Source organism: Pseudomonas auratipiscis (genome assembly GCF_036324085.1).
GTDB classification, from domain to species: domain Bacteria; phylum Pseudomonadota; class Gammaproteobacteria; order Pseudomonadales; family Pseudomonadaceae; genus Aquipseudomonas; species Aquipseudomonas auratipiscis.
Window position 1 is genome coordinate 57,672 of sequence record NZ_JAZDCU010000014.1, and the last position, 56,638, is coordinate 114,309.

A 56,638-nucleotide genomic window follows, 5' to 3' on the forward strand; every position below is an offset into this window, starting at 1 on the left:
CGATAGCATGCTCTTCGCCACAGAGGAAAATCCTTTCGCCCATGAGCAGTTCCAGGCCGATCGTGCCGTCGCGATGCGCAGGAAACACTGCGCCTAGCACGGTGAGCAACGCCCGCGACACCTTGGCAACACCACGACCGAATGCCCGAAGTGTTGACTCATATTTATTTACAATTGCCATGGCACGCACCCTCTCTCATTGGATTGTGGATACCTATCACTGCGCAAACGCCGTGCCATGAAAAATGCCTTGTGAAACAGCGGCCGGCCAGCCTAAACGGTAAATATAACCATAATCATTCAGGGTTTGAATTACCCTATCAGGGTGAAAATCACCTTCTTGCGCCTTGGATGGGAATTCTGGATCCATCTGTATTGGCGAACTGCTCGATTGGCGTCTAGCCTCTGCCCGTACGCTTTCGATGCATCCATAACTAGATCCTCAAGCACTATCCGTGAGTCAGCCATCGGTAACGTTGTTTTCAATGCAGTAGGGCGTCGTGTGCCCAGAAACACCTACGGCTGATACAAAAGTGACGCGTTGAGTACCCAGAAGGGGCAGCGTAGCCATGGCCGAAAACCATTCAACTCGCGATCAACACCGCGCGCTTGGTCTCTCGACTTTAGCATTTACCCTGTGCTTTGCCGTTTGGACCCTATTCTCGATTCTCGGTTTGCAGATCAAGGATGAGTTCGGCCTCACCGATACCCAACTTGGCCTGCTGATGGCGACACCGGTACTGACCGGTTCGATCTCGCGCATTTTTCTCGGCCTGTGGACCGACCGCTACGGTGGGCGCTGGGTCTTCGGCCTGCTCATGCTGGTTTCAGCCGTATGCGTCTACCTGCTGACCTTCGCCAACAGCTTTGCGATGCTGTTGCTGGCCGCACTCGGTGTGGGATTGGCCGGAGGCTCGTTCATCGTCGGCACCGCCTATACCGCAACATGGTTCGAACCGAGTCGTCAGGGCACTGCCTTGGGGATCTTTGGCGCCGGTAACGTCGGTGCCGGCCTGACCAACTTCGGCGCACCGCTGTTACTACTGGCGTTCGGCTGGCGCGGTGCGGCCCTGGTGTATGCCTCGGTGCTGGCGATCATGGGCATCCTCTTCGTGCTGCTGGCCAAGGACGATCCACAGAGCAGCAGCCGTCGCGCGCAGCCCGTTGCGCTGGCCGAGCAACTGGCGCCACTGGCGGATTTGCGCGTCTGGCGCTTCTCGCTCTACTACTTCTTCGTTTTTGGCGCCTTCGTCGCCCTCGCCCTGTGGCTGCCGCATTACCTGATGCAAGTGTATGGCCTGGGAATGGTCGCGGCGGGTGTCGTCGCTGCGCTGTATACAGTGCCAGCGGCCCTGTTCCGCATTCTCGGCGGTTGGCTGTCGGACCGTCACGGTGCAAGGAAGGTCATGTACTGGACACTGGGCGTGTCGGTGCTGTGCACCTTCCTGCTCAGCTACCCGCCCACCCGCTATATCGTCACGGGTGTGCGCGGCGAGCTCGAGTTCTCCATGCACATGGGCCTGACCGGCTTTGTCCTGGTAATCATCGTGCTCGGCGTGTTCATGTCCTTGGGTAAGGCGGCGGTGTTCAAGCACATTCCCACTTACTACCCTCAGCACGTGGGCGTGGTCGGAGGCCTGGTCGGCATGATCGGCGGCCTGGGCGGTTTTCTGCTGCCACTGACTTTCGGCATGCTCAATGATGTGGTCGGTGTCTGGCAGAGCTGTTTCATGCTGCTGTTCCTGATCGCTGCTGGCGCGCTGGCCTGGATGCACTTCACCATCCGCATGGCCGAGCGCGTGGAATGGGCCAACCAGCGCCCCTCCAGCGACCTACCGGAACTGTCCACCCCCAGTGGCTTCGTGCTCTACGAATGGCATCCGGAAGACCCGACGTTCTGGGCGGCCAAGGGCAAGCGCATCGCCACACGCAACCTGTGGATTTCCATTCCCAACCTGCTGCTGGGCTTTGCCATCTGGATGGTCTGGTCGGTGGTGGTGGCCAAACTGCCGCTGGCCGGCTTCAACTACAGTGCCAACCAGTTGTTCTGGCTGGCTGCCCTGCCCGGCCTTTCCGGCGCCACCTTACGCATTTTCTACAGTTTCATGGTGCCGATTTTCGGCGGTCGTCGCTGGACCGCAATGTCCACCGCCTCGTTACTGCTGCCGGCACTGTGGATCGGTTTCGCCGTGCAGAATCCGCAGACGCCTTACCTGGTAATGCTGATCCTTGCGCTGCTGTGCGGCCTGGGTGGCGGCAACTTCTCTTCGAGCATGGCCAACATCTCGTTTTTCTACCCCAAGCAGGCCAAAGGTGGCGCCATGGGCCTGAATGCCGGGCTCGGTAACCTGGGGGTCAGCGTCATGCAGTTCGTGGTGCCGCTGGTGATCACTGCTGCGGTGTTCGGCAGCATCGGCGGTGAGCCCCAGCAGCCTGCCGAAGGGCCGCCGATCTGGCTGCAAAACGCCGGGTTTATCTGGGTGCCGTTCATTATTGCGGCAGCGCTGGCCGCCTGGTTTGGCATGAACGACATTGCCAGCGCCAAGTCGTCGCTCAAAGACCAGATGGCCATTTTCAAACGCAAGCACACCTGGTTGATGAGCGTGCTGTACACCGGTACCTTCGGCAGCTTCATCGGATTCTCTGCAGGTTTTCCGCTACTGGCCGGGCACTTGTTCCCGCATATCGACGTACTCAAGTTTGCCTTCCTCGGCCCGCTGATCGGTGCGTTGAGTCGCGCTTTCTCGGGTGGCCTGGCGGATCGCTTCGGCGGTGCGCGCATCAGTCTTTGGGTCTACGTGGCAATGGTCGCCTGTGTCGCCGGGGTGCTGTTCTTCATTGCCGGCAAGGATCAGCCAGGGGCCTTCTGGGGTTTCCTGACCATGTTCCTGCTGCTGTTCTTCTTCTCCGGGGTCGGCAACGCCAGCACCACCCAGATGATCCCGACGATTTTCCGCATCCAGACGCCCAGGCTGTTCCCCGATTTGCCGGCCGAGGAGCAGGCGCTGCAAAGCGAGAAAGAATCCGCCGCGGCGGTGGGGTTCATCTCCGCGGTGGCTGCCTACGGTGGTTTTTTCATTCCGAAGTCGTTCGGTACTTCCTTCGACCTGACCGGGGGCGCACAAGCGGCGCTCTACGGGTTCATCGTGTTCTACGTGCTGTGCATCGTGTTGACCTGGCTCTACTACACCCGTCGCAATGCCGAGGTTCGCTGCTAGCGGACTGGCATATACGCCAAGGAGGAAAGACATGAGTTATTTCATCGACCGCCTGCGTTACCTGGTCAATCGCCCCCCGGAATTTGCCAGTGGCCACGGTGAAACCCGCGACGAAAGCCGAGACTGGGAGGATGGATACCGCCAACGCTGGCAGTTCGACAAAATTGCGCGCTCGACCCACGGTGTGAACTGTACCGGCTCGTGCAGCTGGAAGGTCTATGTCAAGAATGGCCTGGTCACCTGGGAAACCCAGCAGACCGACTACCCGCGTACCCGCCCCGACCTGCCGAACCACGAGCCGCGTGGCTGCCCGCGCGGCGCGAGCTACTCCTGGTACCTGTACAGCGCCAACCGCCTCAAGTACCCGATGGTGCGCAAGGCGCTGATTCAGCTCTGGCGTGAAGCGCTCGCGGCCAACAGCGACCCGGTACTGGCCTGGGCAAGCATCGTCGAGAACCCCGAAAAGGCCCGGCAATACAAATCGATCCGCGGTCGCGGCGGCTTCGTGCGCAGTGACTGGGATGAGCTGCAAACCCTGATCGGCGCAGCCAACGTCTACACCGTCAAGCAATATGGCCCTGACCGCGTTGCCGGTTTCTCGCCGATCCCGGCGATGTCGATGGTCTCCTATGCGGCCGGCACCCGTTACCTGTCGCTGATCGGTGGCGTGTGTCTGTCGTTCTACGACTGGTATTGCGACCTGCCGCCCGCCTCACCGCAAGTCTGGGGCGAACAAACCGACGTTCCCGAATCTGCCGATTGGTACAACTCCGGCTACATCATCGCCTGGGGTTCCAACGTTCCGCAGACTCGTACCCCGGATGCGCACTTTTTCACCGAGGTGCGCTACAAGGGCACCAAAACCATCGCCATCACCCCCGACTACGCGGAAATTTCCAAACTCTGCGATGAGTGGATGAGCGCCAAACAAGGCACCGATGCTGCCCTGGCGATTGCCATGGGCCATGTGATTTTCAAGGAATTCCACCTCGACAAACCCAGTGCCTACTTCACCGATTACATCCGCCGCTACACCGATATGCCGATTCTGGTCGAGCTCGAGCCTCGCGAGGACGGCAGCCTGGTACCGGGCAAACAACTGCGCGCCAGTGATTTTGCCGACAATATGGCCCAGGCCAACAACCCCGAGTGGAAGACCATCGCCTGGGACGAAAGCAGCGAGCGCCTGGTCGTGCCGCGCGGCTCCATCGGCTTTCGCTGGGGGGAGTCTGGACACTGGAACCTGGAGCAGGTAGATGCCGAGGGTACCGAGATCAACCTGTGCCTGTCGCTGCTGGGTCGCCACGACGAAGTGGCGCGGGTGGCCTTCCCCTACTTTGGCGGTATCGAGCACAAGCACTTTCCTAACGTACCGCTGCGCGATGTGATCCATCACAACGTGCCGGCCAAGCGCCTGCGCCTGGCTGATGGCCGCGAAATCCTGGCGATCACGGTATTCGACCTGACCGCGGCCAACTACGGCATCGACCGTGGCCTGAGCGCCACGGTCGGCGGCAGTGGCGAAGACGACGGCGCCACGGCCTATGACCAGATGCGGCCTTATACCCCAGCCTGGCAGGAAGCGATTACCGGGGTACCTGCTGCACAGATGATCCGCATCGCCCGCGAGTTCGCCGAGAACGCCGACAAGACCCACGGCCGCTCGATGATCATCGTCGGTGCCGGGATGAACCACTGGTATCACATGGACATGAACTACAGGGGGCTGATCAACATGCTCATCCTCTGTGGCTGCGTGGGCAAGAGCGGTGGCGGTTGGTCGCACTATGTCGGCCAGGAAAAACTCCGTCCGCAAACGGGCTGGACACCGTTGGCCTTCGCGCTCGACTGGCAGCGACCACCACGCCACATGAACAGCACCTCTTTCTTCTACAACCACTCCAGCCAGTGGCGCTACGAAAAGCTGGAGGTCAGCGAGCTGCTCTCCCCCTTGGCCCGCCCGCAGGACTTCAGCGGCAGCCTGGTGGACTTCAACGTACGCGCCGAGCGAATGGGTTGGTTGCCATCGGCGCCGCAACTGAACACCAACCCATTGCACCTGGCCGCCGCCGCCCAAGCCGCCGGGCAGAGCACGACCGACTACACCGTCGAGCAACTCAAGAGCGGCAAACTGCGCTTTGCCAGCGAAGACCCGGACAACCCGCAGAATCACCCGCGCAACCTGTTTGTCTGGCGCTCCAACCTGCTCGGCTCCTCCGGCAAGGGACATGAGTACATGCTCAAGTACTTGCTCGGCACCCGTCACGGTGTACTGGGCAAAGACCTGGGCGTCGCTGGCGGCCAGAAGCCTGAAGAAGTGCAATGGACTGACACGCCGATCGAAGGCAAGCTCGACCTGGTGGTGACCCTGGACTTTCGCATGTCCACCACCTGCCTGTATTCGGATGTGGTCCTGCCTACTGCCACCTGGTACGAGAAGGACGACCTCAACACCTCGGACATGCACCCCTTCATTCACCCCCTGACGGCCGCCACCGACCCTGCCTGGGAAGCGCGCAGCGACTGGCAGATCTACGACGGCATCGCCCAGGCCTTCGCCCGTGTCTGTGTCGGTCACCTGGGCGAGGAAACCGACCTGGTGACCCTGCCCTTGCAGCACGACAGCCCCGGCGAACTGGCGCAACCCCAAGTACGCGACTGGAAAAAAGGCGAGTGCGAGCCGATCCCCGGCAAGACCATGCCGTCACTCATCGAGGTCAAGCGCAACTACCCCGAGACCTACGAACGTTTCAGTTCCATAGGTCCCCTGCTCGATGAAATCGGCAACGGCGGCAAAGGGATTGCCTGGAAAACCCAGGAAGAAGTCGACCTGCTCGGCAAGCTCAACTATCGCAAGCATGAAGGCTCTGCCCAAGGCAGGCCGAAACTGGCCTCGGCGCTGGATGCCGCAGAGATGATCCTTGCCCTGGCCCCCGAAACCAATGGCCAAGTAGCAGTCAAAGCCTGGGAAGCACTGTCGAAGATCACTGGCCGCGACCACTCGCACCTGGCGCGCCCCAAGGAAGAAGAGAAGATCCGCTTTCGCGACCTGGTCGCGCAGCCACGCAAGATCATCTCGAGCCCGACCTGGTCGGGCCTTGAAGACGAGCATGTGAGTTACAACGCCTGTTACACCAACGTTCACGAGTTGATCCCCTGGCGCACCGTCACCGGGCGCCAGCAGTTCTACCAGGATCACCCGTGGATGCGCGCCTTCGGTGAGAGCCTGATGGTCTATCGCCCGCCCATCGACACCAAGGCCATCGCCAGTGTTGCCGTGCCAAAAGACAACGGCAACCCGGAGATTGCCTTGAACTGGCTGACCCCGCACCAGAAGTGGGGCATCCACTCTACCTACAGCGACAACCTGCTGATGCAGTCGCTCTCGCGCGGCGGCCCGATTGTCTGGGTGTCCGAGACTGATGCGCAGGCCATTGGTGTTGTCGACAACGACTGGATCGAGCTTTACAACGCCAACGGCGCTATCGCTGCCCGTGCTGTGGTCAGCCAGCGGGTACGGCCGGGCATGGCGATGATGTACCACGCTCAGGAACGCATTCTCAATATTCCTGGCTCCGAGGTCACCGGCACACGCGGCGGGATTCACAACTCGGTCACCCGGGTCTGCCCCAAACCTACCCACATGATTGGGGGTTATGCGCAGCTGTCCTACGGTTTCAATTACTACGGGACGGTAGGTTCAAACCGCGACGAGTTCGTCATCGTGCGCAAGATGCGCAATGTCGACTGGCTGGACGGTGAAGGCAACGATTACCAGCAGGAGTCCGTGAAATGAAGATTCGCTCCCAGGTCGGCATGGTCCTGAACCTCGACAAGTGCATTGGTTGTCATACCTGCTCGGTCACCTGCAAAAACGTCTGGACCAGCCGTGAAGGTGTTGAATACGCCTGGTTCAACAACGTCGAGACCAAGCCAGGAATCGGCTATCCCAAGGAATGGGAGAACCAGAAAAAATGGAACGGTGGCTGGGTACGCAACGCCGACGGCTCGATCAACCCGCGCATCGGTGGCAAATGGCGGGTGCTGGCGAACATCTTCGCCAACCCCGACCTGCCGGAAATCGACGACTACTACGAACCCTTCACCTTTGATTACCAACACTTGCACAACGCCAAGCAGAGCGACCACCAGCCGGTGGCACGGCCACGCTCGCTGATCTCCGGCCAGCGCATGAAGAAGATCGAGTGGGGGCCCAACTGGGAAGAACTGCTGGGCACCGAATTCGCCAAGCGGCGCAAGGACGTCAACTTCGATCAGATCCAGGCCGACATCTACGGCCAGTTCGAAAACACTTTCATGATGTACCTGCCGCGCCTGTGCGAACACTGCCTGAACCCTGCGTGCGTAGCCGCCTGCCCCAGTGGCGCAATCTACAAGCGCGAAGAGGACGGCATTGTCCTCATCGACCAGGACAAGTGCCGTGGCTGGCGGATGTGCGTCAGCGGCTGTCCCTACAAGAAAATCTACTACAACTGGAAAAGCGGCAAGTCCGAGAAATGTATCTTTTGCTACCCACGGATTGAAAGCGGCCAACCCACGGTGTGCTCGGAAACTTGTGTGGGGCGCATTCGTTACCTTGGCGTGCTGCTCTACGACGCCGATCGCATCGAAGAAGTAGCGGCCTCGACCGATGACCGCGATCTGTACCATCGCCAATGCGAAATCTTCCTCGACCCGAACGATCCACAAGTGATCGCACAGGCGAGAAAGGATGGCGTTCCCGACAATGTCATCGCCGCCGCGCAAGCCTCGCCCGTGTATAAGCTGGCTATCGATTGGCAACTGGCCCTGCCGTTGCACCCTGAATACCGCACCCTGCCAATGGTCTGGTACGTACCACCGCTGTCCCCCATCCAGTCCGCCGCTGAAGCGGGCCATATCGAGTTCGACGGTGTCTTGCCCAAGATTGAGTCCTTGCGCATTCCCGTGCGCTACCTGGCCAACATGCTCACCGCTGGAGAAGAGGCGCCAGTGGTGCTGGCGCTCAAGCGTTTGATGGCAATGCGTGTGTACATGCGCGCCAAGCATGTCGACAACACCGTCAACACCGCCGTGCTCGACGAGGTTGGCCTGAGCCAGCACCAGGTCGAGGAAATGTACCGCTACCTGGCCATCGCCAACTACGAAGACCGCTTTGTCATCCCCACCGGCCACCGCGAGCAGATCCCCGACGTATTTGCCGAGCGCAGCGGCTGCGGCTTCACTTTTGGCGACGGCTGCAACGGCGGCAAAAGTGAAGTCAGCCTGTTTGGCGGACGCCGGCAGACCACCACCCTGGTCAAACCTGTGCAAACCTTCGACCCGCTGGAGGACAGCCGCCATGAATGAGGCCCCGGTGTTCAACAGTCAGGCCCAGGGTTTGCTGAGCTTGCGCGTGCTGGCCCGTCTGCTCGACTACCCCAGCGCCGAGCTGCAAGCTGCCAGCGCCGAGATGACCGGCCTGATCGAGGCTGAATCGCGCTGGCCGGCATCCTTGCGCACGCAATTGGTGCAGTGGTGCCGGGAATTGGCGGCCAGCGAGCTGCTGGATATCGAGGAAGCCTACGTCGAGTTGTTCGATCGTGGCCGAGCCACCTCGCTGCTGCTGTTCGAGCACGTGCATGGTGAGTCGCGCGATCGCGGCCAGGCGATGGTCAACCTGCTGGCAGAGTACGAAGCGGCAGGTTTTCAGCTCGATGCCCGCGAACTGCCCGATCACCTGCCGCTGCTGCTGGAGTATTTGTCTACCCGTGACCATGGACAGATTGGTCAGTGGCTTGGCGAGATACAGCCGATCCTGGCGCTTCTCGGTGCACGCCTGGAGGAGCGCAACAGCCGCTACGCCCTGGTGCCCCGTGCACTGCTGACACTGATCGGTGCCAGCGACACGATCGACGAGCAGCGCCCGGTTGCCAGCGCCGAGCCTCTGGACAATACCCCGCAGGCGCTGGACGCGGTCTGGGAGGAAGAGGCAGTGCGCTTCGAGGCCCAGTCCGACCAGGACTGCAGCCTGCAATCCAGCGAAGGCCGACGCTTGGCCGAGCGCAAGTACGAAGCTATTCCCCAAGTCATTCAGGTCATGCCATCAGCAATGTCGGACCGTGGTTGAACGGAGGCTTATCATGTACGAAGACTACTTGCTTCATTTGCTATACGGCTTTTATCCCTACCTGGTCGGCACCGTGTTTTTGCTCGGCAGCCTGCTGCGCTACGACCACGGCCAGTACAGTTGGAAAACCGGCTCCAGCCAGATGCTTTCCACCAAGCATATGCGCCTGGCCAGCAACCTGTTCCACATTGGCATCCTGGCGATCTTCTTCGGCCATCTGATCGGTCTATTGACCCCGCACTGGGTTTACGCCCCGTTTCTGTCGGCTGGGCACAAGCAACTCATGGCGATCATTTTTGGCGGCGTTGCCGGAGTGCTGTGCGTCATCGGTGGTGCCATGCTGCTCTGGCGGCGACTGTTCAACCCGCGGGTTCGTGCATCATCCAGCGTGATGGACAACCTGATTATCGCCCTGCTCCTGCTGCAAGCCACGCTCGGGCTTATCACCGTGTTCTTTTCACTGGACCACCTCGATGGAGGCATGATGTTGAGGCTGGCCAACTGGGCACAGTCAATCGTGTTCTTCCACGGCGATGCGGCCAGTCACCTGATCGGCACACCGCTGATCTTCAAACTGCACATCTTCCTCGGCCTGACCATTATCTTGCTGTTTCCTTTCACCCGTCTGGTTCACGTGTGGAGTATTCCGCTGGGTTACCTTGGGCGTAATTACCAGATTGTCCGCCGCCGCGGCTAACAGGAGACTGACATGGACATGATTGCCGTCGAAAACCTGCCGCACAGTCCGGCAGCGGTGATTCGGGTTGGTGACACCCTGCTCAGCGAGGCCGATATCGCCCGCGAGACACCGTTTCACCCCTCCTCGTCACTGGCCGAAGCGCAACTCAAGGCCGCCCGCGCTCTGGTAGTGCGTGAGCTGCTCGGCCAGCGCGCCGCGATGCTCGGCCTGAAAATCGGTGCTGATGATGAGAGTGACCAGGCCGTGAGCGCTCTGCTGGAGCGTGAACTGGCGGTGCCGGAACCGGACGAAGCGGCGTGTCGTCGCTACTTCGCCACCCACCGCGAACGCTTCTGCGAGCCGACCCGGCTGCGCGTACGCCATATTCTGTTGCCAGCGGCCCCCGAGGATGCCCGTGCCCGCGACGCCCACTATCGGCTTGGCGAAACGCTGCTGGAGGAGTTGCGCGAGCACCCCGAGCGTTTCACCGAAATGGCCCAGCGCCATTCTGCCTGCCCCTCGAAGGACGAAGGCGGCGATCTGGGCTGGCTGACCTCGGGCCAGACCGTTGCCGAATTGGACCAGGCCCTGCAGCGCCTGCCAGCCGGCTTGCACGATCGCCCGCTGGCGTCGCGCTACGGCTGGCACCTGGTGAGCCTCGACGAGCGCCAGGAGCGCAAGCCCCTGCCCTTTGCCCAGGTAGCCGAGCGGGTGCGCCACAGTCTGCGCGAAGAGGCGACTCGCCAAGCCCTTCGTCAGTACCTGCTGGCGCTGGAGGCAGAGATCGGAGTGGACGGCTTTCACCTCGATGACGACCCTATCGAGGGGTCAGGTAACCGTCGCACCGACCTGTAGTAACCCAGGCGCTACGACGGATGGAGGCAACAACAAGCACACGTTTGCGTCAAAGTCGTGAATAATCGGGGCGCCCTCTACAACGGGGCGCTCCGCGGTGAAAGCGTTATACGTCGGAACGCGGAAAAAATCGGCTCGAACGCTTACAATTGAGCCATTTCCTGCACATCAGACAGGCCAGTCCGGCTATGGCACTCGACCCTCCCACGCTTTTAGTTCTCTCCATCGCACTCGCCGCTGCCGCCGCCCTGTATCTGGCGGTCGAATGGCTCAGCGTACGTGAACCCTCGCTGCTGTTCTGGAGCGCGGGGTTTGCCACGATCACCGTCGGTTCGACCCTTGCATTGCTGCGCATGAGCGGGCTGCTGTTGATCGGTATCTGGTTCGCCAACGGCCTGCTGGTTACCGCGCATTGGCTGTTTCTGATGGGCGTCGCACGTTTTACCGAGACGCGCCTGTCACGAGGATGGTACCTGGTCTACGTTGCCTGGCTGGCCCTACTGCTGTTGCCCAGCGAGCCGTGGTGGTCAAAGGTGATGCTGATGGCCAACTCGCTATTGGTGGCGCTGCTGGCGCTCAGGGCCAGTTCGCTGCTGCGCCCACACGGCAAATCACTGAGCGTCGGCGCGGTGCAACTGCGCTACGTGCTGCTGGTCCACGGCCTGTTCTATCTGGTCAAGGCCTTTACTCCGGTGGTGCCGGGCACGCTGATAAATCTGGCGGCCTTCCAGGGAGAAATCATCCAGATCTCACTGGTCGAAGGTGCAATGGCGATCATGTTGATAGCACTGTCAATGACCGGCACCGAGCGTCATCGCCGAGAAGCACGCATAGCACGGTTGGCTGCGCGCGACCCATTGACCGCCCTGTACAACCGCCGGGCCCTGGAGGTGCGTGCGTCTCGCCTGCTGCAAGGCGTGTCGCCAACCCGGCCGGCGGCGCTGCTGTTGATCGATATCGACAACTTCAAAGGCGTCAACGATCTGCACGGTCATTCCGCCGGAGACCGGCTGCTGGTGGCCCTGAGCGAGATGATTCGTTCGCACCTGCCTGAAGGTGCGCTGGCGGCAAGACTAGGCGGTGACGAATTCGTGATTCTGCTGAGCAATACCTCAAAGCAGCGCATCGAAGAGCTGGGCAGCACCTTGCGAGAGCAGTTCCACAGCACCGCATCGCACGCCTTTGTAACCCCCTCTGCAGTGACCCTGAGCATTGGCGCGACCTTCTTCAACCAACCGCCAGCAAGCCTTGCGGCCCTGATCGAGCAAGGCGACGCCGCGCTTTACGAATCCAAGCGCGGCGGACGTGACAGCATTCGCCTGGTCGATCGCACCATTGTGAGTTCCGAGCCGCTGCCCCTGCCCACTCGTCAGTCTTCCTGAACCCGCCTAGCCGCTGTCGGTCGCTATTCAACAATGGCCTGTTTCCAGGCCGCTTGAATAGTAAGGAAGGCAGCGTGAGCGAGATCCGCATCGGCATATCCGGTTGGCGCTACAGCCCTTGGCGCAAGGACTTCTATCCCAAAGGGCTACGCCAAGCCGATGAACTGGCATTCGCCTCACGGGCGGTCAACAGTATCGAAATCAACGGCTCGTTCTACGCCCTGCAAACGCCGGAGCGCTATCGCCAGTGGCGTGAACAGACCCCTGACGACTTCGTGTTCTCGCTCAAGGCACCCCGTTACATTACCCATATGCGTCGCTTGAAAGAGGTCGAAGAGCCGCTGGCCAATTTCTTCGCCTCAGGTCCCCTGTTGTTGGGCGATAAACTCGGCCCCATCCTCTGGCAGTTTCCACCGAACATGAAGTTTGACGAACAACGCTTCGCCCACTTTCTCGACCTGCTACCCCGTGATCGTAAGGCCGCCAAAGCCTGCGCCCAACACTGCGCACAGCGACTCAGGGACAGTGGCGGCACCGACATCACTGGCAATGCAGCGTTGCGCTATGCCGTGGAAATTCGCCACGAGAGCTTTCTCTGCGACACATTCATCAAGCTCCTGCGCAAGCACAAAGTGGCATTGGTGGTCTCTGACAGCGCCGGAAAATGGCCATATGTGGAGGATCTGACCGCCGACTTCGTCTACCTGCGCCTGCACGGTGACGTCGAGCTCTACAGCAGCGGCTATACCGCCAGCGCCCTGCGCCGCTGGCGCTTGCGGATCCAGGCCTGGAGTCACGGCACGCAACCCGACGACGCCCGGCTGGCCACTGCCCTGGCCGCACCCAAGCGCGCAAAACGCGACATCTATTGCTATTTCGACAACGACCAAAAAGTTCATGCCCCGTACGACGCCCGGCGCTTGCTGGACAAACTCGGCCTGGATGGCGAACTGACTACCGAACCAGGGGTCCTGCCGGAGATGGCGGCACCGGGGCACCGGCACAATCCAAAGGAGAGCTACCATGCCACGCGGTGATAAAGACAAATATACCGACAAACAGAAGCGCAAGGCCGAGCACATCGAGGAAAGCTACGAAAACAAAGGTGTGTCCAAGGATGAGGCCGAGGCCCGCGCGTGGGCCACGGTCAACAAGCAGTCGGGCGGCGGTGAACGTAAGGGCGGCTCTGGACAAACCAAAAGTGCCAAAGCCAAGGCCAAGTCGCGAAAGTCCTCAGCGCAGCGTGCCGTCGCCACCAAGCACAGCGTGCCCCGGCCGGAGCAACACCTGGAAGACATGACCAAGGCCGAGCTGATGGACCGGGCCCGTAAGCAGAACATCGCGGGGCGCTCGACCATGCGCAAGGGCGAGTTGGTTAAGGCACTGTCATAGCGTTGGGTTTTGCGCTTTGCTCATTGGCTCTCGGGCTTGGGTGGCATAGCCGGGCTGTCGGGCGCCGGTGGGCTGCTCGGCTCGTCGGGCTTTTGCATCTGCAGGGATGGCTTGCTCTGGTCGGCATCCTTGGCCGGATGGTCGGGATCGCGGTCGAAACAGCCACCGAGCAGGGTCAGGCTGGCGAACAGACATAGCAATGGGGTGATACGCATGAGCTGTGCTCCTGATGATTTCGGAAATGTACGGCGCGGGACCGTACATAAGGTCGGAGTACGGCAAAAACCCGGGATTCACTCCACCGCGTAAAACCCTGACCAACGGTGGCTAAAGCTTACGGCCACTTGATCACCTGGGTCAGCACCACAGGCTGGCTCTCCTATGCTCATAGTTCACCTTCAGCGCGGTATGCATCCACCACATCAATGAGGAGCAACGAACATGGCATTCGTCACCACCCAAGATGGCGTTGAGATATTTTATAAAGACTGGGGCCCCCGCGACGCCCAGGTAATTTTCTTCCATCACGGCTGGCCCCTGAGTAGCGATGACTGGGACACCCAGATGCTGTTCTTCCTGGCACAGGGCTATCGCGTCATCGCCCACGACCGGCGCGGTCATGGGCGCTCCAGCCAGGTCTGGGACGGCCATGACATGGATCATTATGCCGACGACGTTGCTGCGGTGGTCGATCACTTGGGCGTACGCGGCGCGGCGCACGTCGGGCATTCCACCGGCGGTGGCGAAGTGGTGCACTACCTCGCCCGCCACGGCCAGGACCGCGCCAGCAAGGCGGCGATTCTCGGTGCGGTACCGCCATTGATGGTACAGACCGCGAGCAACCCGGGTGGCTTGCCCAAATCGGTGTTCGATGAACTGCAGGCACAACTTGCCGCCAACCGTGCGCAGTTTTACTACGACATTCCTGCCGGCCCTTTTTATGGCTACAACCGACCGGGCGCGGCGCCGTCGCAAGGCGTGATCTGGAACTGGTGGCGCCAGGGCATGATGGGCTGCGCCAAGGCCCACTATGACGGCATCGTGGCGTTTTCGCAGACCGACTTCAGTGAAGATCTGAGAAGTCTCAGTCTGCCGGTGCTGGTGATGCATGGCGATGACGATCAGATTGTGCCTTACGAAAACTCGGCGGTGCTGTCGGCCAAGCTGCTTGGCAACAGCACATTGAAAACTTACAAGGGCTATCCCCACGGCATGCCGACCACCCATGCCGAAACCATCAATGCTGATTTGCTCGCGTTTTTACGGAGTTGATGGTTGGAGATCGCTGGGCAATTCGGGGCACATATCTGCGACGCTTTGTCGAGGGGGGCCCGAATTGCTGTGAGCATATCCGTTTGATGTGGTGGCACCACTGGCTGGTTTCGCCCTTACGGCGACCCGCTTTTGTCGGGGCAAAAGTGGGCAAAACCCCCTGTCCCTGCATCCGGCCCTGCGCTGCGCTCCGGGTTCCCTCATTCCACCCTTGCTCCCGCGGGGACCGCGCCGAAGGGCCGTCCTGGCCCTGCGGCGCTCGCCGGCCATCCATGGCCGTCGCCCCACTACGCAAGGGTTCCATTCGGCCTGCTGAAGGGACGATTGGTGGTATCTGTACGATTTGTGTAAGGAGAAACACAGCAACAGCGACAGCAACAGCGAGGTGCTGGTGTTCAGCTTTTGATGTTGATCTGGCTCTTCGTACATCGTCAGCCCAGACACACTGGATCGTCCCTTCAGTAGGCTGAGTGTAGGCATTGCGTAGTCGGGTGCAGGCCATGGATGGCCTGCGAGCACCGTAGGGTCACAGGCCCCGCTCAGCCAGAAACTTGCCGACCACAGCCACTACCACCTCAGGCGCCTCCCGATGCGGAATATGATGGCAACCATCGAGAATCAAACATTCACTCGGCCCTTTGGACAGCGTGGCGAGATGTTCTGGGTGCTTCACAGAACCGTACTCGTCATGCTCGCCGTGAAGCACAAGGGTCGGGCAGCGTATTTCGTCGACTGCGCTCTCGATCTTCCACTCGCTGAATGCCGGTGCCAACCAGGTTTTGGTCCAGGCGCCCAACACCCAGGGCGCTTTGTCGGCGTGGTATTTTTCCAAGCGTGCCATATGCGCCGGGTTTTCGAACTGTGCTTCAGCCTCACGTATACCCTGCAGCGTACGATCTTCGACAAACGCCTGCGCCGCGATGGTAATCAGCGCCGTGCACTGTTGCGGATACATCGAGGCACAGGCTGCCGCCATGCCGCCGCCGACGCTGTGCCCAAGCGCCACAAATCGGTCGAGCTGCAACGCCGCTTTAACGCAGGCAAAGAAGCGCTCGGCCTCATCGCGGATAAACTCAAGAGGTAGCGTGCCTGGATACATATCGGACTGCCCAAAACCGAGTCGGTCATAGGCAATCACCTCACGGCCGGTTGCCTGGCTCAGCAGTTGGGGAAAGTCGCGCCACAGGGCGATGCAACCCAACGAGTCATGGAAAAGCACGACAGGTGGCTCCGGCGGGCGCTGTACTTCACCTGCTGGAAACCAGCGACAGCAGAACAGCCGCCCTTGTGGGGTATCGATCCAGAGCGATTCGGTACTGATAGACGAAGACATGCAAGACCTCGGTGGACCATTCAATTCGCAAAAAGTCAGAGTAACAGCCGTAAACAGGGTACTACGATAGCTCGCTAACGATTTCTTTCCGCCACCCTCCAGAGGAGCGCGCCATGGACAGATTTACCGGTGGTTGCCTGTGCGGCACCGTACGTATCGTTGCTTCGGGCCGCCCTAACCGGGTTGGCCTGTGTCATTGCCTGGACTGTCGCAAGCACCACGGCGCGCTGTTTTATGCGTCGGCAGTGTTTCCCCAGGACGCCGTGCACATCGAGGGTGAAACTCGCGACTACGCAGGACGCTTTTTCTGCCCCCGTTGCGGCTCCTCGGTTTTCGCCCGCAGCGCCGACGAAGTGGAAGTGCACCTGGGCGCACTGGACGCCCCGGACCAGTTCACGCCCACGTATGAAAGCTGGGTGGTACGTCGTGAATCCTGGCTGCCAGCGTTTAACCTCAGTCGTCACTACACGCACGACCGTGATCCCGCTCGGCGCCACGAATAGTGCCAGGTCCCAAGCGTGGGCCCTGTGGTACTTGCACAGGGCCCGTTACAACGGCAGCGTTCAAACACCGGCCGGGTCAACCTTGGCGGGGTCTATCTGCAGCTCGTGCAGTGCCCTGGCCACTCGTTCGCGCTCAATCACGCCGTCATCTGCCAAGGCCTTGAGCGCCGCCAGCACAATGAATTGCCGGTCGACCTCGAAATGCCGACGCAAGGCTTCGCGGGTGTCGGACTGACCGAAGCCATCGGTGCCCAACGCCACGAAGCGGCGATCTGCCAGCCAGGGACGGATCTGGTCGGCGTGGATTTTCATGTAGTCAGTTGCCACCACCACAGGGCCTGGGTGGCCGTCGAGCACCTGTCGAAGGTACGGCACCTTTGCCTCTGCGAGCGGATTGAGAAGATTCCAGCGCTCGACCGCCTGCGCCTCACGCCGCACTTCAGTGAGGCTGGTGGCGCTCCAGACTTCGCTGCTGACCGCGTAATCCCGCTCAAGTATTTCGGCGGCGGCCAGCACCTCAGGCAGGATTGCGCCACTACCCATGAGCTGGACATGGCAGTCACCGCGTACCTCACGCTCCACGGGCAAGCGATACAGGCCTTTAAGAATGCCCGCCTGCGCGCCCTCGGGAAAATCCGGGTGCGGATAGTTCTCGTTAAGCACGGTGATGTAGTAGTACACATCCTCTTGCTCGACGTACATGCGCTGCATCCCACGATGCACGATCACCGCCAATTCGTAGGCGTAGGTAGGATCATAGGAAACGCAGCACGGAACAGTCGCCGACATCACGTGGCTATGCCCATCATCGTGCTGCAGCCCCTCTCCCATCAGCGTCGTGCGACCTGAAGTAGCGCCCAGAAGAAAGCCTCGCGCCCGCGCGTCACCGGCAGCCCAGAGTAGATCGCCAACACGCTGGAAGCCGAACATCGAGTAAAAAATATAGAACGGGATAGTCATCACGCCATGATTGGCGTACGACGTGCTGGCAGCTATCCAGGACGATGTAGCCCCGGATTCGTTCAGGCCTTCCTGCATGATCTGGCCGTCGACACTCTCTTTGTAGTACGACAGCGTACCGGCGTCCTGCGGGGTATAGAGCTGGCCGACATGGGAGTGGATACCCACCTGGCGAAACAGGCCTTCCATACCGAACGTGCGGGATTCGTCTGGCACGATAGGGACAATCTGCCGGCCGATGTTGGCATCCTTGAGCAAGGTGGCGAGGATCCGCACAAACGCCATGGTCGTGGAGATCGCTCGGTCGCCGGTGCTCTTGAGCTGCGCCTCCAGTATTGACAGCGGCGGAATCGGCAACGGTTCGACCTTGGCGTGGCGGGCAGGCACATGGCCTCCCAGGCTGTCGCGGCGCAATCTCAGATAACGCGCTTCGGCGCTGTCCGGGTCGGGTCGCAGGTACGGCATGTCTGCCAATTGCTCATCGCTGAGCTCAAGGCCGAACCGGTCGCGAAACGCTTTCACCGCGTCGGCGCCTATCTTCTTGAGCTGATGATTGATGTTCTGCCCTTCGCCCGCCTCACCCAGACCGAACCCCTTGACGGTTTTGGCCAGGATAACTGTCGGCCGCCCACTGTGACGGACTGCAGCGGCGTAGGCGTTGTAGACCTTGAGCGGATCATGTCCCCCGCGCGACAGCTTCCAGATCTGCTCGTCGCTCAGGTCGCTTACCAGCTCGAGCAACTGCGGATACTTGCCGAAGAAATGCTCGCGCACATACGCGCCATTCTGCGATTTGTAATTCTGGTATTCGCCATCGACGCACTCCATCATGCGCTGGCGCAGCAAGCCACTCTTGTCCTTGTCCAGCAGCGCGTCCCAGCCTGAGCCCCAGACAACCTTGATGACATTCCAACCCGCTGCACGGTACAGGCTTTCAAATTCCTGAATGACTTTGCTGTTGCCGCGCACCGGACCATCGAGGCGCTGCAGGTTGCAGTTCACCACGAAGATAATGTTGTCGAGCTTTTCCCGCCCTGCCAAGGCTATCGCGGCCTGGGACTCAGGTTGATCCATTTCGCCGTCACCCAGAAACGCCCAGACTTTACGGCCCTGGTATTCCTTGAGATTACGGTTTTCCAGGTAGCGCATGAATCGCGCCTGGTACGCCGCGGTAATCGGGCCCAGCCCCATCGAAACGGTAGGAAACTGCCAGAAGTCGGGCATCAGCCGTGGATGTGGGTACGAGGAAACCCCATCGCGGTCAGTTTCGCGCCGAAAGTTGTCCAGTTGCTGCTCGGTCAAACGCCCTTCGGTGAATGCCCGGCCGTAGATACCGGGGGCCGAATGCCCCTGAATGTAGACCAGGTCACCTGCGAAGCTGTCGGTACGACCACGGAAAAAGTGGTCAAAACCAACGTCGTACAGCACCGCCGCCGACGCATATGAAGCGATATGGCCGCCGACACTGGAATGCTTGCCGGCACGCAATACCATCGCCAGCGCGTTCCAGCGAATGTAGGCGTTGAGCCGCTTCTCCAGGACCAGATCGCCCGGGTAAGGCACCTCCCGTTCTGGGGCGATGGTGTTCACATAAGGGGTGGTGACCCGACCGTGGAAATCACCGTGCAGCGATACGTCGAAGTCCAGCAACTGATCAATCAGAAAGTGCGCCCGGGGTCGCCCTACCTCCTCGACCACTGAGGCGATCGAGTCGATCCATTCACGGGTTTCCTGCGGGTCCGGGTCGAGAAGTGGATTGCGCTGTGCCATGGGTGAAGCTCCTTGAGATGGGATAGCCGGTCAACGCCTCGACCGGACGATCGTTGCACTTGCAATTGAATCTAGCGCCAAGCGCCTTATAATTGCAACTGCAATTACAATCCCGTTACTGGAGCACTGCATGCCCTCATCGTCGCCGGATCTCTGGTTCAATTTTGTTCGTGCGCATCGCTGCCTGATTCGTGAGATCGAACACCGGTTGGCTGAAGCCAAGCTGCCGCCCTACGCGTGGTACGACGCGCTTTGGGGCATCGAAAGCGGCCAGGATGGCACCCGCCGGATGCACGAACTGGCGCAAGTGATGGCGATCGAGCGCTACAACCTCACGCGCCTGGTGGACCGCCTGGAAAAAGAAGCGCTCGTGGTGCGTGAAAAGGCCAAGGACGATGGCCGCGGCGCAATTGCCCGCATCACCGATAGGGGACGAGACTTGCGCAAGCGCATGTGGGAGGTCTACGAGGCAGCAGTGGAGGAGCTTTTCCTGGTTGAATTTGACGACGATCAGCAACGCATTTTTGCCACGGCGCTGGCGCAGACCACCCGTAATGCCCGCTCGAATCAGCGCTAGACTTAACCCAGAGCAAGGGCGAGCGCCGATAGCCGCACTCTTCTCGGCTGATAGTGAAAATCTTTTGTACGAACCCGGGGCGAACAGCAGATGGTGTAGACAGCACCTGCACAACGGAGGCCCGGATCATGAACACTCGCCCGCGTTGCACAGCCTTTCACGAAGCAGGTCATGTGCTGGCCTTCTGGTGGAATGCGCAACGGATCAGGCGAGTGACGGTGCGAACCCGCGCAGAAGCGCTGATTGGCCCTATGGCCGATCTGCGCGGTAATCTGCTGCAGGTCAAAGGGCTGGTAGAAGCTGAATATTTTGTCGCCCTTCCCGCCTTCGAACCTTCCGGCATTGCCGAATACCTGCCCTCGATGATCGATGCCATCGAGCGCGACCTGCTGCATTGTTTTTCCGGTCCCGTGGCCGAGGCCATCTATCGTCACTGCCCGTCCACCCGGTTTCTAACCCGTAGTGGCGCTGGAGATCGCCAGCGGGCAATGGAGTTGATCAGTTTGCTGCCGGCACGCAAGGTTCTCGACGCCGAACCCAAGGCTATTGCCCGCTCGATCTGCCTGGTGCGCCGCTACTGGCCGGCGCTCAGCACGGTGGCGCAGTACCTGCATGCCCAGGGAACGGTCAATGGCGACGAGATCAGTGCCTTGTTAAGCACGCTCACCGGCGAGACGCCAACCCGCCAGGCCAACCCGTTGAGCAGCCTCGACAGTCGCCGCTGCCGCCCGGTTGATGCCTGCCTCACCGGTTGATCAACCCACCACCCGGTTGCGCCCGCTGTGTTTGGCTTGATAAAGGTGTTCATCGGCACGCTTGAGGATGGCCTCCGGCGTCGGTGTTTCTACGCTCTGCCCCGCAACACCAATGGAGATGGTCAGCGCGCCCGTTGGTACGATCTGGGTGGTTTCAATGGTCTGGCGAATCCGCTCGGCAATGGCCCTGGCGGTATGTTGCTCAGCCTCGGGCAGGATCAGCACGAACTCCTCGCCACCCGCCCGGCAAGCCAGGTCCTGCTCCCTGGAACAGCGTGCAATGATTGCCGCGACCTGCTTGAGGGCCTCATCGCCCACATCATGGCCAAAGGTATCGTTGACCCGCTTGAAGTGGTCGATATCCAGCGCCAGCACTGAATAATTTCGCTGCGCCTCGGTCAGGGTCTGCAACGCCGTATTCAGGGCGCGGCGGTTGGCCAGCCCCGTCAACGGATCGCTCTGCGCCTCCTGACTGAGGCTGCCAAGCTTCTTCTGCAACAATTGCACCCCGGTCAGCAGTGCACGACGAATAGCCGCTGCTTCTGCGTACCAGGCATTGATCGTTTTCAGTTTCTCCTCAGCCTGCGGCGCCGAAAGCAGCTCTGCGTGACCGGCCAACTGCCGCAAAGGACGGGTAATCAACGTGGTGGCGAGCAGAATCAGCAGCAGCCCCACGACACCCGCAGGAATGATTTTGAACAGAATGTCGCGCATTAACTGGCGCAGTGGCGCCAAGGCTATTTCGCGAGGTTGTTGCGCGACCACCGCCCAATTGGCATCGGCGATCTGCGCATACCCGGCGAGCATTTCAATGCCCTTGTAGTTGATGGCCTCCATCGAACCGTGCTCCCCACGCAGCGCTGCGTCGACCGTGGCACTGGTGGTCAGCACTTCACCAATTCGTTGATGGTCGGAGTGATACAACAGGCGCCGGTTTGCGTCGGCGATAAAGGCAAAGGTGCCATCCCTGTGGAAGTGGTTGCTGATCAAGGTGTGCAGGATGCCCTGCTTGCGGATGTAGATCGATGCACCGAGGGTGCCGAGAAATTCACCCGCGGGGCTGAACACCGGTTGCGAGATGAACACAATCAGGTTGCCTGCGGCGCTCTCGTAGGCATGGCTGACCAGAGGCCGACGCTCCTTCAGCGCTTGCAGGATTTCTTCCGCTTGCAGTGTGGTACCCAGCAATTGCGCATTGTCGGGATACAGTTGCAGGGCCTTGCCGTTGGCATCAACGATCAACACGGCATTGAATGCCTTGTCGTCGGACTGCAGACGAACGACCTCTTCCCTGAGCAACTCGGGGTTGTTGAAGTCACGCCCGAGCAGCTTGCTGCTGTAACTCAAGCGGTTGTGCGCAGAATCCAGAAACTGGCCAATGCTCGAGGCCACCTTGGCGGTATAGGCTTGATTGGCCTCCAGCGCAGAATGCACAAGCGCATCGCGCTGCACGCCATACGCCACCCAAGCGCTGTTGCACAGGGTGGCAATGACCGCCATGAAGACCAAAATCAAAATCAGGCTACGTAAGCCGATAGACACAGAATGCCTGTTGTTCATGAACCCTGCCGTTGTTGTTTGCTTCCTTGCAATAGAGTGCCCGAGCCTTGCGCTGTCAGCCAGAGAGTCCCGCACGATTCTTCAGCAATGCGATGACACGTTGGCCAGGTTCAAGGTAGCCATCGCTATCGAGCCGGTACTCCTGCAGATCGCTGCTCATGGTCACCGTATCATCGACATTGCCGCCCAATACACGTGCCACATCCGCGGTCACCTCAACGACAATATCGGAATGGCTGATGTACTCGGCGTGGTTTTCGGCATAGGAGTAAGTAAATGTGCCGGATGCGCGATTGCGCTGGATGATGTCGCCGATCTCCGGTTTTTGTTCGTTGATGCGATAGCCCCAGAACGGCTTATCCAACCGTTCGGTCAAGCGCGCCTTGATCGCATTATTGACAAACACCGAGTGGCCGGCAGCGAACTTGAAGTTGGCGTAGGCCGGCCCGGCCTTGCGCACCACCCAGGAGATAAACGCAGCAGACCACGGCACCTCTTCGCCGTTGGCATAACGGCTGCGACCATCGTAAGGCTCGCCGATCGCCGCCCACATCTGCCGAACGTACTTGTAGTACGGGTCGCCTCTCTCGTCGGCTTGGCCCTTGTCGAAACGTAACCACTCATCCAGCGCAGCGCGCAACAGCGCCTCGACTTCTGCTCGTAGCGGTTCGCGCAGGTATTTGCCGAACACCACGCCCTCCTCCAGGCCGACCCTGACTTTACGCCAGCCGGGCTCCACCGAGGCGCCAAGGTCAGTCACCTTCTCGCCGAGCGTCATGTCCCGCACTATCACGCCATTGGGAGACTGGCGCAGGCGCAAGCCCTCGGTGGTCACAAAGCGGTCCCCCGCCACCAGCGCTTCATCGACCTGGACATGGGGATTGCCGCCCAGGGTGGCATCGAGGTCTTCGTTCCAGAACAGTGATCCATGCCCGGTATCATCAACCACAAAGGCGCCCAGTTCCTGCTTGGCGACCCTGATGATATTACGGTCGTACCCCACTCCAGAGGGCCCATGGGTAAGGTCGGGAGGCACTTGGCGCATCGACCAGCGCGATGAATAAAAGAACTGCTCGGTACCTAGAAACAACCGCGACATCGACAGCCACGGGACACTGATCAGGCCCTCGGCGAGCAACTTGGCGAGCACCGCGCCACTGCCGTAGGCCCCCATCGAGAAGGCACCGCCTATCTCGGCTTTGACAGCCCTGAAATAGTCGAGTATCGGGCCATCGATCTGATCGGCCTCATAATCGGCATCAACAGCGAAAAGAATGGTGCTGCCCTTGCCCTTGGGCTGACCTACCCGCTTGGCGAAATCCATGGCGCTCTTGGCATTAGCCACGCCCTGTGCACTGGAAAAGTGCTCGATTTTGCGGCTGCTGTCCTGGAACACCGGCAAAATAGCGAACCCCTCTTTGGAGAGGTACTTCGCTTCGGCGGCAGTGATGGTTTTCGCCCGCTCCGAGCTTGCGTAATAGCGGATCAGGGTATCGACGCCCTTGCTGCGCAAAAACGTCAGGAACGTCTTGGCTGCGGTGGTATTGAGTCGGGTGCTGACATCCACCGCCGACCAACCTTGGGCGTTCGTGAAATCGTCTTTGTATGGCATACAAGCACCCCTTTTGCTTGCGCAGGAACAGGCCTCCTCGTGGGTACCGCGCCGCAAGGCCCGGCAACCGTACGAAAACGATAGCTAACAGTGGGGTCAGGTCAAGGTGCGTAGCCGGGCTTCCCTGCCCGAGCGGCAGAAGGTCAAAAACCCAGGGTTGCCGACAATAGGTAAGTCCTTGGCGTAGACAGGGTCAGCCCCGCCTCGCTGTCATCGGAAGCGCCAGCAGACGCCCAGTAGCGCTCATCCAGCAGGTTCTCGACGGTGGCGCGCAGGGTGACGTCCTTGCCATCGACCCTGAAGGCATAGCGGGCGCCGGCATCGTAGCGTTCCCAACCGTCGATCTGCTTGCTGTTGGCCTGATCGAGGTATTGCGAGCTGGAGTGGATGCCACGGGCGGTCAACGTCAACCCAGACACCGCCGGCACGTCCCACTCGGCCCCGAGGTTGACGTTGTACTCGGGCGTTGCCGGGGCGCGGTTGCCATCGAAGGTGCCACCTGCGGTGCCGGTCAATTCGCTGTCGATGTACATCACCCCGCCGAGCAGGCGAAAGCCTTTGAGGGGCTCGCCGAACACGCTCAACTCAACACCCTTGTTCTCGCGCTTGCCATTGGCGCCGAACATCCGGGTGTCGGCATTGGTCTCGTAGGCCGGCTGTCTGATTCGAAAGGCGCTGGCCGTCAGTGCAAACGCGCCGAGGTCGTACTTGGCGCCGACTTCAACCTGACGACTGATGAAGGGTGGAAATATCTGGTCTTCGTTGAGTGAGGTCGACGGCGCGATTTTGCCTTGACTCATGCCTTCCATGTAGTTGGCATACAGCGACAACTCATCGGTGGCCTTGAACAGAATCCCGGCCGAGGGCGAGAGCTTTTCTTCGTCATAGGCGGTGGTGCCTTTGATGCCGTTGCTCCAGTCATCCACCTGGACCCGCTGCCAACGGGCGCCCAGGGTCAACAGCAAGCGATCTTCAAAAAAGCCCAGGGTGTCAGCCAGCGCCACACCGGTAAAACGGTTCTCGGTGTAGACCTTGGCATCCTGGCGCGTCGGCGTACCCGGTTCAGGGGTTGGCACCGGATCGTAGATATTGCTGGAGCCGGAGGCATAACGCGCACCGCCGTTTTCAAAGTCCATGTAGAAGTAGCTGGCGGCCAGGTTTACCTCATGGCTTACCGGACCGGTATTGAACCAGTTGCGCAATCCAGCGGTGCCAGTCTTGACGCTCTCGTCGCGGGTGAAGTCGCGAGGCTGCACGGTGAAGTCACCGGCATCGTTGGAGACCGGTACGTTGTGGCGGAGGAAATCATGATCGCTTTTACGTGCGCCAAGCGCGGCGTAGGCCAGCAGCGAGTCGCTGATATCGTATTCACCATTGAGGGTGGCGAAGGTATCGTTGGTGCGCGCCTTGCTCCAGGCCTGGGCGTAGTTGCGACGCACATCATCGGCGTCAGGCACCTTGGCCTTGGCGCCGACCAGCACGCGTTCCTGGGGGGCGTCGGTGTCACGCTCGGTGTGACCGAAGTCTGTCGACAGACGCAAGCGCTCACCGCGAAAGTCCAGGCCCAGCACGGCCATTTCGCGCTTGACGCGCTGATGATCCCATTCGGTGTCGCCCGACTGTTTCACGCCGTTAAAGCGCAAACCAAACTGTTTCTGGTCACCGAAGCGCCGGCCGATATCCACCGCCCCGCCAACCTGGCTGTCCGAGGCAGAATTACCGGTGAACTCAGTGATCGGCGTGTCGGTAGCGCGCTTGGCCACGACGTTGATACCACCGCCGACACTGCCTCGCGGCGAGATCCCGTTGATAAGCTGACTTGGCCCTTTGATGATGTCTACCCGGTCGGCCATTTCCATGTCGATCGAATAGGTCGGCAGCACACCATACAAGCCGTTGTAGGAAACATCACTGTTGAACAGGCTGAAGCCGCGAATGGTGAACTGCTCAAAGCGCCCGCCGGCCGGATTGGTAGCGCGGACCGAGGGGTCGCTGGCAATCAGATCGCCCAACGTGCGAGCTTGTTGGTTCTGCACCGCCTCGCTGGTGTAGGTAGTCATGCTGAAGGGCGTTTCCATGAAGTCCCGCGAGCCCAACAAGCCTTGCGAGCCCCGGCGCGTGACCTGGCCACCGGCATAGCGTTCGCCATCCAGGTCGGCACCTGCGTGGCTGCCAAGAATGCTCGTCGGTGCGATTTCCAGCGCCTCGGAACCTTGGGGTTCGGGCGCCAGGGTATAGGCACCGGCACTCACCGGCAGCAGTTGCAGGCCGCTGCCCTGCAGCAAGCGGGCAAACCCTTGATCGACACTGTAGGTACCGCTCAAGCCGGCACTGCGGCGACCACTCACCAGGGCTGGGTCTACCGAAACGCTCACACCAGCTTGCGTGGCAAAGCGCACCAGCGCCGAGCCTAGCTCACCAGCGGGCACCCGGTAGGCGCGTTGTTCTCCCTCGGCCATGGCCAGTTGCGGTGCCAGCGCGCCAAAACCAAGCATCAGGCTCAAACACAGGGTGGAACAAGAAAACGAAGGCGCCAGAGGGAGGCATCGGCGTGTCGGTACGGGCATTGTTGCGCTCTCTAATCGGTTCACTTGCCTTTGATGACAAGCGAGTGCCGAAAAAGGGACAGGCGTAGCGCAATTTTTTTCAGCCCGGTACGCCTACATCCACGCCAACGCTTTGCGCGGCAACATCTACCCACTGCGCATTCACCAATGCGGCCAACCGCTCAGGCTCGATGCGCACCGCAGCGTTCGGTGCACCACCGGCTGGGTAGACCATGGAAAAATCCTTGAGCGACACATCGCAATACACCTGTAGCGGGCGGCACAAGCCGAACGGACAGGCAACGCCAACAGAATGACCGGTCCGCCACTGGAACATGAGCCCATTGCCGTTGGCAAGTGCGCTGCCGAGCGATCAGTGCACGGCGCGGGTCACCAGGTAACTGAGCAGTTCGGGTTCGTCATCCAGTTCGATTGTCCGCACCGGCCGTGGCAGGTTATCCAGAACCGCGCGCCAGAAGGCCTGGGCGGCTTCATCCTGGTCATAGAAACGCACCAGCCAGTCACACTCCCCGCTCATCAGCACCTGGCTGGCAATCGCGCGGCCGATGCCCTTGCGCCGGTAGCGTTTGAGGATGAACAGATCGGCCAGTTCCAGGGCATTGAGCGCGGCAAATTCGCTGCGTTCTACCAACAGAAAGCCGGCGATGAAGCCATCGACCAGGATCAGGTTGGCACTCCACTGCGGGTCTTGCCAGTAGCGTGCAAGGTGCTCCTCGTGAATATAGAAACGGCCGTCCACCTCCACGTCCTCCTGTTCCCAATCCGAGGACTCGTAGGCATAGAACTGGTACAAGTTGCGGATCAGCTCGGCTTGTTCCGGGCCGGTTTGCAGCAGCTCGACGGTAAAGGGATTCGAAGGCATGGGTATCTCGGTCAGTAAACAAATAGCGCATTTTCAGCGGGCGCTATTGTTTACAAAACCGCTGGGCAATACCAGCACCCGTAGGCGCGAGCATGCCCCGCGAAGGTCAATAGCTATCTATATCCGCGCCAACGCCTGAGCCAGGTCTGCGCGCAGGTCTTCAACATCCTCCACCCCCACCGACAGACGAATCAGCGCATCACCAATACCGATCTGCGCCCGGGTCTGCGCCGGGATGCTGGCATGGGTCATGATCGCCGGGTGTTCGATCAGGCTTTCCACCCCGCCGAGGCTTTCCGCCAAGGCGAAAATATTCACACTTTCAAGAAAGCGCCTGGCCCCGGCCAGATCACTGTTGAGGTCCAATGAGATCATCCCGCCAAAGCCATGCATCTGCCGCCGCGCCAGACCATGCTGGGGGTGCGAGACCAACCCTGGATAATAAACCCGCGCCACCTGTGGCTGGCGCTCCAGCCAGTGCGCCAGCTCCAAGGCATTGCTGCAGTGGCGCTCCATGCGCAAGGCCAGGGTCTTCACCCCGCGCAAGGTGAGAAAGGCATCGAACGGCCCGGCAATGGCGCCCACCGCGTTCTGCAAAAAGCCCAGGCGTTCGGCCAGCTCTGAGTTCCCCGCCACGGCGATCCCGCCGATCACGTCAGAGTGGCCGTTGAGGTATTTGGTAGTCGAGTGCACGACAATGTCGAAGCCCAGTTCCAGGGGTCGCTGGACCCAAGGGCTGGCAAAGGTGTTATCGGCGACACAGAGAATCCCGCGCTGGCGGCAGATGTCGGCCACGGCCACCAGATCGGTGAGGCCAAGCAGAGGATTGCTCGGCGTCTCGACCCAGACCATTTGCGTGTCTTCTTCCAGGGCCGCCTCGAAAGCCTCCAGGTCGGTCAGATCGACAAAACTGAAACGGTGCCCGGCGCTGCGCCGACGCACCCGCTCGAACAGGCGAAAGGTACCGCCATAAAGGTCATTGCCGGAGACCACGTGAGCCCCGGCATCGAGCAGTTCCAACACATTGGCGATGGTTGCCAGCCCAGAGGCAAATGCGAAGGCCTGGGTGCCGCCCTCAAGGTCCGCCACGCAGCGTTCCAGCGCCCAGCGCGTGGGGTTGTGCGAACGCCCGTAGTCCAGGCCTTTATGCACCCCGGGGCTCTGCTGGGCATAGGTGGAGTTGGCGTAGATCGGCGGCATCAAGGCGCCGGTGGAGGGGTCTGGAGATTGCCCGGCATGGATCACGCGGGTAGCGAAGCCGAGTGAAGCGTTGCTTTCATCGTGGTGACTCATGGCAAGGACCTGCGCAAGTGGTTGAGCATGTCGACACGGGTAATCAGGCCATGAAAGCCCGAAGCATCGGCGATAATCGCCACCAGCCCACGGTCGAGTTCCGCTTGCAGTGTAGCCAGACTGGCACTGGGCGGCAGGGTTTGCAGTGTGTCGGTCATGGCGCTGGCCACTGGCAGGCTGAAGTGCGTAGGGTCGGCATGCATACCCAGCAAGATATCCGACTCGTCGATCACCCCGACCAGGCGCTGGCCATTTTCAAGCACCGGTAGCTGCGAGACATCGGCCAGACGCATGCGCTGGAAAGCGGTCAGCAAGGTATCGCCGGGACCGACGCTGATGACCCGACCATCCTCGAAGCGCCGGGCGATGAGGTCACGCAAGTCGCCGTAATGCTTGAACTGCAGCAGGCCCTGGTCCGTCATCCACTGGTCGTTGTAGACCTTGGACAAATAACGGGTACCGGTGTCGCAGACAAAACTCACCACCCGCTTGGCTTCGGTCTGTTCACGGCAGTAACGTAACGCGGCGGCAAGCAATGTTCCGGTCGAGGAACCACCGAGGATGCCTTCGGCGCGCAGCAACTGACGGGCATGTTCGAAGCTTTCTTCATCGCTGATCGAATAGGCCTGGCGCACGCTGGAGAGGTCGGCTATCGACGGCACGAAGTCTTCACCTATGCCCTCCACTGCCCATGCTCCGGGAGTGCCGAGCTTACCGCTACGGCTGTACTCGGCCATCACCGAGCCCACTGGATCGGCCAGCACCATGCTCAAGTCCGGCTGCACCCGGCGAAAGAAGCGGGTCAAGCCTGTGAGGGTACCGGCCGAACCGACGCCGACCACAATGGCATCGAGGTCATGGTGCATCTGCGCCCAGATCTCCGGGGCGGTGCTGCACTCATGGGCCAACGGGTTGGCCGGGTTGTTGAATTGATCGGCGAAGAACGCATCGGGAATCTCCGTGGTCAGGCGCGCGGCAACATCCTGGTAGTACTCTGGGTGACCCTTGCCGACATCGGAACGGGTAATATGCACCTCGGCGCCCATGGCCTTGAGGTGCAGAACCTTCTCGGTAGACATCTTGTCGGGTACCACCAGCACTACCCGATAACCCTTGGCCCGGCCGACCAGGGCCAGGCCAAGGCCGGTGTTGCCAGCAGTCGCTTCGACAATGGTGCCACCGGGACGCAATCGGCCATCGCGCTCGGCCGCATCGATCATGGCCAAGCCGATGCGGTCCTTGATCGATCCGCCCGGGTTCTGTGATTCGAGCTTGAGGAACAAGGTACACGGACCGGTATCGAATCGACTGACCCGTACCATCGGTGTATTACCGATCAGTTCGAGTACCGCCGGACGGGAGTCATTGGCCATGGGTCACCTCACAGCTGGAATGGGCAGCGGCTGAACCGTAACCTGTGCAGGCCGGCTCACTCGCCCTTTCAATACCTCGTTTCGACCATAGGCGCGCTTGCTGCCCGCCGCAACCGCCCCCAGCCAATCGGTAGGCGCAATTCTCTAACACAAGCACGCAGAGCAAATGTCGGCCAATAAATAAGGCAAACTGCTGGCCCCTTGCTGCTGCGTTCATTGGCAAACTTGCTTTCCTTTCAATAGCTTAGGTTGCCACTATGCGGGCTTATGGATTAACCCTTGCAGCGCTTTTCCTTGCCACGTTCTCCCTGGGTGCCCAGGCCAAGGCGCTGGCCAAGAATGATCGTTATGTGTGTAGTTGGGGATCGGATATAGCCGCGGGCGCGCAGCAATCGAAGCTATCAGGCGTAACCTTGTACTCGGCGCGCAAGCGGCTTCAGGTGCGCAAATTTCCCAAGCCGTGGATGCGCATGACCGCCATGGGTATCACCGAACAGACCTACAACAGCCAGTCACGGCTCAAGCCCGCCGCCATCAAGCAGACCTACTATGAACAGTGTGTTCACCACGCGGTGGCACAGCGCTGAACGCTGGGCGCAGGTAGGGTGCCGGGCCCATCGGTTTTGGCCCATCGGCGCATCAATAGCGCTTCAGGGCACCCCGAAAATTGATCGTGCCGCTGCGCTGCGTGTGTTCAAATCATCGCCGGGCGTGAGCGGCAGCATCGATGCAGTGACCAATGCGTGAGCCTGCCCTCCTTCAACGGCAGGCAGGCTTGGCTTGCGCCAGGCACGTCAGTTAGCCAGCAAACAACTCGGCCATGCGCTTGAGCTTTTTCTTGTACTGCTGACGGGCTGCCAAGGCATCGTCCAGTGAAACTTCACGAAAGCGCGCCTTCTGATTGGGTTGCATCTGCCCGACCAGGTCCAGGTCCGCGCTGATCACCGTGCCGATCATGGCGTAACCGCCACCAGACACCGCGTCACGGTGCAGGATGATCGGTTCGAGCCCCGCCGGCACCTGGATCGAGCCGATGGGGTAACAGCTGTCGACGATGTTGGAAGGGTCCGACCCTGCCCCGAAAGGTTGTTCGCGGGCCTGAAAACTCAGGGCGCTGCCACCCTTGAAGCGATAGCCGATACGGTCAGCTTCCGAGCCAACCGTCCACGGCTCGGCGAAGAAGCTCGCCGCGGCAGCAGGTTGCAGGCGGTCGTAGTACAGCCCCGGCACCACCCGCAGTTCAACCTCACCGCCCAATGACTGGCGCAAGGCCATAGGCAGGCTGGCGCCAACCTTGCCCTTGCCGCTTGGAGCGCCTACCGGCAGTTCGTCTCCCGCTACCAGGCGTCGGCCGTTGAAACCACCCACGCCGCCGAGGGTATAGGTGGAACGGCTGCCCAGCACTACAGGTACATCGATACCGCCTGCCACCGCCAGATACAATCGCGCACCGACCTTGGGGTAGCTCAAGCGCAACACTTGACCGGCACGCACCTCAAAGGCGGTGTCCGGTGGCACCTGTACCTCGTCCAAAAGCGCAGCCATGTACGCGCCACTGAAAGCCACCAGAGCATCTTCGCTAAATTGCAGTTCCGGGCCGAGCAACGTGCACTCCAGCGCCGCGGCGCCAGGTTCGTTGCCTACCAGCAGGTTGGCAGCCTGCAGGGCATATTGATCGAGCGCACCGGAAGGCGGAATGCCCAGGTGGTAGAAGCCTTCACGGCCAAGATCCTGGACAGAGGTGGCCAGGCCAGGTTTGAGTACCTTGATCATGCCAGCACCTCCTGCAACGACTTGGGATAGTTGACCGGGTCAGCGAGAAACGCATCCAGGGAAAACTCGACCGGCCGGATCCGTAGATCGAAAGTACCTGCGTCCACCTCCGCCACGGCCTGGTCATAGGCCTGGCGATCAATCGGTTTGAACTGGACGATGTCACCCGGACGGAAGAACACCATGTGCTCCTTGAGATATTCCAGGGTTTGCTGCGGGTCATAGATCGGCGCCGGGGTGACACCAAACATCTGGTACCCACCGGCACCGCGTACCGAATAGATACAACCGAAGCAACCGCCATGCCCCAGGGTCAGCTTTGGCGTGTCGGTGCGTGGGCGCAGGTATTTGGGCACCTGGAGTTGACGCTCGCGTTCGACCATCTGGAACATGAACGGCAGGCCTGCAACGAAACCCACCATCGACACGAACCACGGCGCGCCACTGTGCGCGGCGACAAAGGCATCAACATCGGCCAGGCCGTTGATGCGAGCGGCGTACTCAAGATCGGTGGCGCTCGGGTCCTGGTGGCGATCGCGAAAACGCATCAGGGTTTCATGGGTCCAGGGGTCGTTGTACAGCACCGGAATCTCGATAATCCGGGTTTGCAGGGTACGCTCGGCAACCGCCTTGACCTCAACGGTTTTAACCACGTCCAACAGTGTCTGTGGGTCGATCAGGTCCGGGTCGAAGCGGATCTGGAAAGACGCGTTGGCCAGGCAAATATCCAGCACACCCTCAAGGTCGAGTTTCTCCAGCGCACGGGTAATGGCCATGCCGACAAAGAATGCTTCCAGCGACATGCTTTCGCTGACCTCGGCGAACAGATGTTCGTCGGCACCAAAACTGTAGCGAATCGGACGGTTCATGACGCATCTCCACAGCGATGCCGGGCCGGATCGGCCAGCCAGGTTTCCAGGGTGCCGGTATTGAATTGGGCGGTGATCAGCCAGGGCTGCTCCAGCAGTTGCCTATGCAGTGCCAGGGTGTTGGCCATGCCGGTCAACGTGGTTTGCGCCAAGGCCGTGCGTGCCCGCTGCAGCGCCTGGGTACGATCATTGCCATGGACAATGATTTTCGCCAGTAGCGAATCGTAGTACGCCGGCACTTTGTAGCCGCTGAACAGGTGACTGTCGACGCGAACGCCCTCCCCTTGGGGCCAGTGCAACGTCTCTACCTGACCAGGGCTGGGGAAGAAATCGCGCGTGGGGTCTTCGGCATTGACACGCATTTCTATGGCCGCGCCACGCAGAACAATATCGCTTTGCTGCAGGCCCAATGGTTCACCCGAGGCAATGCGCAACATGGCCTGAACCAGATCGATGCCAGTGATCATTTCGCTGATCGGATGCTCGACCTGAATGCGGGTGTTCATCTCAATGAAGAAGAACTCGCCGCTGACATCGTCATACAGGTATTCAAGGGTACCCGCCCCTCGATAGTTCAGGGCCTGGGCCAGTTTTACCGCGCTGGCGCACAGAGCCTCGCGCTGCACGGTGCTGAGGACGGGCGACGGCGCTTCTTCGAAGATTTTCTGTCGGCGCCGCTGCAATGAACACTCACGCTCGAACAGGTGCACGGCGTGTTTGCCATCGCCCAACACTTGCACTTCTATATGCCGGGCCTGGCGAATGAATCGCTCCAGGTAAACACCGCCATTGCCGAATGCAGCCTGCGCTTCACCTCGTGCCTTGGCAAACTCGTGCTCGAACTCGGCCAGGTCGCGGGCCAGGCGAATACCGCGTCCGCCACCACCGGCACTGGCCTTGATCAACAGCGGGAAGCCAACCTGAGCGGCAGCCTCTCGTGCGCTTGGCAGATCATGCAGCTCGCCTTCTGATCCGGGCACTACCGGTACCCCAGCCAGCATTGCCGTTCGGCGCGCAACCGCCTTGTCGCCCATCTGGCGAATCGTTTGCGCATCGGGGCCGACGAATATTGCACCACACGCTTGCACAGCTTGGGCAAAGTCGGCGTTCTCCGACAGGAAGCCATAGCCTGGGTGTACGGCATTCGCGCCGCTGGCCTTGAGGGCCGAGAGCACCGCCTCGGTGTTCAAGTAGCTACGGTCAGCGCGTGCCGGGCCCAGTACCTGAACCTCATCGGCCAGTTGCGCTGCCATCGAGTCGACATCGGCTTCGCTGCAGGCTGCCACGGTCGGTATTCCCAGCGCCTTTGCGGCGCGGATGATACGCACGGCGATCTCGCCACGGTTGGCCACCAGCAGTTTGGTAATTGCCTGAGTCATAAGGCCCCCTCACTCAACTTGAAGGGTGGCAATGACCTGGCCGGGCTCGACCGGATCGCCGTCTTCTACCTGGAAGTCGACAAGCCTGCCGCTGACGCCGGCAGTCAGTTCGGAAAACTGCTTCATCACCTCGATCAAGCCAATGACGGTCTCGGCATCGACACGGGCACCGGGCTCGACGAAGCAAGGCGACTCGGGGGTGGCTTTACGATAAAACGTCCCTGGAAGAGGGGTGACTACGCATTGCTCGGCCATGACTGTTCCTTTTGAAATAGTTGTAGAAAGGCAGGCTGGAAAAAATCAGCAGGGGCATGCGCTGGAGCGCAGCACCCAGGTATCAACGACTCAGGGGGTTGCCACACGAATTCCTGCAGCGTCGAGCGCCGCCCGCGTGGCCTGGACCAACGCCAGGGCTCCGGGGGTATCGCTGTGCAGGCAAATGGAGTCGAATTCAATGGCCAGGTCCTGGCCCTCCACCGTCATCACTTTGCCCTGCTGGCAGGCGCGCACCACGCGGGCTGCAACCTCCTCGGGATCGAGTGCCCGAACCTTGCGGGTGAAAACAATCGAACCGCTCAGGTCGTAGTCACGGTCGGCGTAGAACTCACGCACGGTTGGCTGACCCAGTTCCTGGGCCACGCGCCAGGTAGCCGAATTGGGCATGCAATACAGCATCAGCGCCGGGTCCAACTGATGCAGGGTCTGGACAAAAAGCCGTGCGGCTTCCTCATCGCGGGCCAGGTGCATGTACAGCGCACCATGAGGCTTGATGTGCTGCAGGTTCATGCCCTGAATGCGCGCCAGTTCCCGCAGGGCACCGAGCTGATAAAAGATGTCGTCGACCAGTTCCTGCGCTGGGGCATTGATGTGCCGACGGCCAAATCCGACCAGGTCCCGAAAACCTGGATGCGCACCGACCGCCACCTGGAGTTGCTTGGCCTGCTCCAGCGTGCGCCGCATGGTGCCGGGATCGCCGGCATGGAAGCCGGTGGCGATGTTGGCAGAGCTGATAAAGGCCATCAGCTCGCTGTCCACGCCATCACCGATGGTCCATGGGCCAAAGCTTTCGCCCATGTCCGAATTGAAATCGACTGCGTGCATCAAGGGTGCTCCCGTTCATTCGCTTGATGCTCGAACAGTAGAATTCCGCTTGCCCCTTGGGAAGATCTATTATCAGATGGTGGGTATTCTGAAAAACAGATACCTCAAGGTGCTGCATGTCCCTCACATTGCGACAAGTTCGCTATTTCGTCGCCACTGCCGAGATCGGCCAGATTTCACAGGCGGCGCTTCACCTGAACATCTCCCAGTCGGCGGTAACCACCGCAATCAAAGAGCTCGAAGCCCTGCTTGGGGTGGCCTTGTTCCTGCGCTCGGCACAAGGCATGAGCCTGACTGACGCAGGCCGGCACTTTCTCAACCGTGCCTACGTGATTCAGCGCAGCGTCGAGGATGCCCTCAACAGCCCCCTGCCCGACTACCGCGCCAGTGGCCTGCTGCGTGTCGCCGCCAGCTACACGGTGATTGGCTACTTTCTCCCCCATCACCTGCAGCGCCTGGGGCATTGGCATCCGGATGTGACCATCGAAGTTCACGAACAGGAACGCCAGGCCATTGAACTGGGCTTGCTCGAACATCGCTATGACATGGCCGTGGTGCTTACCGCTAACCTCACCCACCCAGACATAGTCTCCGAAACGCTGTTCAACTCGGAGCGCCGCCTGTGGCACCCTGCCCACCACCCATTGTGCCAGCGCACCGCCGTGAGCCTGGCTGATGTCGCCCGTGAGCCGTACATCCTGCTGACTGTCGACGAGGCCGAGCAAAGCGCCATGCGCTACTGGGAGCATGCCCGCCAGCAGCCGTCGGTAAGGGTGCGTACAAGCTCGGTGGAGGCCGTGCGCAGCATGGTCGCCAATGGCAGTGGTGTCGCGATTCTCTCGGACCTGGTGCATCGCCCCTGGTCGCTCGAAGGTAAACGCATCGAGACCGTGGGCCTGAGCGACCCGGTGACCCCGATGAGTGTCGGCCTGGCCTGGCACCGTGAGCGCACATTCACACCAGCCATGCAGGCGGTGCGTGGCTACTTCCACGAAGCTTTCCTAACCCCGCAACAATCGCTGATGCGCAGATAGGCCCGCGTGCCTTCACATTGGACAAGCGCTCAAAGCCCACCATACTGTTTTTTCACTGCAAGCCAGCTTGCAGGCAGCACCCAGGATTGATCAGCGTACTTCAGCGCAATAAGGAGTTCCCATGGCAGGATGGTTTGAGTTGGGCACCAGCAGCGACGGTCAATACCGTTTTGTGCTCAAGGCAGGTAATGGCGAGACGATTCTTACCAGCGAGTTGTACAAGGCCAAGGCGTCCGCTGAAAGCGGCATTGCCTCGGTCCAGGCCAACAGTGGTACGGATGAACGCTACGAGAAGAAAGAAGCCAGCAATGGCAAATTTCACTTCAACCTCAAGGCAGCCAACCACCAGATCATCGGCAGCAGCCAGATGTATGCCAGTGCGCAATCACGCGATGCCGGCATTGCTTCGGTGAAAACCAATGGCAGCAGCAAGACCATCAAGGACAACACTTGACCCAAGGCTTTGCAGGTGTGTGCCGGGCGCTGTAGGGAAAACTGCGCCCAGCCACCCTGAGCCTCCATTGCCTTTGCGCAAGCCCGAGCCTATAGTCGCGGTCGGCGTCTTCCACGCCACCGTCCGCGGAAAGGGCAGCGCCCAGGACAGTACACCAGGAATTCTACTTACGACTCCCGGCCTGATAGCGGACAAGGCTCGCACAAGGAGTTCGTATGCCTGCTCGACTGTCTTCACCGTCCCACGATGGACGCATCAATCTTGAACAACAGCGCAAGCGCGCCAAAGAGCTGCTCCAACGCCTGCGTACAGGCACCGCGCCTGAGCATCTGGCGCAACTGGGTTCACGTTCATCGGCACCGCGCCTGGCCGATGCACAATGGTTAATTGCCCGTGACCTGGGGTTCAGCAGTTGGCCCAAGCTCAAGGCCCACATCGACGCCATCGATTTCGCCGCACGCAACCCGCAATTCGTCGCCGACGATGAGGCCCGCACACAGCACTGGCGCTGCGGCAACGACATCCAGCACAGTTTGAATCTGGCTGGTTTTACCGGCTCGTTTCACATGTTCACCGACCCTTTGTGCATGGGCCCGGTTCGCGATCTGCCCCTTGAGCAATACCAGGCCATGCGCATTGACTACATCAGCAAGGCCTACGCCCTCGAGCGCACTTTTGTGCAGCGCAAGATGCTCGATGAGTACGGCCAACTGCCGTTGCTTGAGGATTGCCCACGGGCGGTGCTCTGGTGCGAAGCGGATGCCTACGACCAACTGTTTCTGATACGCCTGCTTGCCAGCCTGGAACGCATGCCCCAGCGTCTGGAACTGATCCAGATCGACCATATGCCCGGTGTGCAACGATTCATCGGCATCGGCCAACTGGCGCCGGATGTACTTGCCTGGTTGTGGCCACAACGTCAACCCGTCACCCAACCCATGCTGCAACTGGCCCGACAAGCCTGGGTGGCCTACTGCGCACCCTCGCCAGAAACATGGGCGCAATTGGCACACCGCCGCGACTTGTGCCTGCCCCTGCTTGCACCGGCACTACTACGACAACTGCAGGAATTACCGGGATTGCACGATGGCTTGTCGCTGACTGAACGGTTGTCATTGCAGTTCATCAGCGAACAGGGTGAAGTGGCGTTTGCCCGCGTGTTTGCCGAACTGATGGGCAAACGAGAACCATTGCCGTACCTGGGCGACATGATGTTCCATGCGATGTTACGGCCCCTGATAGATTCACCGACACCGTTAATCAGCGAAACACAGACAGATTTGGAGTGGACGCGACGAACGCTGCGCTTGACTGCCCTGGGTGAACGAGTGCTGGCAGGTGACGCCAACTGGCTGCAACAACAAGCCCCCGAGCGTTGGGTAGGCGGCGTGCGACTGCTGGCCGGACAAGGACATTGGGCGCTGGACAAAGAATTATGGCCAGTATGGCGCCCATAACCGGCTGCCACCCTGCCTGCTTCCGACCTGCTGTTGATCTGCTCTTGAACTTGATCTTGATCTTGATCTTGATCTTGATCTACCCGCCCCGTTAACCAGAAGGGCCGAGCGAAGGTGTTGCGAAAGGGCTAGCGCGCAGCGCCTTCGGCTTGGCCGAAGTTGCGAATCGTAGTGTTGCTTGCAACACGTAGATCGCAATGCCCTGTAGCGACACCGTAGCGAGGGGACCCGAAGCGCAGCGTAGGGCCCCTGGTGGGGCAAGCCCTTTGCTTACTTTGGGGCGACTGCCAAAGTAAGGCGCCGTAAGGGCGCAAAGGTGATTCAGCGCCCCCCTAGCAAACGGATAAGCACTCAATTAGCTCAAGCCGAGGCTTGCCGAGCCACCAAAGTCACCCAGTAGCGACTGCGCGTTTGCACAGTCAACGGCAAACTCGCCGCCAACAAATCAAGAATCCGATCGGTATCATTGAGCTGAAAAGTACCAGTGACACTGAATGATTCCAGCACCGGCTCCCAGCGCAAAATCCCCGGACGATAACGGGCAACTTCACGCAAAAACTGCCCCAGCGGCTGATTCTCGACACTCAACACACCATCGCGCCAATCAGGCAGATGCGGATCGAAACGGCCCATGGCACCACTGCCATCGGCGTACAACGTCAATTGATCACCGTATTGCAGGGTCAGCGCCATACCCTGTTCCGGACGTACCCGCACTGCACCTTGCACAACGGAAATACGACAACTGTCAGCATCGCGGCGTAGACAGACCTGTGCCTGGCCCGTCGCGACGCGCCCAAGACCAAAATCCACGTTGATCGCCTGCGCGCGACTGACGCTCAAGGCAATCTCACCTTCGATCAAACTCAGTCGATGCTGCGCCATGTCCAGATCCACAGCAGTGTCCGTATTCAACTGCAGCATGCTGCCATCAACCAGGCGCACACCCCGACGCTCGCCGACGGCAGTACGCAAATCCGCTCGCCACGCTGCAAAGGGCAATTGTTGGCTGAGCACCCAACCGCCTGGCAGCAACACAGCCAAGGCCAGGCCACGCTTGAGCAAGGTGCGACGATCGCTTTGCGGGCGATCCAGACTGGCCATCGCCAACGCTTGCGGCACGGTCTGAAAACGCTGGCGCAAGCCCTCGGCGCGCTGCCACACCTGCTCATGACGGGGATCGGCTGCACGCCAATGATCAAGCCGCTGCAGATCATCGGCACTTGCCCTTCCTGAATCGAGCAATGCCAGCCAACCGGCCGCGACCCGAGCCAGTTGCCGCGCCTCGGGGCTACTGGTGCGGTTCATAGTTCAATCAACAGGCAGTGTTCATAGGCTCGAGCCATGTAGCGCTTGACCGTACGTTCGCTGACCTGCAGACGCTCGGCAATCTGCGCATAGCCCAACCCTTCGAGTTGCGACCAGAGAAATGCCCGACGCACCGGCAGGGCCAAGCCGTCGAGTACTTCGTCCAGTGCCTGCAGGGTTTCCAGCAACAACCAACGCTGCTCTGGTGAGGGCATCAGCGCTTCGGGCAGGTTGGCCAGGGCTTCAAGGTAGGCGTGCTCAAGACTGCGGCGTTTGTAGAAGTTGACCAACAGACGCTTGCCCACCGTCAGCAGGTAGGCCCTCGGTTCGCGCAGCTCTTCGAGCACCTGCGGGCTGGCCAGCACCCGCAGGAAGGTGTCCTGGCTCAAGTCGGCCGCATCCCAGCGATTGCCCAGGCGCTGGTGCAACCAGTTCTCCAGCCAACTACGGTGATCTCGATAAAGACCGTGCAGCGTCTGCTCGGAAAGGACCACCGCTTCGCTCATCTAAAAAGCACCTGCAAGGCAAAGGAATCAAATGAGATTGATTCTAATTAAATCCCCTGGCACAAGCCAAGTGCTGTTAACGCATCGGTTGATTTTATTCACTACGACGGGCCAGGCCGGAAACGATGGCCACCATCAGCAGACTGATCCCCCAGCCCACAAGAATCTCAAACCAGATCAACAGACGCACAAAGTGCTTCCAGCCGAAAGCCGTGAATTCGTCCCAGAAGCCTTGCTTGGGTGTCGGCACCAAAGGCGCCCAATCCGCCTCCTGCTGCAAGTCGACCAACGGCATCAGCACGTCCAGCGAATACGCCAAGGGGCTGAACCCGGTGTATTCCTCGCGCAGGCTGTCGCAAAGGTACCAATTGCCCTGGCCATAAAAATTCGGATCGGTTTCCTGCCCGGGATTTAGCAGGCGCCAGGCTTCGCCCCGATCAGGTCGACAGTCGAGATAGGCCAGGTTCTGGAACACCATCGGATTGCTCGGCGCAAACACCCCGTGCTGAGCGGCTGCATACCAGAACACCGAAGCACAACTGAGCCAGATACCCACGAACCAGAACAACAACTGCATTGGACGGTAACCGTAACCGGTGAGCAGCCCGTAGAGCGCATGCAGGCCAAGAGCAATACGCGAGTAGATGGCTGCGATCCAGGTCGGCCAACCCTTGGGTGGCTGGCCTACGTGGCCAATAGCGCGCAACTGCTGCTCATAGATGATCCCCAGTTCACGTGCTTCGGCAGTATGTCCCATTTCAACCAGCACGCGTTGCAACTGCCGCCAGGGCTGAGGGCGAAAGTCCTTGGCAAGTTCGGTAGCAGGCCGGTCCTTTTCAAGGCTGGGGATCTGCTGACGCAACCACGCTGAACGGAACTTGGGGTTGACTGGAGCGCGGGCTGAGAGTGCGCCATAAACAAAACCGTTGAGGGCAAGGTTCTCACCCCAGGTATGCTCGTCGTCGTCGAGCTCGGTCACTTTCGCGCCGACAAATGAGGCATTGGCCAACTTGTTCTGCAGTGCTCGAAGCAGCAACGGGCCCGACACCTGCGCACGGTCGAGAACCAGCGAAGCACCGGTTTTTCCTTCAAACCATGCGCCGCAACCATCGAAGCCGGCTGCAATCCTCGCGTCGGTGAAATTGACCGATTTATGCGCGTGAAAGCCTTTTCCAAGGCGCACCTTACCGGTCAATACACAGCGAACCGCAATCAGCGAATTGTGCTCGTCACCTTCGAAAACAGCATCCTTCTCACAGATTAAATCGCCTTCGATCCGAGCGCCGGTAAATTGAACAAGCCCCTTTGCATGAAAACCTCCGTGCAGCAGGATGCTGCCGGTCATCACCAAACCCGTTGCACTGAAAGCTACGTCACTCATGCCATCAAAGCAGGCGTCGCGACAGATGACTTGCCCAGCGATATTGGCACCAACAAATCTTACAGAGCCCTCGGCACAGAACCCATCGACAAGGAATACACCGCCGCCGACTATTAGCCGATCAGCCATCAAGGCTGCCTTTTGCGATGCCTTGAATGTCCCACTACAAAAAAACCGACCCTCGATACGTGCGCCGATCAGCCTAACGTCACCCTTTGCAGTAAATTGATCGCCGAGAAAAAAACTCCCTTCAACATGCAATTGATCAGCAAAAAGTGCACCTCCACCGTCTCCATCGATAGCCGCGCCGTCAAGGTTCAATTCTCCACCGATATGCGCACCAGCAATATCGATCCTGCCAGTACAGCGCAAACCGTTAAGAGCCACTGCTCCACGGACACTCACGCGCGAAGCGATAACCCCAGGGCTGGCACAGTCGATGAGCCACAGTGAGCCGTTGAGTTGAGCGTCAGTCAGGTCAGGCGCGAACTCGAACGTGCAATCCCAAAAGCCCAGCGAATGGGTCAAAACCGTTCCGCTCAAATCGAGAATGCCGACGATATAAGCGCCATGCAGACGCACACCTGACTCATGAACAGACCGAGTCTTATCCGCGTCCAACATCACAAACCGCAGAAAACTAGCACGTACCCGATTGTCGGCCGTTGCCTTGTCAGGGCGTTCGTGCCCCAGATACACAACATCACCTGATGGGCGATCAGCGATCAATTTCCCTTCAGCCGCTGACAATGGGGAGAAATCGCTAAGCGTCCTGTCTGTTGCGTGCATGACTGATCTCTCTGGCAAAAGCCAGCAATACTAAATTGCCACTAGTCGTTCAGCCAGCCCTTGCGGATTTTTCTCTGCAGCCTATGCCGTAGATGCATCAACGCGCAGCCTGAAACCGCGGGCATTGCCCTTCAACTTGATAGCGCAACGTCAGCAGTTGACCAGCGGTGTTTTCATAGGTCATCAACATCGGCGCGGCTGCGCAACCTCTGGGCATGGGGGTCTGTGCGATGAGCCGGGCGACATCGACCGATGTGCCGTAGGCGTAGTCCTGCACCGTAGGAAGGGTTCTGCCGGTTTGCGCTGCGTAGGCCTGCACAGCCTGCTCATGGGCAAACAGACGCGTGTCCTTCACCTCTGCTGCCCAACCCTGCGCGCCTGCACCTGCCAGCAGTACTAACGCTGCCCCAGCCAAACCTTGCATGCGCTTCATTTGCTCTTACCTCGCATGTGATGAAACGGCAGTACTGAGAAGCTTACGCCTGACAGCGGCGCCCCACTACAAGGCAATGTCCAGTGCCTTGCGCAGTTGTGCACCACGGCTGTCGGATGCCGCGCTGACTAATGCGTAGTTGTAGTCACCGTGGGACCAATAGCGCGCTTGCAGTTGCCCATCAGTGCGTTCACCACTGGGCATGCGAGCAAAGTGCTCGCCAGGCGAGCGCAGAAACAGACTGATTCGTTGTCCCTGGGCGTCTTCGAACACCACCAGGGCGGCCGGCCCCTGTTCGTTGCTCAGCAGCCGTGCACCCAGTGGGGTGAAGCCGTAGGAGGACAAGTCCGGCAGGTTACCGACGTGGCGAAAATATTGCCCCAGCCATGCTTGCAGCCGCGCAGGATCACGGGCGCTCAAGTCCAGGGCGCTGGCGTCGGCAAACAGCCGGTGCGCCTGCACGGCATCGGCCATCGGCAGGTTGCCAGCCATCAGGCTCGACTCGCGCACTTGCCAGCCGCCCAGGCCACCGATCCCCAGCGTCACCAGTAGCACCGCTGCACTGGCCCAGCGGCGCTGCCAGCGTCGGCGTAGCTCGCGGCGCAGATGAGCCGGATCAAGCCGTGGATTAGGCACCTGCCCGGCGAACCCGGACATCGCCGCACGCAGTTGTCGGGCATCACGGCGCCAACCTTCGACGCGCATGGCCTGCTCGGGGTTGGCGGCCAGATAACGCTCTACCGCGCGTCGACGCTCCGTTTCCAGGCATTCATCCACGTAGGCGTGCAGCTCATCTTCCGATGGAATCAACTGACTCATTTCAACCTCCGCAACACCGGGGATACTGTAGTGCCCTCGGCCAATTCACGCAGCGCTGCCCGCGCCCGCGACAATCGCGACATCACTGTGCCGATCGGTACATCCAGGGCCTGGGCGGCCTCCTTGTAACTCAAGCCCTCGACACTGACCAGTAGCAACAAGGCCCGCTGTTCGGTGGGCAATAGCGCAAAAGCTGCCAGGCCAGACTGGGCCAGGACAATGTCCTCCGTGGCATTGCCCTGCTCTTCGGCACGTCCGAACCAGGACAGCCAGCGGGCATGCCGACGCTCGCGGCGTTTGCCATCGATAAACTGCCGGTAAAGGATGGAGAACAGCCAGGCGCGCAAACTCTCCTGCTCGCGCTGCTGGCTGCGGCGGCTCAGGGCACGCTCGACGGTGGCCTGCACCAGGTCATCGGCGCTGTTTGCGTCGCGGGTCAACCACACGGCGAAGCGCCGCAGTCGCTCGAGCATCTCGCGCAGTTGCTGGTCATTTAATTCATGCATTGCCGGGGCCTTGGCCTTCAAGCGTTAAGTGTACGAGGCAGACGCTGCAGAGGAAAAAATATTCCCTGCCATGGGAATAAATTTAATACCCAGGCGTCGTACCGGCTCATTCACTGACCCGGATCGTCGCCATGAGCACTCCGTTACACGGTCGTCCCCGCACCCTGCGCCTGGCTGCCATTGGCTTTGGCCTGACCGCCCTGGCCGCCGGTTTTGCCTATGCCGCCGGTTGGATCGGCAGCGACCGCCTCACCCCCAAGCGCATTATCGACACATTTGAGTCCCAGGCCGGTCACTACCCCGGCTATCGAAAGAACCACGCCAAGGGATTGTGCGTGAGTGGCTACTTCCAGAGCAGCCAGCAGGCTGAACCGCTGTCCCGTGCCCGGGTATTCAGCCAGCCGCGGGTTCCGGTAATCGGTCGTTTCGCCATAGGCGGCAGCAATCCCTACAACGCCGACACCAGTGTGCCGACCCGCAGTCTGGCACTGCAACTGAGCAGTGACGACGGCGAAATCTGGCGTACCGGCATGAATACCCCCCCGGTGCTGGCGGTGAGCACGCCACAAGCCTTCTACCAACAGGTTCTGGCGATGACCCCGGACCCGGCAACCGGCAAACCCGACCCGGCACGTGTGCAGGCGTTTTTCGCCGCCCATCCCGAAAGCGCATCGTTCCGCCAATGGGCCAAGGACTACAAAGCCCCGAACAGCTTCGCCAACTCCAGCTTCAACAGCATCAACGCCTTTGCCCTGATCGACCGCGACGGCAACAGCCAGTTTGTACGTTGGAGCTTGTTGCCACAAACGCCGTTCGCCGCCCTGGAAGGTCAAGTCGACGACCGCGACTACCTGCAACACGACTTACACCAGCGCCTGGCCCAAGGCCCGTTACGCTGGACCCTGCGCCTGACCCTTGCACAAGCAGGCGATCCAGTCGATGACCCGGCCAAGCCCTGGCCGGCAGAGCGCCGTTCCGTCGATGCCGGCACCCTGGTCATCGAGCATGTCGACGGCCCCGAGCAAGGTGCCTGCCGCGACCTCAACTTTGACCCGCTGATCTTGCCCACTGGCATCGAGCCATCGGCTGACCCGATCCTGGCAGCACGCTCGGCAGCGTACGCCGAGTCCTTCAACCGCCGCAGCTACGAATCGGCCGACTTGGGAGCACGCCCATGAAACCTGTTGCCTTTCATCCTTTGGCGCGCCTGTTGCACTGGCTGATGGCCGTGCTGATCATGGCGATGCTGTTCATTGGCGTCAGCATGATCGCCGACCTGACCCCGCGTCACACCTGGCTGCTTAGCCTGCACAAGGCGATTGGTCTGGCCTTGTTGCTGCTGGTGTTGGCGCGCATGGTCCTGCGTCTGACCCTGCCCCACCCACCCTTGCCTGCCGATCTTCCAGCGGTGCAGCGTCTGGCTGCCGGGGCTTCTCATCTGCTGCTGTACGGCTTGATGCTGGCCATGCCATTGATTGGTTGGGGCATGCTCTCGGCGGGAGGCTATCCGCTACCACTGCACCTGCCGGCGCTGCTGCCCCATGACCTGACCCTGTATGCCTTGCTGCGCCAGGCCCATGGCTGGCTGGCCTATTTACTGTTCGCAACGGTGCTGGTGCATCTGGGCGCAGCGCTGGTCCATGCACTGGTGCGGCGCGACGGTGTGTTGCGCAGTATGTGGCCTGCGCCGTTGGGTAATACCGGAGAAAGCGACAAACAATAACGATTCTTATTATCAAGGGATTTTTCCCAGATAGCTTTTCCGGCACAATACAACGCTTGCCTTTTGAGCTTTGGATAGCCATGAACAGCGCACAGGATCCTGCCCAACCCACTTCATCGATCAGCACCGAGTCCAGTTTCGACCTGCGCCCGCTGCTGGTTGCCAACATGGCCTGCACCATGGCGATGATGGCGTTTGTCTCCTTGATTGGCCCTATTGCTCGCACCCTCAGCCTTGCCACTTGGCAGGCCGGGGCTGCGGTGACGGTGGCCGGAGTGATCTGGATGTTGCTGGCCAGGCCCTGGGGCCAGCTCAGTGATCGTCTTGGCCGGCGCCGGATTCTATTGCTCGGCACGGCCGGTTTCACCGTGGCTTACTGGGCCTTGTGTCTGTTCATCGATTCCGCATTGCACCTTCTACCCAGCGCTACCCTGGCCTTTGCCGGGCTGGTGATCGGGCGCGGCTTGATCGGCGCTTTTTACGCCGCGCTGCCGGTCGGTGGCACGGCGCTGATCGCTGACAACGTTGAGCCACAGCACCGTGCCCGCACCTTGGCATCACTCGGTGCGGCCAACGCTGTCGGCCTGGTACTGGGTCCAGCCTTGGCGGCGCTGCTGGCTCGTCACAGTTTGAGCCTGCCTTTTTACGTGATGGCGTTGCTACCGATGCTGGCTTTTGTCGTGCTGTTGCTCAAGCTCAAGCGTCAGGAGCTGCACCTAAAGCAACCGCCACGCCCGGTCCGCCTTAGCGATCCGCGCTTGCGCCGGCCTTTGCTGGTGGCGTTCGTGGCCATGCTCGGTGTTTCGGTAGCGCAGATCACCGTCGGCTTTTTCGCCCTCGACCGCTTGCGCATGAACCCGGCAGACGCCGCGCAGACCGCAGGCATTGCGCTGACCATGGTGGGTGTAGCGCTGATCTTCGCGCAACTGCTGGTGCGCAGGTTGCAGTGGCCACCGCTGCGCATGATTCGCGCAGGCGCGAGCGTTTCAGCCTTGGGCTTTGCCGCCGCCGCTTTTGCTCCCAGCGCGCCATTGCTCTGGGCCAGCTTCTTTGTTTCGGCCTGCGGGATGGGCTTCGTGTTTCCGGCCTTCTCGGCATTGGCGGCCAATGCCATGGACGCCTCCGAGCAAGGCGCCACGGCCGGTTCCATGAGCGCTGCACAAGGCCTGGGCGTGGTTATCGGCCCCCTGGCCGGAACGCTGATCTACGCGGTAGATCCGCGCCTGCCGTACCTGATTGTGGCCGGGCTGCTGCTATTGGTCGGACTGTGGCCCCACCCCAATTCCGTGTCCATACAGGCGGGCCGCTAAAGCTTCGCGGAATGTGCTTTAATGCTCCGCCAAAAATTTTTAACACATAAGGCGGCTATGGACACGGGGACACGACTCAAACTGGTGCGTGAACGCAACAAACTCTCCCAGCGGGAGCTGGCCCGTCGTAGCGGGCTGACCAACTCGACGATCTCGCAGATCGAGCAGAATCGCGTCAGCCCCTCGGTCAGTTCCCTGAAAAAACTGCTTGAGGGCATTCCCATGTCGCTGGCAGAGTTCTTCAGTTTTGACGAGCCGCCACGTGAAGAGCGTTTTGTATTCCGCTCAACCGAGCAGCCGGACCTGGGCAACAGCGGCCTACGCATGCTATTGGTCGGTGCCAGTGTCGAAGGCCGGCAAATGCGCATGCTGCGCGAACTGTATGCGCCAGGTGCCGATTCCGGTGACGAGCCCATCGTTCACTCCGAAGGTGAAGAGTGTGGTCTGGTAACCCGCGGCACCATTGAGCTGCGTGTCGGCGGTCAGGTCAGCATCCTCAACTCCGGTGACGGCTACTACTTTCCGACCACCCTGCCCCACAGTTTCAAGAACATCGGCCAGGACGAAGCAGAAATCATCAGCGCCAACACACCAGCGAACTTCTGATCGTAGGCTGCCCTGCGCTGGGGTCAGTGCAGCCTGTAGGTAGGGTGTCGGCCGGGTTGCGGCCGATCGCGGGCAAGCCCGCGCCTACCGGTTGCGCCCATAGAGACCGCTACATCCATCCCAACCAGTGCCACCAAGTCGCCGCAAACACCAGCATCAGCAGATAGCCAATCACCGTTACCAGAATCCCGACACGGGCAAATTGCTTGGCGCTGAATGTTTCGGTCCCCAGGCACACCATGTTCTGCGGTGCGTTGATCGGCAGGATAAAGCCATAGCTGACGACAAAGCCCAATGCCATGGTCATGCCCAAGCGGCTGAAATCACCCGGCAAGGTCTGCAGAACCGCAATCAGAATCGGCAACAGCGCCGAGGTCAACGCGGTGGCACTGGCAAAGCCCAGGTGAATCAAAATCAGAAACGCCGCCAGAATCGAAAACACCCCCAGAGTTCCCAATTGATCCAGCCCGGTATTGGCCACTACCTGCGCGCCTAACCATTGCCCGGCCTGCGTGGTGAGCAAGGTGGTGCCCAGGCTGATACCAACCCCGAAGACAATCACCGTTCCCCAGGGAATCCGCGCCTGCACATCTTTCCAGGTCATTACCCCAACGCGAGGCAGTAAGAGGATGACCAACCCTGCATAGGTTGTCGAAGTGGTATCGAAGCTGTGCAGCTTGCCCTCGGTCGCCCAGGCCAACAGCAGTAGCACCGACACCCCAAGCAGGCGCTTCTGCGCTCCGCTCATCGGCCCTAGTTCAGCCAGGGTCTTGCTGACCGCCGCCTTGCCGCCGGGAATACTGTCGCTTTCGGGCGGCAACAATTTGAGCACGATGTAAATCAGCACCGCCGACATGATCACCGCCCATGGCGCACCGGCGATCAACCAGTCGATCCATGACACCCGCGCGCCGAGCATCTTGTCCATGAAACCCACTGTCAGCAAGTTTTGCGCTGCCGCCGTCTGGATACCGATGTTCCAGATACTGGTACCTTGAGCGACGATGATCATGATACCGGCGGCAATGTTGGAGCGCTTGTCGACGCCGAAGGCGGCGATCACCCCCATCATGATCGGCACCACACACGCGCTGCGCGCCGTGGCGCTGGGCACTACCAGGCTGAGCAGGATAGTCACCGCCACGGCGCCGAGCAGAATACGTCGGGTACTGACGCCAACGCTGGAAAGCGTCACCAGGGCAATGCGCCGGTCCAGCCCCGTATGGGTCATGGCTGCAGCAATGAACAAGGCGCCCACCACCAAGGCCAGTGCGCTGTTAGAGAAGCCGGTAAGGGCCAGGCTGATGGCCGCCGAGGAGCCATAGGTCACCGATGGATCGGCCACGGTCGGCGCTGTGCCGAGCAGAAATGCCATCAACGAGGTGATCATGATTGCGCTGGCTTCGTACGACACGGCCTCGCTGATCCATACCACCACGGCAAAGGCCAGGATCGCCAGCACGCGGTGACCGGCCACCGGCAAGTCGGCGGGCAGCGGCAGCATCAACACCCCGACCAATGCTGCTATTGCCAACAACAAGCCAATTGGAATCTTGACCCGGGCAGGTTGTGCACTCGGTGCACTTGCCGACGAACTCATGAGCATCTCCCTGTAATACATGAGTGACCATCATCAGCCACTTCACCTGTGAACGAACTGATGCGCATCAACACCAGCAGAGCGAGCATTGTCAGACAAAATGTAGTGCGCAAAAAAAATCACTACAAAACCTATTGACGCCGTTCGTCGGCCCTTGCATGATGAGGCCGTCTCCCCGATCGGGGACACTGGCAAGGGTGTTCCAGGCAGCTCGAAGGATCCATGAGCTGTATGCGGATGGGTACTGCCCAAAAGGCAGCGTGTAAAAGCCCCCAGTTGTGACGCTGCTGTAGCAGCTTTCTTTCAACGCTACATGACGTGTTTGAACTCAACTAAAAATGGCCTAGGGGGCTTTATGATGAATCTGAACAATCAACCGACTATCGACGAATTGGCTCAACTGTTCGCAGCGCGTAAAGACACGCTCGACAGCCACATTCTCTGGGTTTGCGAAGAGGGCGAAGTTCGCCTGGACGGCCTGGGGACCCTCACCGATGAAGCACAGTTCGAGCAACGCACGCCGAACATGCGTGCCCGGTTGAAGATGTACCGTCGTGGTCAAGGCTATGTCGGCAAGAAAGCCGCCGCCGACACCCAGTACGTAGGCCGTGTTCTGCAGACCCTGCAGCACGAGTGGTCGACACTGCAAAACCAGCCAGGCGTTGCGGTAATCGATCGCCTCTGCTGATAACAGCACTTATTGCAATACCAAAGCCCAGTGCCTGCACTGGGCTTTTTTCATGCTGTCGATATCTGGCTACAATGGCGCTTTTCCTGCAGAGAGTTGCCATGAACAATCCCGCATTCGGAACCGGCGACGCCTCCTACCAGGCCGCAGGCGGCATCGAGGGCCTGCGGCGCCTGGTCGATGATTTCTATCGATTGATGGATGAGAGCCCGGATGCCCGCCCGGTGCGACAGATGCACCCGGACAACCTCGACAACGCGCGAGACAAACTGGCCTGTTTTCTGAGCGGGTGGCTCGGTGGCCCGTCACTGTTCAAGGAGCGCTATGGATCGATCGCCATTCCGGCATTCCATGCCCAATGGCCGATCGATCAATCCCACAGCGACATCTGGTTGAGCTGCATGGAGCAAGCCATCGCCAAGCAAGGCTACTCAGCCGCGTTTGCCCATTACCTGCTGCTGCAACTGCGTGTGCCGGCCCAGCGTATTGTCCAGGCCAGCCACAATCGCCATTCTCAAGCCTGACGCCGCAGGGGTATCTGCTCTATCGGGAACTCACCGGTGAGCAAGGCCCTGGCCCGATTTACCCCCCAGACCATGGCCCGGGTCATGGTTTCGCCGGGGCGGCTGGGATAATACTCCTCCACCATCGCCTTGCCATGGCTGGCGTAAATGCCGATAAACAGTTGCGTGGCGCCCGTACGCGACAGCCTGACTTGAACATCAATGTTGGTACCGTCACTGAGCAGCTCATCGTGACTGCGGCTATGCAACTGGGCGTCCGCCCATTGCCAGTATGTTTCTTCCCTGATACGCATCGGTCATCCCCTGTATTGAAAGCAGCCGGACAAGTAAGGCATACATGCGCCAATCACGCGAGCATCTATGCCGCAACCTTTGAGCAAGGTCAAACAATGCATAAAAAACCCCGCGACATTGTGCGGGGTGGTGTGAAGGAGTTCACTTTTTCAACGGGATCCTGGGCATGAAACGACCCTTCTTCGCACGTTGCAGGTGGCACGGTTTGGCGTGATCAGCCTCATCCTGGGTCATATGGGCAAACCCCAGGCGAAATGCAGATTGGCCACAACGTACCTGACTGTTGATGGGAAATTCGTCGCCGTTGTCCTCGAAATACGATTCACTCATGCCCTGTCTCCCTCTGACAGTGGGTCGGTATGGGCAAATAGTTGGTTGCCCGGAAATTACCGTCCCAAGTGATTCAGAGACTAGCCGGTCATTTATCGACCATGGAGACAAAAAGCAAAAAGCCCGACCAGTGGCCGAGCCATTTTGTCGCACCCAAGTGTCTACCGGAGCTTGACCGCTGTCCCAGTGACAAACACCACGACCATGCCGCCGCGCGCAGATGGCATGCTGATTTCATAATCCAGGCCCACGACCGCATCAGCCTGCAGGCTGCGCGCGCGGGCTTTGATTTCATCCGTCGCTTGCTCGCGGGCTTCCTTCAATGCGCTTTCCAGGGTTTGCGAACGACCGCCGAAAAAGTCCCGAAAGCTGGTGAAAACGTCACGAACCACGTTGATACCCTGGACCGATTCGGCGCTGACCACGTCCAGGTAGGCGGCGATCTGGCGCCCCTCGATAGTGCCTGTGGTGGTGATGATCATACTGCTCTCCTTCGGTCTTGCAGGTTGTACGCCCAGCCCTAGCGGCTCGGCTAAAGCGCGATGGTAACAAATGCCAGCGGCGATGAGCCCAGCCAGTAGTTTGTGTTAACCCCCAGGCGCTCTTAGACTGCAGCCACGACTCACCCTTGCGAAGGATGCGCAAATGTCCTCCCCCGCTACGCCTGCGAGTGCTTCCTGGGCCGAACTGCTGCACGGTCGCAACGCCCTGCGCTCGATCGCATTGGCTGGCGGCGTGGCACTGCACGCGATCAACGTTTACATCGTGACCACCATTCTGCCGACGGTCATCGCCGATATTGGCGGGCTGGCGTTCTATGCCTGGAGTACGACGCTGTTCGTGGTCACGTCGATCATTGGCTCTACCCTTTCGGCACGCCTGCTCGAAGGGCTTGGCGCGCGGCGCGCGTTCCTGCTGGCACTGACGATCTTCGCCGTAGGTTCAATCCTCTGCGCAGCGGCGCCGAGCATGCCGGTGCTGCTTACCGGTCGCAGCGTCCAGGGCCTGGGCGGTGGGGTTTTGTTTGCCCTGAGCTATGCCCTGATCCGTCTGGTGTTCGACGAGCGCTTATGGCCTCGCGCGATGGCCATGGTCTCGGGCATGTGGGGCCTGGCGACGCTGTGTGGGCCAGCCATTGGTGGCGTGTTCGCCGAGGGCGGACATTGGCGCTGGGCATTCTGGGCCCTACTGCCGGTAATCGGCCTGCTGGCGGTCATTGTGGTCACTCAACTGAACAACAGCCTCGCCGCCACCTCCAGTAGCACACGCCCACCCTACGCTTTGATTGTCTGCCTGGTCGCTTCGGTGCTGGCTATTTCGGCAGCCAGCCTCAGCAGTCACTTGCTGTGGAATTTGCTCGGCATTGGCGCCGGCCTTGCCATCGCCGTGCTGATTGCCCGCCTGGATCGAAACCCGCAAAGCCGATTGCTGCCCACGGGGGCCTATTCGCTTGGCAGCCGGCTCGGTGTGCTGTACGCAATGATGTGCCTGTTGATCGCAGCGGTGACCACCGAGATTTTCGTGCCCTATTTTCTTCAGCAGATCCACGGCCTCGGGCCTCTCGCCGCGGGCTATATGACCGCAGCCATGGCAGCTGGCTGGACAGTCGCTGCATTACTGAGCGCCAGCCGTACAGGGGATGCGGCCGAGCGGATGATGCGCGTTGGCCCGGTGATCATCGTGTTGGCAATGTTGGCCCTGGCATTGATGACAGCGCAGCTTGGATGGCTGCGCACCACAGTCGGCGTGGTCAGCTACTGCCTTGCCCTGGCCGGGGTTGGACTGGGTATCGGCGTAGGCTGGCCACACCTGCTGACGCGCGTGCTGAGCTCGGCGCGTCCTGGCGAGGAAAACCTGGCATCGGCCTCGATCACCACCGTGCAACTGTACGCCACAGCCCTGGCTGCGGCACTCGCTGGCGTCGTAAGTAACAGTGCAGGCCTGGTTGAACCTGGCGGCGTAGTCGGGGCCCAGCACGCCGCCGCGTGGCTGTTTGGTGTGTTCACGCTTGCTCCGCTGCTGACGCTCCTGCTGGTTCGACGCATTACCGGCACCCGCGCACTTGCCCTGGCCTGATGCGCAGTTCAATCAAGCCCGGCCTTGCGCCGTAACTCGACCCGCCAACAGTCGCGACCCAAACACATTGATCAGCAACCCGACCATTACCAGCCCCGCCCCCCAGCCTTGCAGCGGTGTCAGCCGCTCGCCCAGCAACAGCGCCGAGGAGCTCAAACCCACCACCGGCACCAACAACGAGAACGGCGCCACCTTGCCTGCGGGGTAACGTGACAGCAGGTAACTCCACAGGCTGTAGCCAAGCATGGTGGCAATAAAGGCCAGGTACGCCAGCGACAGGATTGAACTCCACCCGATCCCGCGCAACGAGCTTTCAATCAGGGTCGGTCCTTCCAGCCACCAGGACAGCGCCAGGAACGGCAACGGCGGGATTAATCCGCCCCAGATCACCAGTGCGACCAGATCTATATTGCCGAAGCGCCGGGTAATAATATTGCCCATGGCCCACATCGCCGCCGCACACAAGGTCAGCAACAGCGCGAAAAACGGCACGCTGGCGCCGTTCTCGCTGCCAATCAGAGTCAGCCCTCCCGCTGCGACCAGAAGCCCCAGCACACTTGCTGCACGCAGCCGCTCGCCAAGAAAGATCGCGGCAAAGAACAGGGTGAAAAAGGCTTGCGACTGCAACACCAGCGAGGCCAGACCCGGTGGCATGCCATTGCCCATCGCCTCGAAGAGAAAAGCGAACTGACCCAGTGAAATGGTAGCGCCATAAGCGATCAGCCAACGCCAGGGCAACTGTGGGCGCTTGACTAGCAACACCGCCGGAAATGCCACCAAGGCAAAGCGCAGCGCCCCCAGTAACATCGGTGGCAAGCCATCCAGGCCAACCTTGATCACGACGAAATTGACACCCCAGGCAATAATTACCACCAGGGCCAACAGTAAGTCCTTTAACGGCATATCCCGATCCGGCTTTGTAATATTTCGCAACAGCATAACCTTATGCTCGCGTTGCTGGCATCCCGGATGCGACCTGCACCTGCCCTTGAGTCCGCCGCAGCCCAGAGTGTTCGTGGCCTTGGCACTGATAGACGAGGCTTATCGATCAGTCACTAAAAGCAATTTGACGCCACCCCAGTGCCTCCCTATGCTCGATAAGGCGCACTCCTGTTCAATGCATTTGCACCCATGCATTCCCCGCCGCGACGGGAGCCTGATCAAAAGAGGCAATGGCATCTGTGAACGCAAGCGACAACACATTGGTCGATGGTTTCGATCGCAAGATCGACTATCTCAGAATGTCGGTCACCGATCGCTGCGACTTCCGTTGCGTCTATTGCATGGCCGAAGACATGCAGTTCCTGCCTCGCCAACGCATTCTTACCCTTGAAGAGCTGTATCAGGTCGCCGAGCGTTTCGTCGCCATGGGCACACGCAAAATTCGCCTCACCGGGGGCGAACCGCTGGTACGCAAGGGCATCGTCGATTTGTGCGCCCGCATTGCCGCGCTGCCAGGCTTGCGCGAGCTGTGCATGACCAGCAATGGCTCGCAGCTTGGGCGCCTGGCCAAACCGCTGTTCGATGCGGGCCTGTCGCGCCTCAACATCAGTCTGGACAGCCTCGATCACCAGCGTTTCAAGGCGCTTACCCGTACGGGTGATCTTGATCAGGTAATCGCCGGGATCGACGCGGCACGAGCAGCGGGGTTTCGCCGCACCAAGCTCAACTGCGTGGTACTCAAGGGCCGTAACGACGGCGAGATCAATGATCTGGTGCGTTTTGCCATTGATCGTGAGCTGGATATTTCCTTTATTGAAGAAATGCCGCTCGGCGTCATCAGCGAACATGAGCGAAGCGAGTCGTATTGCTCCAGCGATGAAGTTCGCGCACGCATTGCCGAGCAGTTCACCCTGATCGAATCCGCCGAGTCCACCCAGGGCCCCTCACGCTATTGGCGCCTGGCCGAAGCCGCGCACATTCGCATTGGTTTCATTTCCCCCCACAGCCACAATTTCTGCGCCACCTGCAACCGGGTACGACTCACAGTCGAAGGCCGCTTGTTGCTGTGCCTGGGCAATGATCACGCCAGCGACTTGAAACAGGTACTGCGCGCCCACCCCGGCGACAACGCACGCCTGGACAAAGCCATTCGCGATGCCATGGGTCTGAAACCCTACAGTCATCACTTCGACGTCAATGGTGATGTGCAGATACTGCGCTTCATGAACATGACCGGCGGCTAGACGCTGCGCGGTTTACCCGCCTCTATCGATCCTCTGCACTACCTTTCGGGCATAACTGCGCCTGTCTTCATGAGTTTTCGCTACAACGCCCTCACTTGACTGCGCTTGTATATACATGATGATATCTGCAAACGTCACCGACCCTGTGTCCGGTCGGCGATCAACCGCTCGACAACAACAAAATGCGGAGATCCACAGCAATGACCCAGGCCAGCGCTTCGCGCAGCAAGCCATTGATCGAGCGGCGCTCGATCGACTACATCCCGGAAAATGAGCGACACGGACGCCTGTACAGCCAATTCACCTTATGGCTGGGCGCCAACCTGCAGATCACCGCAATTGTGACCGGGGCCTTGGCCGTGGTGCTCGGTGGCGATGTGTTCTGGTCACTGATCGGCTTGCTGATCGGCCAACTGGTGGGGGGCGCAGTCATGGCACTGCATGCCGCCCAAGGGCCGAAGCTGGGGCTGCCGCAGATGATATCCAGCCGGGTGCAATTCGGTGTTTATGGCGCAGCCATCCCGATCACCCTGGTGTGCCTGATGTACTTGGGCTTCACGGCTACCGGCACTGTGTTGTCGGGCCAGGCCATTGGCCAGTTGCTGAGCGTCAGTGACAGCACAGGGATCCTCATCTTTGCCGGCGTGATCGTACTGGCGACGGTGTTCGGCTACCGCATGATCCATTGGATCGGGCGCATCGCCAGCGTGCTGGGGATCATTGCCTTCGTCTACCTGTTTAGCCGCATCCTGACCATTACCGACATCAGCCAGCTTCTGCAAAACCGCCACTTCACCTGGGCGTCGTTTCTGTTGGCGGTATCACTGTCGGCTTCCTGGCAGATTTCCTTTGGACCTTATGTAGCAGACTACTCGCGCTACCTGCCAAGCAATACCTCCTCGTTCAAGACCTTCCTGGCCGCAGGCCTTGGCTCAGTGGTGGGCTCACAAGCTTCGATGATGCTTGGGGTATTTGCCGCAGCAATTGCCAATGGGCAGTTCTCCGGCCGTGAAGTCGCCTACATCGTCGGCCTGGGTGGCACGGGTGCCACCGCGGCGCTGCTGTACTTCAGCATTGCCTTTGGCAAGGTGACCATCTCTACCCTCAACTCCTACGGCAGCTTCATGTGTATCGCCACCATCATCAGTGGCTTTCGCGGGCATATCGAAGTCAGCCGCCGTCAGCGCCTGATCTTCGTGCTGTGCATTGTCGGTGCTGCGACGATCATCGCCCTGCTTGGGCAGCACTCGTTCCTCGCCGCGTTCAAGTCGTTCATTTTGTTCCTGCTGACATTCTTCGTGCCCTGGAGCGCGGTCAACCTGGTGGATTACTACTTCATCACCAAGGAACGCTATGACGTACCGGCGCTGGCCGACCCCAAGGGCCGCTATGGACGCTGGAACTTGCCTGGCATTATCGT

The 56,638-nt window shown here is 60.2% G+C and carries 53 protein-coding genes (2 of these 53 only partly in view); 26 read left to right on the forward strand and 27 right to left on the reverse strand.

The window, feature by feature from the left end; genetic code table 11:
• On the reverse strand, window positions 1-181 hold the 5' portion of the coding sequence (locus V0R60_RS18895) for a hypothetical protein (RefSeq protein WP_330079999.1). Its footprint begins 29 nt before the window's first position; the window shows 181 of its 210 coding nt (coding positions 1-181); the start codon lies at window positions 179-181; its stop codon lies beyond the left edge, outside the window.
• Window positions 182-569: 388 nt separating this feature from the next.
• On the opposite strand from V0R60_RS18895, the gene V0R60_RS18900 reads away from it, so the two are divergent.
• From V0R60_RS18900 to V0R60_RS18940, 9 genes are all read left to right on the forward strand, one after another.
• Complete coding sequence (locus tag V0R60_RS18900; RefSeq protein ID WP_330079998.1) at window positions 570-3,218, forward strand: nitrate/nitrite transporter; 2,649 nt, start codon at window positions 570-572, stop codon at window positions 3,216-3,218.
• Window positions 3,219-3,249: 31 nt separating this feature from the next.
• The gene (locus V0R60_RS18905) at window positions 3,250-7,014 is read left to right on the forward strand and encodes a nitrate reductase subunit alpha (protein WP_330079997.1); all 3,765 of its coding nucleotides are present in this window, start codon (window positions 3,250-3,252) and stop codon (window positions 7,012-7,014) included.
• Window positions 7,011-8,567, forward strand: coding sequence for a nitrate reductase subunit beta (gene narH, locus V0R60_RS18910; protein ID WP_136476754.1), 1,557 nt, complete (start codon window positions 7,011-7,013; stop codon window positions 8,565-8,567). Before V0R60_RS18905 ends, narH begins: the two co-directional genes overlap by 4 nt.
• Window positions 8,560-9,327 (forward strand): nitrate reductase molybdenum cofactor assembly chaperone, encoded by a 768-nt coding sequence (gene narJ, locus V0R60_RS18915; protein WP_136476755.1) that lies wholly within the window; start codon window positions 8,560-8,562, stop codon window positions 9,325-9,327. Before narH ends, narJ begins: the two co-directional genes overlap by 8 nt.
• A 13-nt stretch (window positions 9,328-9,340) precedes the next feature.
• Complete coding sequence (narI, locus tag V0R60_RS18920; RefSeq protein ID WP_136476756.1) at window positions 9,341-10,024, forward strand: respiratory nitrate reductase subunit gamma; 684 nt, start codon at window positions 9,341-9,343, stop codon at window positions 10,022-10,024.
• Window positions 10,025-10,036: 12 nt separating this feature from the next.
• Complete coding sequence (locus V0R60_RS18925; protein WP_330079996.1) at window positions 10,037-10,861, forward strand: peptidylprolyl isomerase; 825 nt, start codon at window positions 10,037-10,039, stop codon at window positions 10,859-10,861.
• Window positions 10,862-11,049: 188 nt separating this feature from the next.
• Window positions 11,050-12,243 carry a GGDEF domain-containing protein gene (locus V0R60_RS18930; protein ID WP_330079995.1) on the forward strand — a complete coding sequence of 398 codons (1,194 nt, stop codon included), beginning with the start codon at window positions 11,050-11,052 and terminating at the stop codon, window positions 12,241-12,243.
• A gap of 74 nt (window positions 12,244-12,317) precedes the next feature.
• A complete protein-coding gene (locus tag V0R60_RS18935; protein ID WP_136476759.1) occupies window positions 12,318-13,280 on the forward strand; it encodes a DUF72 domain-containing protein in 963 nt (320 codons plus the stop codon).
• Window positions 13,267-13,635 (forward strand): Rho termination factor N-terminal domain-containing protein, encoded by a 369-nt coding sequence (locus tag V0R60_RS18940; RefSeq protein ID WP_330079994.1) that lies wholly within the window; start codon window positions 13,267-13,269, stop codon window positions 13,633-13,635. The genes V0R60_RS18935 and V0R60_RS18940 overlap by 14 nt, the downstream gene beginning before the upstream one ends.
• A gap of 20 nt (window positions 13,636-13,655) precedes the next feature.
• Here the strand turns inward: V0R60_RS18940 and V0R60_RS18945 are convergent, their stop codons facing one another.
• Window positions 13,656-13,850 (reverse strand): hypothetical protein, encoded by a 195-nt coding sequence (locus V0R60_RS18945; protein ID WP_136476761.1) that lies wholly within the window; start codon window positions 13,848-13,850, stop codon window positions 13,656-13,658.
• Window positions 13,851-14,076: 226 nt separating this feature from the next.
• Here V0R60_RS18945 and V0R60_RS18950 point away from each other — a divergent pair, with 226 nt between their 5' ends.
• Window positions 14,077-14,907, forward strand: coding sequence for an alpha/beta fold hydrolase (locus V0R60_RS18950; protein ID WP_330079993.1), 831 nt, complete (start codon window positions 14,077-14,079; stop codon window positions 14,905-14,907).
• A 526-nt stretch (window positions 14,908-15,433) separates the two neighbouring features.
• On the opposite strand, the gene V0R60_RS18955 is transcribed toward V0R60_RS18950, so the two are convergent.
• Entirely contained in the window at window positions 15,434-16,240 is an 807-nt protein-coding gene (locus tag V0R60_RS18955; RefSeq protein WP_330079992.1) for an alpha/beta fold hydrolase, read from the reverse strand.
• Between the two features lie 113 nt (window positions 16,241-16,353).
• On the opposite strand from V0R60_RS18955, the gene V0R60_RS18960 reads away from it, so the two are divergent.
• Complete coding sequence (locus tag V0R60_RS18960) at window positions 16,354-16,743, forward strand: GFA family protein (RefSeq protein ID WP_136476764.1); 390 nt, start codon at window positions 16,354-16,356, stop codon at window positions 16,741-16,743.
• Window positions 16,744-16,803: 60 nt separating this feature from the next.
• On the opposite strand, the gene aceE is transcribed toward V0R60_RS18960, so the two are convergent.
• On the reverse strand, window positions 16,804-19,473 hold the full coding sequence (aceE, locus tag V0R60_RS18965) for a pyruvate dehydrogenase (acetyl-transferring), homodimeric type (protein WP_330079991.1): 2,670 nt from the start codon (window positions 19,471-19,473) through the stop codon (window positions 16,804-16,806).
• A 130-nt stretch (window positions 19,474-19,603) separates the two neighbouring features.
• On the opposite strand from aceE, the gene V0R60_RS18970 reads away from it, so the two are divergent.
• The gene (locus V0R60_RS18970; protein WP_136476766.1) at window positions 19,604-20,050 is read left to right on the forward strand and encodes a MarR family winged helix-turn-helix transcriptional regulator; all 447 of its coding nucleotides are present in this window, start codon (window positions 19,604-19,606) and stop codon (window positions 20,048-20,050) included.
• Between the two features lie 128 nt (window positions 20,051-20,178).
• The gene (locus V0R60_RS18975) at window positions 20,179-20,805 is read left to right on the forward strand and encodes a hypothetical protein (protein WP_203479973.1); all 627 of its coding nucleotides are present in this window, start codon (window positions 20,179-20,181) and stop codon (window positions 20,803-20,805) included.
• On the opposite strand, the gene V0R60_RS18980 is transcribed toward V0R60_RS18975, so the two are convergent.
• The 7 genes from V0R60_RS18980 to V0R60_RS19010 form a co-directional block, all read right to left on the reverse strand.
• Complete coding sequence (locus tag V0R60_RS18980) at window positions 20,806-22,365, reverse strand: GGDEF domain-containing protein (protein ID WP_330079990.1); 1,560 nt, start codon at window positions 22,363-22,365, stop codon at window positions 20,806-20,808.
• 55 nt (window positions 22,366-22,420) lie between these two features.
• Window positions 22,421-23,977, reverse strand: a complete 1,557-nt coding sequence (locus V0R60_RS18985; protein WP_330079989.1) for a DUF2272 domain-containing protein — start codon at window positions 23,975-23,977, stop codon at window positions 22,421-22,423.
• 143 nt (window positions 23,978-24,120) lie between these two features.
• Window positions 24,121-26,436 carry a TonB-dependent siderophore receptor gene (locus V0R60_RS18990; RefSeq protein WP_375547281.1) on the reverse strand — a complete coding sequence of 772 codons (2,316 nt, stop codon included), beginning with the start codon at window positions 26,434-26,436 and terminating at the stop codon, window positions 24,121-24,123.
• A 187-nt stretch (window positions 26,437-26,623) separates the two neighbouring features.
• Window positions 26,624-26,791 carry a YbaK/EbsC family protein gene (locus V0R60_RS18995; RefSeq protein ID WP_371922322.1) on the reverse strand — a complete coding sequence of 56 codons (168 nt, stop codon included), beginning with the start codon at window positions 26,789-26,791 and terminating at the stop codon, window positions 26,624-26,626.
• 105 nt (window positions 26,792-26,896) lie between these two features.
• Window positions 26,897-27,406 carry a GNAT family N-acetyltransferase gene (locus tag V0R60_RS19000; RefSeq protein ID WP_136476772.1) on the reverse strand — a complete coding sequence of 170 codons (510 nt, stop codon included), beginning with the start codon at window positions 27,404-27,406 and terminating at the stop codon, window positions 26,897-26,899.
• A gap of 117 nt (window positions 27,407-27,523) precedes the next feature.
• Window positions 27,524-28,699: a trans-sulfuration enzyme family protein gene (locus tag V0R60_RS19005; RefSeq protein WP_330079987.1), complete on the reverse strand. Its 1,176-nt coding sequence runs from the start codon at window positions 28,697-28,699 to the stop codon at window positions 27,524-27,526.
• Window positions 28,696-30,072: a pyridoxal-phosphate dependent enzyme gene (locus tag V0R60_RS19010; protein WP_330079986.1), complete on the reverse strand. Its 1,377-nt coding sequence runs from the start codon at window positions 30,070-30,072 to the stop codon at window positions 28,696-28,698. Before V0R60_RS19010 ends, V0R60_RS19005 begins: the two co-directional genes overlap by 4 nt.
• Window positions 30,073-30,329: 257 nt before the next feature.
• Here V0R60_RS19010 and V0R60_RS19015 point away from each other — a divergent pair, with 257 nt between their 5' ends.
• Window positions 30,330-30,659 (forward strand): hypothetical protein, encoded by a 330-nt coding sequence (locus tag V0R60_RS19015; RefSeq protein WP_136476775.1) that lies wholly within the window; start codon window positions 30,330-30,332, stop codon window positions 30,657-30,659.
• 211 nt (window positions 30,660-30,870) lie between these two features.
• On the opposite strand, the gene V0R60_RS19020 is transcribed toward V0R60_RS19015, so the two are convergent.
• The 5 genes from V0R60_RS19020 to V0R60_RS19040 all read right to left on the reverse strand — a co-directional run bounded on the left by V0R60_RS19020 (window position 30,871) and on the right by V0R60_RS19040 (window position 35,194).
• Window positions 30,871-31,845, reverse strand: coding sequence for a 5-oxoprolinase subunit C family protein (locus V0R60_RS19020; RefSeq protein ID WP_330079985.1), 975 nt, complete (start codon window positions 31,843-31,845; stop codon window positions 30,871-30,873).
• A complete protein-coding gene (locus V0R60_RS19025; protein WP_136476777.1) occupies window positions 31,842-32,714 on the reverse strand; it encodes a 5-oxoprolinase subunit B family protein in 873 nt (290 codons plus the stop codon). Before V0R60_RS19025 ends, V0R60_RS19020 begins: the two co-directional genes overlap by 4 nt.
• Window positions 32,711-34,093, reverse strand: coding sequence for an acetyl-CoA carboxylase biotin carboxylase subunit (locus V0R60_RS19030; RefSeq protein ID WP_330079984.1), 1,383 nt, complete (start codon window positions 34,091-34,093; stop codon window positions 32,711-32,713). Before V0R60_RS19030 ends, V0R60_RS19025 begins: the two co-directional genes overlap by 4 nt.
• 9 nt (window positions 34,094-34,102) lie before the next feature.
• Window positions 34,103-34,348: an acetyl-CoA carboxylase gene (locus V0R60_RS19035; RefSeq protein ID WP_330079983.1), complete on the reverse strand. Its 246-nt coding sequence runs from the start codon at window positions 34,346-34,348 to the stop codon at window positions 34,103-34,105.
• 90 nt (window positions 34,349-34,438) lie between these two features.
• Window positions 34,439-35,194, reverse strand: coding sequence for a 5-oxoprolinase subunit PxpA (locus V0R60_RS19040; RefSeq protein WP_136476780.1), 756 nt, complete (start codon window positions 35,192-35,194; stop codon window positions 34,439-34,441).
• 116 nt (window positions 35,195-35,310) lie between these two features.
• On the opposite strand from V0R60_RS19040, the gene V0R60_RS19045 reads away from it, so the two are divergent.
• The 3 genes from V0R60_RS19045 to V0R60_RS19055 all read left to right on the forward strand — a co-directional run bounded on the left by V0R60_RS19045 (window position 35,311) and on the right by V0R60_RS19055 (window position 38,139).
• Window positions 35,311-36,228 (forward strand): LysR family transcriptional regulator, encoded by a 918-nt coding sequence (locus V0R60_RS19045; protein ID WP_330079982.1) that lies wholly within the window; start codon window positions 35,311-35,313, stop codon window positions 36,226-36,228.
• A gap of 121 nt (window positions 36,229-36,349) precedes the next feature.
• Window positions 36,350-36,682 (forward strand): YegP family protein, encoded by a 333-nt coding sequence (locus V0R60_RS19050; protein ID WP_136476782.1) that lies wholly within the window; start codon window positions 36,350-36,352, stop codon window positions 36,680-36,682.
• 215 nt (window positions 36,683-36,897) lie between these two features.
• Entirely contained in the window at window positions 36,898-38,139 is a 1,242-nt protein-coding gene (locus tag V0R60_RS19055; RefSeq protein WP_330079981.1) for a DUF1835 domain-containing protein, read from the forward strand.
• Window positions 38,140-38,499: 360 nt separating this feature from the next.
• Here the strand turns inward: V0R60_RS19055 and V0R60_RS19060 are convergent, their stop codons facing one another.
• From V0R60_RS19060 to V0R60_RS19085, 6 genes are all read right to left on the reverse strand, one after another.
• Complete coding sequence (locus V0R60_RS19060) at window positions 38,500-39,447, reverse strand: FecR domain-containing protein (RefSeq protein ID WP_330079980.1); 948 nt, start codon at window positions 39,445-39,447, stop codon at window positions 38,500-38,502.
• Window positions 39,444-39,953: a sigma-70 family RNA polymerase sigma factor gene (locus V0R60_RS19065; RefSeq protein WP_330079979.1), complete on the reverse strand. Its 510-nt coding sequence runs from the start codon at window positions 39,951-39,953 to the stop codon at window positions 39,444-39,446. The genes V0R60_RS19060 and V0R60_RS19065 overlap by 4 nt, the downstream gene beginning before the upstream one ends.
• Window positions 39,954-40,047: 94 nt before the next feature.
• Window positions 40,048-41,334, reverse strand: a complete 1,287-nt coding sequence (locus V0R60_RS19070; RefSeq protein WP_330079978.1) for a membrane-associated oxidoreductase — start codon at window positions 41,332-41,334, stop codon at window positions 40,048-40,050.
• 886 nt (window positions 41,335-42,220) lie between these two features.
• Entirely contained in the window at window positions 42,221-42,556 is a 336-nt protein-coding gene (locus V0R60_RS19075; RefSeq protein ID WP_136476786.1) for a DUF2790 domain-containing protein, read from the reverse strand.
• A 66-nt stretch (window positions 42,557-42,622) separates the two neighbouring features.
• Entirely contained in the window at window positions 42,623-43,375 is a 753-nt protein-coding gene (locus tag V0R60_RS19080; protein ID WP_136476787.1) for an anti-sigma factor family protein, read from the reverse strand.
• The gene (locus V0R60_RS19085; RefSeq protein WP_330079977.1) at window positions 43,372-43,881 is read right to left on the reverse strand and encodes a sigma-70 family RNA polymerase sigma factor; all 510 of its coding nucleotides are present in this window, start codon (window positions 43,879-43,881) and stop codon (window positions 43,372-43,374) included. Before V0R60_RS19085 ends, V0R60_RS19080 begins: the two co-directional genes overlap by 4 nt.
• A 131-nt stretch (window positions 43,882-44,012) precedes the next feature.
• On the opposite strand from V0R60_RS19085, the gene V0R60_RS19090 reads away from it, so the two are divergent.
• From V0R60_RS19090 to V0R60_RS19105, 4 genes are all read left to right on the forward strand, one after another.
• Window positions 44,013-45,059, forward strand: coding sequence for a catalase family peroxidase (locus tag V0R60_RS19090; RefSeq protein WP_330079976.1), 1,047 nt, complete (start codon window positions 44,013-44,015; stop codon window positions 45,057-45,059).
• Entirely contained in the window at window positions 45,056-45,604 is a 549-nt protein-coding gene (locus V0R60_RS19095; protein ID WP_330079975.1) for a cytochrome b, read from the forward strand. Before V0R60_RS19090 ends, V0R60_RS19095 begins: the two co-directional genes overlap by 4 nt.
• Window positions 45,605-45,684: 80 nt before the next feature.
• Entirely contained in the window at window positions 45,685-46,914 is a 1,230-nt protein-coding gene (locus tag V0R60_RS19100) for an MFS transporter (RefSeq protein ID WP_136476791.1), read from the forward strand.
• Window positions 46,915-46,971: 57 nt separating this feature from the next.
• The gene (locus V0R60_RS19105; protein WP_136476792.1) at window positions 46,972-47,520 is read left to right on the forward strand and encodes a cupin domain-containing protein; all 549 of its coding nucleotides are present in this window, start codon (window positions 46,972-46,974) and stop codon (window positions 47,518-47,520) included.
• A 109-nt stretch (window positions 47,521-47,629) separates the two neighbouring features.
• On the opposite strand, the gene V0R60_RS19110 is transcribed toward V0R60_RS19105, so the two are convergent.
• Window positions 47,630-49,120 (reverse strand): DASS family sodium-coupled anion symporter, encoded by a 1,491-nt coding sequence (locus V0R60_RS19110; RefSeq protein ID WP_136476793.1) that lies wholly within the window; start codon window positions 49,118-49,120, stop codon window positions 47,630-47,632.
• 355 nt (window positions 49,121-49,475) lie between these two features.
• Here V0R60_RS19110 and V0R60_RS19115 point away from each other — a divergent pair, with 355 nt between their 5' ends.
• Window positions 49,476-49,808, forward strand: a complete 333-nt coding sequence (locus V0R60_RS19115; protein WP_136476794.1) for a hypothetical protein — start codon at window positions 49,476-49,478, stop codon at window positions 49,806-49,808.
• Window positions 49,809-49,909: 101 nt separating this feature from the next.
• On the forward strand, window positions 49,910-50,332 hold the full coding sequence (locus V0R60_RS19120; protein WP_178084189.1) for a group II truncated hemoglobin: 423 nt from the start codon (window positions 49,910-49,912) through the stop codon (window positions 50,330-50,332).
• Here the strand turns inward: V0R60_RS19120 and V0R60_RS19125 are convergent.
• The 3 genes from V0R60_RS19125 to V0R60_RS19135 all read right to left on the reverse strand — a co-directional run bounded on the left by V0R60_RS19125 (window position 50,323) and on the right by V0R60_RS19135 (window position 51,438).
• Window positions 50,323-50,625 (reverse strand): hypothetical protein, encoded by a 303-nt coding sequence (locus tag V0R60_RS19125; protein ID WP_136476796.1) that lies wholly within the window; start codon window positions 50,623-50,625, stop codon window positions 50,323-50,325. The two genes, V0R60_RS19120 and V0R60_RS19125, sit on opposite strands and share 10 nt — an antisense overlap.
• Window positions 50,626-50,767: 142 nt before the next feature.
• Window positions 50,768-50,956, reverse strand: coding sequence for a hypothetical protein (locus V0R60_RS19130; protein WP_136476797.1), 189 nt, complete (start codon window positions 50,954-50,956; stop codon window positions 50,768-50,770).
• 161 nt (window positions 50,957-51,117) lie between these two features.
• On the reverse strand, window positions 51,118-51,438 hold the full coding sequence (locus tag V0R60_RS19135) for a YbjQ family protein (RefSeq protein WP_136476798.1): 321 nt from the start codon (window positions 51,436-51,438) through the stop codon (window positions 51,118-51,120).
• A 163-nt stretch (window positions 51,439-51,601) separates the two neighbouring features.
• Here V0R60_RS19135 and V0R60_RS19140 point away from each other — a divergent pair, with 163 nt between their 5' ends.
• Window positions 51,602-53,032 (forward strand): MFS transporter, encoded by a 1,431-nt coding sequence (locus V0R60_RS19140; RefSeq protein ID WP_330079974.1) that lies wholly within the window; start codon window positions 51,602-51,604, stop codon window positions 53,030-53,032.
• A 12-nt stretch (window positions 53,033-53,044) separates the two neighbouring features.
• Here V0R60_RS19140 and V0R60_RS19145 read toward each other — a convergent pair whose 3' ends face one another.
• Entirely contained in the window at window positions 53,045-53,935 is an 891-nt protein-coding gene (locus V0R60_RS19145; RefSeq protein WP_136476800.1) for an EamA family transporter, read from the reverse strand.
• 269 nt (window positions 53,936-54,204) lie between these two features.
• Here V0R60_RS19145 and moaA point away from each other — a divergent pair, with 269 nt between their 5' ends.
• Window positions 54,205-55,218 (forward strand): GTP 3',8-cyclase MoaA, encoded by a 1,014-nt coding sequence (gene moaA / locus V0R60_RS19150; protein WP_136476801.1) that lies wholly within the window; start codon window positions 54,205-54,207, stop codon window positions 55,216-55,218.
• A 200-nt stretch (window positions 55,219-55,418) separates the two neighbouring features.
• Window positions 55,419-56,638: the 5' portion of a purine-cytosine permease family protein gene (locus V0R60_RS19155; protein ID WP_330079973.1), read on the forward strand. The gene runs 202 nt beyond the window's last position; the window shows 1,220 of its 1,422 coding nt (coding positions 1-1,220); it begins with the start codon at window positions 55,419-55,421; the stop codon falls past the right edge of the window.

What these genes read in the sequence shown, in the direction of transcription:
- V0R60_RS18900 (WP_330079998.1), top strand. Translation starts at nt 570, where the DNA reads ATGGCCGAAAACCATTCAACTCGCGATCAACACCGCGCGCTTGGTCTC.
- V0R60_RS18905 (WP_330079997.1), top strand. Translation starts at nt 3,250, where the DNA reads ATGAGTTATTTCATCGACCGCCTGCGTTACCTGGTCAATCGCCCCCCG.
- narH (WP_136476754.1), top strand. Translation starts at nt 7,011, where the DNA reads ATGAAGATTCGCTCCCAGGTCGGCATGGTCCTGAACCTCGACAAGTGC.
- narJ (WP_136476755.1), top strand. Translation starts at nt 8,560, where the DNA reads ATGAATGAGGCCCCGGTGTTCAACAGTCAGGCCCAGGGTTTGCTGAGC.
- narI (WP_136476756.1), top strand. Translation starts at nt 9,341, where the DNA reads ATGTACGAAGACTACTTGCTTCATTTGCTATACGGCTTTTATCCCTAC.
- V0R60_RS18925 (WP_330079996.1), top strand. Translation starts at nt 10,037, where the DNA reads ATGGACATGATTGCCGTCGAAAACCTGCCGCACAGTCCGGCAGCGGTG.
- V0R60_RS18930 (WP_330079995.1), top strand. Translation starts at nt 11,050, where the DNA reads ATGGCACTCGACCCTCCCACGCTTTTAGTTCTCTCCATCGCACTCGCC.
- V0R60_RS18940 (WP_330079994.1), top strand. Translation starts at nt 13,267, where the DNA reads ATGCCACGCGGTGATAAAGACAAATATACCGACAAACAGAAGCGCAAG.
- V0R60_RS18945 (WP_136476761.1), bottom strand. Translation starts at nt 13,850, where the DNA reads ATGCGTATCACCCCATTGCTATGTCTGTTCGCCAGCCTGACCCTGCTC.
- V0R60_RS18950 (WP_330079993.1), top strand. Translation starts at nt 14,077, where the DNA reads ATGGCATTCGTCACCACCCAAGATGGCGTTGAGATATTTTATAAAGAC.
- V0R60_RS18955 (WP_330079992.1), bottom strand. Translation starts at nt 16,240, where the DNA reads ATGTCTTCGTCTATCAGTACCGAATCGCTCTGGATCGATACCCCACAA.
- V0R60_RS18960 (WP_136476764.1), top strand. Translation starts at nt 16,354, where the DNA reads ATGGACAGATTTACCGGTGGTTGCCTGTGCGGCACCGTACGTATCGTT.
- aceE (WP_330079991.1), bottom strand. Translation starts at nt 19,473, where the DNA reads ATGGCACAGCGCAATCCACTTCTCGACCCGGACCCGCAGGAAACCCGT.
- V0R60_RS18970 (WP_136476766.1), top strand. Translation starts at nt 19,604, where the DNA reads ATGCCCTCATCGTCGCCGGATCTCTGGTTCAATTTTGTTCGTGCGCAT.
- V0R60_RS18975 (WP_203479973.1), top strand. Translation starts at nt 20,179, where the DNA reads ATGAACACTCGCCCGCGTTGCACAGCCTTTCACGAAGCAGGTCATGTG.
- V0R60_RS18980 (WP_330079990.1), bottom strand. Translation starts at nt 22,365, where the DNA reads ATGAACAACAGGCATTCTGTGTCTATCGGCTTACGTAGCCTGATTTTG.
- V0R60_RS18985 (WP_330079989.1), bottom strand. Translation starts at nt 23,977, where the DNA reads ATGCCATACAAAGACGATTTCACGAACGCCCAAGGTTGGTCGGCGGTG.
- V0R60_RS18990 (WP_375547281.1), bottom strand. Translation starts at nt 26,436, where the DNA reads ATGGCCGAGGGAGAACAACGCGCCTACCGGGTGCCCGCTGGTGAGCTA.
- V0R60_RS19000 (WP_136476772.1), bottom strand. Translation starts at nt 27,406, where the DNA reads ATGCCTTCGAATCCCTTTACCGTCGAGCTGCTGCAAACCGGCCCGGAA.
- V0R60_RS19005 (WP_330079987.1), bottom strand. Translation starts at nt 28,699, where the DNA reads ATGAGTCACCACGATGAAAGCAACGCTTCACTCGGCTTCGCTACCCGC.
- V0R60_RS19010 (WP_330079986.1), bottom strand. Translation starts at nt 30,072, where the DNA reads ATGGCCAATGACTCCCGTCCGGCGGTACTCGAACTGATCGGTAATACA.
- V0R60_RS19015 (WP_136476775.1), top strand. Translation starts at nt 30,330, where the DNA reads ATGCGGGCTTATGGATTAACCCTTGCAGCGCTTTTCCTTGCCACGTTC.
- V0R60_RS19020 (WP_330079985.1), bottom strand. Translation starts at nt 31,845, where the DNA reads ATGATCAAGGTACTCAAACCTGGCCTGGCCACCTCTGTCCAGGATCTT.
- V0R60_RS19025 (WP_136476777.1), bottom strand. Translation starts at nt 32,714, where the DNA reads ATGAACCGTCCGATTCGCTACAGTTTTGGTGCCGACGAACATCTGTTC.
- V0R60_RS19030 (WP_330079984.1), bottom strand. Translation starts at nt 34,093, where the DNA reads ATGACTCAGGCAATTACCAAACTGCTGGTGGCCAACCGTGGCGAGATC.
- V0R60_RS19035 (WP_330079983.1), bottom strand. Translation starts at nt 34,348, where the DNA reads ATGGCCGAGCAATGCGTAGTCACCCCTCTTCCAGGGACGTTTTATCGT.
- V0R60_RS19040 (WP_136476780.1), bottom strand. Translation starts at nt 35,194, where the DNA reads ATGCACGCAGTCGATTTCAATTCGGACATGGGCGAAAGCTTTGGCCCA.
- V0R60_RS19045 (WP_330079982.1), top strand. Translation starts at nt 35,311, where the DNA reads ATGTCCCTCACATTGCGACAAGTTCGCTATTTCGTCGCCACTGCCGAG.
- V0R60_RS19050 (WP_136476782.1), top strand. Translation starts at nt 36,350, where the DNA reads ATGGCAGGATGGTTTGAGTTGGGCACCAGCAGCGACGGTCAATACCGT.
- V0R60_RS19055 (WP_330079981.1), top strand. Translation starts at nt 36,898, where the DNA reads ATGCCTGCTCGACTGTCTTCACCGTCCCACGATGGACGCATCAATCTT.
- V0R60_RS19060 (WP_330079980.1), bottom strand. Translation starts at nt 39,447, where the DNA reads ATGAACCGCACCAGTAGCCCCGAGGCGCGGCAACTGGCTCGGGTCGCG.
- V0R60_RS19065 (WP_330079979.1), bottom strand. Translation starts at nt 39,953, where the DNA reads ATGAGCGAAGCGGTGGTCCTTTCCGAGCAGACGCTGCACGGTCTTTAT.
- V0R60_RS19070 (WP_330079978.1), bottom strand. Translation starts at nt 41,334, where the DNA reads ATGAGTGACGTAGCTTTCAGTGCAACGGGTTTGGTGATGACCGGCAGC.
- V0R60_RS19075 (WP_136476786.1), bottom strand. Translation starts at nt 42,556, where the DNA reads ATGAAGCGCATGCAAGGTTTGGCTGGGGCAGCGTTAGTACTGCTGGCA.
- V0R60_RS19080 (WP_136476787.1), bottom strand. Translation starts at nt 43,375, where the DNA reads ATGAGTCAGTTGATTCCATCGGAAGATGAGCTGCACGCCTACGTGGAT.
- V0R60_RS19085 (WP_330079977.1), bottom strand. Translation starts at nt 43,881, where the DNA reads ATGCATGAATTAAATGACCAGCAACTGCGCGAGATGCTCGAGCGACTG.
- V0R60_RS19090 (WP_330079976.1), top strand. Translation starts at nt 44,013, where the DNA reads ATGAGCACTCCGTTACACGGTCGTCCCCGCACCCTGCGCCTGGCTGCC.
- V0R60_RS19095 (WP_330079975.1), top strand. Translation starts at nt 45,056, where the DNA reads ATGAAACCTGTTGCCTTTCATCCTTTGGCGCGCCTGTTGCACTGGCTG.
- V0R60_RS19100 (WP_136476791.1), top strand. Translation starts at nt 45,685, where the DNA reads ATGAACAGCGCACAGGATCCTGCCCAACCCACTTCATCGATCAGCACC.
- V0R60_RS19105 (WP_136476792.1), top strand. Translation starts at nt 46,972, where the DNA reads ATGGACACGGGGACACGACTCAAACTGGTGCGTGAACGCAACAAACTC.
- V0R60_RS19110 (WP_136476793.1), bottom strand. Translation starts at nt 49,120, where the DNA reads ATGAGTTCGTCGGCAAGTGCACCGAGTGCACAACCTGCCCGGGTCAAG.
- V0R60_RS19115 (WP_136476794.1), top strand. Translation starts at nt 49,476, where the DNA reads ATGATGAATCTGAACAATCAACCGACTATCGACGAATTGGCTCAACTG.
- V0R60_RS19120 (WP_178084189.1), top strand. Translation starts at nt 49,910, where the DNA reads ATGAACAATCCCGCATTCGGAACCGGCGACGCCTCCTACCAGGCCGCA.
- V0R60_RS19125 (WP_136476796.1), bottom strand. Translation starts at nt 50,625, where the DNA reads ATGCGTATCAGGGAAGAAACATACTGGCAATGGGCGGACGCCCAGTTG.
- V0R60_RS19130 (WP_136476797.1), bottom strand. Translation starts at nt 50,956, where the DNA reads ATGAGTGAATCGTATTTCGAGGACAACGGCGACGAATTTCCCATCAAC.
- V0R60_RS19135 (WP_136476798.1), bottom strand. Translation starts at nt 51,438, where the DNA reads ATGATCATCACCACCACAGGCACTATCGAGGGGCGCCAGATCGCCGCC.
- V0R60_RS19140 (WP_330079974.1), top strand. Translation starts at nt 51,602, where the DNA reads ATGTCCTCCCCCGCTACGCCTGCGAGTGCTTCCTGGGCCGAACTGCTG.
- V0R60_RS19145 (WP_136476800.1), bottom strand. Translation starts at nt 53,935, where the DNA reads ATGCCGTTAAAGGACTTACTGTTGGCCCTGGTGGTAATTATTGCCTGG.
- moaA (WP_136476801.1), top strand. Translation starts at nt 54,205, where the DNA reads ATGGCATCTGTGAACGCAAGCGACAACACATTGGTCGATGGTTTCGAT.